Origin of the sequence: Pantoea sp. UBA6567 (assembly GCF_002434165.1) — a bacterium.
Classification (GTDB): Bacteria; Pseudomonadota; Gammaproteobacteria; order Enterobacterales; family Enterobacteriaceae; genus Pantoea; species Pantoea eucrina.
Genome location: NZ_DJJN01000004.1, coordinates 1 through 56,093, shown reverse-complemented (window position 1 = coordinate 56,093; position 56,093 = coordinate 1). Strand labels below are relative to the sequence as shown.

54 protein-coding genes, 3 pseudogenes and 1 riboswitch (1 of these 58 running past the window's edge) are annotated in these 56,093 nt (G+C 55.1%); of the genes and pseudogenes, 29 read left to right on the top strand and 28 right to left on the bottom strand.

Features of this window, described 5'->3' with window-relative positions; all coding sequences use genetic code 11:
* From B4M48_RS03705 to B4M48_RS03685, 5 genes are all read right to left on the bottom strand, one after another.
* A protein-coding gene (locus B4M48_RS03705; protein ID WP_040113620.1) for a thiazole synthase crosses the window boundary here: on the bottom strand, positions 1-353 show its beginning. Its footprint begins 406 nt before the window's first position; only the first 353 of its 759 coding nucleotides appear in the window; its start codon is at positions 351-353; the stop codon falls past the left edge of the window.
* 3 nt (positions 354-356) lie between these two features.
* Positions 357-554, bottom strand: a complete 198-nt coding sequence (thiS, locus tag B4M48_RS03700) for a sulfur carrier protein ThiS (protein WP_040113622.1) — start codon at positions 552-554, stop codon at positions 357-359.
* Positions 538-1,482 carry an FAD-dependent oxidoreductase gene (locus tag B4M48_RS03695; RefSeq protein ID WP_288655974.1) on the bottom strand — a complete coding sequence of 315 codons (945 nt, stop codon included), beginning with the start codon at positions 1,480-1,482 and terminating at the stop codon, positions 538-540. The genes thiS and B4M48_RS03695 overlap by 17 nt, the downstream gene beginning before the upstream one ends.
* A gap of 122 nt (positions 1,483-1,604) precedes the next feature.
* A riboswitch (TPP riboswitch) is annotated at positions 1,605-1,725 on the bottom strand.
* A gap of 427 nt (positions 1,726-2,152) precedes the next feature.
* Complete coding sequence (locus B4M48_RS03690) at positions 2,153-2,584, bottom strand: type II toxin-antitoxin system VapC family toxin (protein ID WP_052246551.1); 432 nt, start codon at positions 2,582-2,584, stop codon at positions 2,153-2,155.
* Positions 2,577-2,822, bottom strand: coding sequence for a type II toxin-antitoxin system Phd/YefM family antitoxin (locus B4M48_RS03685; RefSeq protein WP_040113898.1), 246 nt, complete (start codon positions 2,820-2,822; stop codon positions 2,577-2,579). Before B4M48_RS03685 ends, B4M48_RS03690 begins: the two co-directional genes overlap by 8 nt.
* Positions 2,823-3,370: 548 nt before the next feature.
* Here B4M48_RS03685 and B4M48_RS03680 point away from each other — a divergent pair.
* A complete protein-coding gene (locus B4M48_RS03680; RefSeq protein WP_040113628.1) occupies positions 3,371-3,808 on the top strand; it encodes a 6,7-dimethyl-8-ribityllumazine synthase in 438 nt (145 codons plus the stop codon).
* Between the two features lie 116 nt (positions 3,809-3,924).
* Here the strand turns inward: B4M48_RS03680 and B4M48_RS03675 are convergent, their stop codons facing one another.
* Positions 3,925-4,137 (bottom strand): glycine zipper 2TM domain-containing protein, encoded by a 213-nt coding sequence (locus B4M48_RS03675; protein ID WP_250341412.1) that lies wholly within the window; start codon positions 4,135-4,137, stop codon positions 3,925-3,927.
* A 266-nt stretch (positions 4,138-4,403) separates the two neighbouring features.
* Positions 4,404-5,129 carry a pirin family protein gene (locus B4M48_RS03670; protein ID WP_040113632.1) on the bottom strand — a complete coding sequence of 242 codons (726 nt, stop codon included), beginning with the start codon at positions 5,127-5,129 and terminating at the stop codon, positions 4,404-4,406.
* Positions 5,130-5,249: 120 nt separating this feature from the next.
* Between B4M48_RS03670 and B4M48_RS03665 the strand changes: the two genes are divergently transcribed.
* Positions 5,250-6,131, top strand: coding sequence for a LysR family transcriptional regulator (locus B4M48_RS03665; RefSeq protein ID WP_071668393.1), 882 nt, complete (start codon positions 5,250-5,252; stop codon positions 6,129-6,131).
* Here the strand turns inward: B4M48_RS03665 and B4M48_RS03660 are convergent.
* Together B4M48_RS03660 and B4M48_RS03655 are read right to left on the bottom strand one after the other, a co-directional pair.
* Positions 6,125-7,060 (bottom strand): ROK family protein, encoded by a 936-nt coding sequence (locus B4M48_RS03660; RefSeq protein WP_040113640.1) that lies wholly within the window; start codon positions 7,058-7,060, stop codon positions 6,125-6,127. The genes B4M48_RS03665 and B4M48_RS03660 overlap by 7 nt on opposite strands.
* Before the next feature lie 162 nt (positions 7,061-7,222).
* Entirely contained in the window at positions 7,223-8,392 is a 1,170-nt protein-coding gene (locus B4M48_RS03655; RefSeq protein WP_288655972.1) for an ROK family transcriptional regulator, read from the bottom strand.
* A 255-nt stretch (positions 8,393-8,647) separates the two neighbouring features.
* Between B4M48_RS03655 and B4M48_RS03650 the strand changes: the two genes are divergently transcribed.
* The 5 genes from B4M48_RS03650 to B4M48_RS03630 are packed head-to-tail and all read left to right on the top strand — an operon-like array spanning position 8,648 to position 13,666.
* Positions 8,648-9,883: an extracellular solute-binding protein gene (locus B4M48_RS03650; RefSeq protein WP_071668396.1), complete on the top strand. Its 1,236-nt coding sequence runs from the start codon at positions 8,648-8,650 to the stop codon at positions 9,881-9,883.
* Positions 9,884-9,892: 9 nt separating this feature from the next.
* A complete protein-coding gene (locus B4M48_RS03645) occupies positions 9,893-10,801 on the top strand; it encodes a carbohydrate ABC transporter permease (RefSeq protein ID WP_113655311.1) in 909 nt (302 codons plus the stop codon).
* Positions 10,791-11,630, top strand: coding sequence for a carbohydrate ABC transporter permease (locus tag B4M48_RS03640; RefSeq protein WP_040113648.1), 840 nt, complete (start codon positions 10,791-10,793; stop codon positions 11,628-11,630). Before B4M48_RS03645 ends, B4M48_RS03640 begins: the two co-directional genes overlap by 11 nt.
* Positions 11,627-12,574, top strand: coding sequence for a carbohydrate kinase family protein (locus tag B4M48_RS03635; RefSeq protein ID WP_040113650.1), 948 nt, complete (start codon positions 11,627-11,629; stop codon positions 12,572-12,574). Before B4M48_RS03640 ends, B4M48_RS03635 begins: the two co-directional genes overlap by 4 nt.
* Before the next feature lie 3 nt (positions 12,575-12,577).
* Positions 12,578-13,666: an ABC transporter ATP-binding protein gene (locus B4M48_RS03630; RefSeq protein WP_094110767.1), complete on the top strand. Its 1,089-nt coding sequence runs from the start codon at positions 12,578-12,580 to the stop codon at positions 13,664-13,666.
* Between the two features lie 3 nt (positions 13,667-13,669).
* On the opposite strand, the gene B4M48_RS03625 is transcribed toward B4M48_RS03630, so the two are convergent.
* Positions 13,670-15,079: an MFS transporter gene (locus tag B4M48_RS03625; protein ID WP_288655968.1), complete on the bottom strand. Its 1,410-nt coding sequence runs from the start codon at positions 15,077-15,079 to the stop codon at positions 13,670-13,672.
* Between the two features lie 117 nt (positions 15,080-15,196).
* On the opposite strand from B4M48_RS03625, the gene B4M48_RS03620 reads away from it, so the two are divergent.
* The 3 genes from B4M48_RS03620 to B4M48_RS03610 are packed head-to-tail and all read left to right on the top strand — an operon-like array spanning position 15,197 to position 16,669.
* A complete protein-coding gene (locus B4M48_RS03620; protein ID WP_052246563.1) occupies positions 15,197-16,090 on the top strand; it encodes a helix-turn-helix transcriptional regulator in 894 nt (297 codons plus the stop codon).
* A 36-nt stretch (positions 16,091-16,126) separates the two neighbouring features.
* Positions 16,127-16,300: a hypothetical protein gene (locus B4M48_RS03615; protein ID WP_166714220.1), complete on the top strand. Its 174-nt coding sequence runs from the start codon at positions 16,127-16,129 to the stop codon at positions 16,298-16,300.
* Positions 16,301-16,321: 21 nt separating this feature from the next.
* The gene (locus tag B4M48_RS03610) at positions 16,322-16,669 is read left to right on the top strand and encodes a hypothetical protein (protein ID WP_040113654.1); all 348 of its coding nucleotides are present in this window, start codon (positions 16,322-16,324) and stop codon (positions 16,667-16,669) included.
* 41 nt (positions 16,670-16,710) lie between these two features.
* Here B4M48_RS03610 and B4M48_RS03605 read toward each other — a convergent pair whose 3' ends face one another.
* Positions 16,711-17,904: a zinc-dependent alcohol dehydrogenase gene (locus B4M48_RS03605; RefSeq protein ID WP_040113656.1), complete on the bottom strand. Its 1,194-nt coding sequence runs from the start codon at positions 17,902-17,904 to the stop codon at positions 16,711-16,713.
* 264 nt (positions 17,905-18,168) lie between these two features.
* On the opposite strand from B4M48_RS03605, the gene B4M48_RS03600 reads away from it, so the two are divergent.
* Positions 18,169-18,876, top strand: coding sequence for a phage antirepressor KilAC domain-containing protein (locus B4M48_RS03600; RefSeq protein ID WP_040113658.1), 708 nt, complete (start codon positions 18,169-18,171; stop codon positions 18,874-18,876).
* A gap of 38 nt (positions 18,877-18,914) precedes the next feature.
* Here the strand turns inward: B4M48_RS03600 and B4M48_RS03595 are convergent, their stop codons facing one another.
* The gene (locus B4M48_RS03595; protein ID WP_040113660.1) at positions 18,915-19,133 is read right to left on the bottom strand and encodes a hypothetical protein; all 219 of its coding nucleotides are present in this window, start codon (positions 19,131-19,133) and stop codon (positions 18,915-18,917) included.
* A gap of 329 nt (positions 19,134-19,462) precedes the next feature.
* On the opposite strand from B4M48_RS03595, the gene B4M48_RS03590 reads away from it, so the two are divergent.
* The 5 genes from B4M48_RS03590 to crtB are packed head-to-tail and all read left to right on the top strand — an operon-like array spanning position 19,463 to position 25,234.
* Positions 19,463-20,368, top strand: coding sequence for a polyprenyl synthetase family protein (locus B4M48_RS03590; protein ID WP_071668403.1), 906 nt, complete (start codon positions 19,463-19,465; stop codon positions 20,366-20,368).
* A gap of 12 nt (positions 20,369-20,380) precedes the next feature.
* The gene (locus tag B4M48_RS03585; protein WP_288655965.1) at positions 20,381-21,658 is read left to right on the top strand and encodes a glycosyltransferase; all 1,278 of its coding nucleotides are present in this window, start codon (positions 20,381-20,383) and stop codon (positions 21,656-21,658) included.
* Positions 21,658-22,830 carry a lycopene beta-cyclase CrtY gene (gene crtY / locus B4M48_RS03580; protein WP_250341405.1) on the top strand — a complete coding sequence of 391 codons (1,173 nt, stop codon included), beginning with the start codon at positions 21,658-21,660 and terminating at the stop codon, positions 22,828-22,830. Before B4M48_RS03585 ends, crtY begins: the two co-directional genes overlap by 1 nt.
* Positions 22,827-24,308, top strand: a complete 1,482-nt coding sequence (locus B4M48_RS03575) for a phytoene desaturase (RefSeq protein ID WP_288655961.1) — start codon at positions 22,827-22,829, stop codon at positions 24,306-24,308. The genes crtY and B4M48_RS03575 overlap by 4 nt, the downstream gene beginning before the upstream one ends.
* Positions 24,305-25,234, top strand: a complete 930-nt coding sequence (gene crtB, locus B4M48_RS03570; protein WP_071668407.1) for a 15-cis-phytoene synthase CrtB — start codon at positions 24,305-24,307, stop codon at positions 25,232-25,234. Before B4M48_RS03575 ends, crtB begins: the two co-directional genes overlap by 4 nt.
* Here crtB and B4M48_RS03565 read toward each other — a convergent pair.
* Entirely contained in the window at positions 25,173-25,706 is a 534-nt protein-coding gene (locus tag B4M48_RS03565; RefSeq protein WP_040113672.1) for a sterol desaturase family protein, read from the bottom strand. The two genes, crtB and B4M48_RS03565, sit on opposite strands and share 62 nt — an antisense overlap.
* Before the next feature lie 113 nt (positions 25,707-25,819).
* Positions 25,820-27,220: a H(+)/Cl(-) exchange transporter ClcA gene (clcA, locus tag B4M48_RS03560; protein WP_250341404.1), complete on the bottom strand. Its 1,401-nt coding sequence runs from the start codon at positions 27,218-27,220 to the stop codon at positions 25,820-25,822.
* A gap of 266 nt (positions 27,221-27,486) precedes the next feature.
* Between clcA and glsB the strand changes: the two genes are divergently transcribed.
* Positions 27,487-28,410: a glutaminase B gene (gene glsB / locus B4M48_RS03555; protein ID WP_040113675.1), complete on the top strand. Its 924-nt coding sequence runs from the start codon at positions 27,487-27,489 to the stop codon at positions 28,408-28,410.
* A gap of 3 nt (positions 28,411-28,413) precedes the next feature.
* Here glsB and B4M48_RS03550 read toward each other — a convergent pair whose 3' ends face one another.
* Positions 28,414-29,355 (bottom strand): D-2-hydroxyacid dehydrogenase, encoded by a 942-nt coding sequence (locus B4M48_RS03550; RefSeq protein ID WP_040113677.1) that lies wholly within the window; start codon positions 29,353-29,355, stop codon positions 28,414-28,416.
* A gap of 186 nt (positions 29,356-29,541) precedes the next feature.
* Between B4M48_RS03550 and B4M48_RS03545 the strand changes: the two genes are divergently transcribed.
* Positions 29,542-29,940 carry a DUF2946 domain-containing protein gene (locus B4M48_RS03545; protein ID WP_040113679.1) on the top strand — a complete coding sequence of 133 codons (399 nt, stop codon included), beginning with the start codon at positions 29,542-29,544 and terminating at the stop codon, positions 29,938-29,940.
* Between the two features lie 74 nt (positions 29,941-30,014).
* Positions 30,015-31,745, top strand: coding sequence for a DUF2534 family protein (locus B4M48_RS03540; RefSeq protein ID WP_250341402.1), 1,731 nt, complete (start codon positions 30,015-30,017; stop codon positions 31,743-31,745).
* A gap of 39 nt (positions 31,746-31,784) precedes the next feature.
* Here the strand turns inward: B4M48_RS03540 and ahr are convergent, their stop codons facing one another.
* From ahr to B4M48_RS03525, 3 genes are all read right to left on the bottom strand, one after another.
* Complete coding sequence (gene ahr, locus B4M48_RS03535) at positions 31,785-32,801, bottom strand: NADPH-dependent aldehyde reductase Ahr (protein WP_040113682.1); 1,017 nt, start codon at positions 32,799-32,801, stop codon at positions 31,785-31,787.
* 186 nt (positions 32,802-32,987) lie between these two features.
* Positions 32,988-33,374 (bottom strand): cupin domain-containing protein, encoded by a 387-nt coding sequence (locus B4M48_RS03530; protein ID WP_071668413.1) that lies wholly within the window; start codon positions 33,372-33,374, stop codon positions 32,988-32,990.
* A 76-nt stretch (positions 33,375-33,450) separates the two neighbouring features.
* A complete protein-coding gene (locus B4M48_RS03525; RefSeq protein WP_071668431.1) occupies positions 33,451-34,329 on the bottom strand; it encodes a LysR family transcriptional regulator in 879 nt (292 codons plus the stop codon).
* Positions 34,330-34,460: 131 nt separating this feature from the next.
* Here B4M48_RS03525 and B4M48_RS03520 point away from each other — a divergent pair, with 131 nt between their 5' ends.
* Entirely contained in the window at positions 34,461-35,636 is a 1,176-nt protein-coding gene (locus tag B4M48_RS03520) for an MFS transporter (RefSeq protein ID WP_288655956.1), read from the top strand.
* On the opposite strand, the gene B4M48_RS03515 is transcribed toward B4M48_RS03520, so the two are convergent.
* Positions 35,633-36,568, bottom strand: coding sequence for a LysR family transcriptional regulator (locus B4M48_RS03515; RefSeq protein WP_052246552.1), 936 nt, complete (start codon positions 36,566-36,568; stop codon positions 35,633-35,635). The two genes, B4M48_RS03520 and B4M48_RS03515, sit on opposite strands and share 4 nt — an antisense overlap.
* A gap of 123 nt (positions 36,569-36,691) precedes the next feature.
* Here B4M48_RS03515 and B4M48_RS03510 point away from each other — a divergent pair, with 123 nt between their 5' ends.
* Complete coding sequence (locus tag B4M48_RS03510; protein ID WP_040113687.1) at positions 36,692-36,955, top strand: DUF2798 domain-containing protein; 264 nt, start codon at positions 36,692-36,694, stop codon at positions 36,953-36,955.
* Positions 36,956-36,979: 24 nt separating this feature from the next.
* Here B4M48_RS03510 and B4M48_RS03505 read toward each other — a convergent pair whose 3' ends face one another.
* The 3 genes from B4M48_RS03505 to B4M48_RS03495 all read right to left on the bottom strand — a co-directional run bounded on the left by B4M48_RS03505 (position 36,980) and on the right by B4M48_RS03495 (position 39,572).
* Entirely contained in the window at positions 36,980-37,939 is a 960-nt protein-coding gene (locus tag B4M48_RS03505) for a sensor domain-containing diguanylate cyclase (protein WP_040113689.1), read from the bottom strand.
* A 27-nt stretch (positions 37,940-37,966) separates the two neighbouring features.
* Positions 37,967-38,647 carry a hypothetical protein gene (locus B4M48_RS03500; protein ID WP_250341399.1) on the bottom strand — a complete coding sequence of 227 codons (681 nt, stop codon included), beginning with the start codon at positions 38,645-38,647 and terminating at the stop codon, positions 37,967-37,969.
* A 154-nt stretch (positions 38,648-38,801) separates the two neighbouring features.
* Positions 38,802-39,572: a DeoR/GlpR family DNA-binding transcription regulator gene (locus B4M48_RS03495; RefSeq protein ID WP_288655952.1), complete on the bottom strand. Its 771-nt coding sequence runs from the start codon at positions 39,570-39,572 to the stop codon at positions 38,802-38,804.
* A gap of 131 nt (positions 39,573-39,703) precedes the next feature.
* Here B4M48_RS03495 and B4M48_RS03490 point away from each other — a divergent pair, with 131 nt between their 5' ends.
* Positions 39,704-40,867, top strand: coding sequence for an MFS transporter (locus tag B4M48_RS03490; RefSeq protein ID WP_288655949.1), 1,164 nt, complete (start codon positions 39,704-39,706; stop codon positions 40,865-40,867).
* Positions 40,864-41,247 carry a VOC family protein gene (locus B4M48_RS03485; protein WP_104085783.1) on the top strand — a complete coding sequence of 128 codons (384 nt, stop codon included), beginning with the start codon at positions 40,864-40,866 and terminating at the stop codon, positions 41,245-41,247. Before B4M48_RS03490 ends, B4M48_RS03485 begins: the two co-directional genes overlap by 4 nt.
* A gap of 119 nt (positions 41,248-41,366) precedes the next feature.
* Here B4M48_RS03485 and B4M48_RS03480 read toward each other — a convergent pair whose 3' ends face one another.
* Complete coding sequence (locus tag B4M48_RS03480) at positions 41,367-42,002, bottom strand: DUF2268 domain-containing protein (RefSeq protein ID WP_104085782.1); 636 nt, start codon at positions 42,000-42,002, stop codon at positions 41,367-41,369.
* Between the two features lie 114 nt (positions 42,003-42,116).
* On the opposite strand from B4M48_RS03480, the pseudogene B4M48_RS03475 reads away from it, so the two are divergent.
* Positions 42,117-42,359: pseudogene (locus B4M48_RS03475) on the top strand (isochorismatase family protein); the annotation flags it as partial.
* A 248-nt stretch (positions 42,360-42,607) separates the two neighbouring features.
* Here B4M48_RS03475 and lpxP read toward each other — a convergent pair.
* Both lpxP and B4M48_RS18035 read right to left on the bottom strand, forming a co-directional pair.
* The gene (lpxP, locus tag B4M48_RS03470; protein ID WP_283341023.1) at positions 42,608-43,516 is read right to left on the bottom strand and encodes a kdo(2)-lipid IV(A) palmitoleoyltransferase; all 909 of its coding nucleotides are present in this window, start codon (positions 43,514-43,516) and stop codon (positions 42,608-42,610) included.
* Between the two features lie 554 nt (positions 43,517-44,070).
* Positions 44,071-44,247 carry a YnfU family zinc-binding protein gene (locus tag B4M48_RS18035; RefSeq protein ID WP_414692656.1) on the bottom strand — a complete coding sequence of 59 codons (177 nt, stop codon included), beginning with the start codon at positions 44,245-44,247 and terminating at the stop codon, positions 44,071-44,073.
* Positions 44,248-44,400: 153 nt separating this feature from the next.
* On the opposite strand from B4M48_RS18035, the pseudogene B4M48_RS03465 reads away from it, so the two are divergent.
* Positions 44,401-44,634: pseudogene (locus B4M48_RS03465) on the top strand (hypothetical protein).
* Positions 44,635-44,653: 19 nt separating this feature from the next.
* Here the strand turns inward: B4M48_RS03465 and B4M48_RS03460 are convergent.
* From B4M48_RS03460 to cspF, 3 genes are all read right to left on the bottom strand, one after another.
* Entirely contained in the window at positions 44,654-53,236 is an 8,583-nt protein-coding gene (locus B4M48_RS03460) for a glycoside hydrolase family 94 protein (protein ID WP_288655945.1), read from the bottom strand.
* Between the two features lie 155 nt (positions 53,237-53,391).
* Positions 53,392-53,556 (bottom strand): YnfU family zinc-binding protein, encoded by a 165-nt coding sequence (locus B4M48_RS03455; RefSeq protein ID WP_217186015.1) that lies wholly within the window; start codon positions 53,554-53,556, stop codon positions 53,392-53,394.
* An 81-nt stretch (positions 53,557-53,637) separates the two neighbouring features.
* A complete protein-coding gene (gene cspF, locus B4M48_RS03450; protein WP_071601025.1) occupies positions 53,638-53,850 on the bottom strand; it encodes a cold shock-like protein CspF in 213 nt (70 codons plus the stop codon).
* Positions 53,851-54,128: 278 nt separating this feature from the next.
* Between cspF and B4M48_RS03445 the strand changes: the two genes are divergently transcribed.
* From B4M48_RS03445 to B4M48_RS03430, 4 genes and pseudogenes are all read left to right on the top strand, one after another.
* Positions 54,129-54,308 (top strand): cold shock domain-containing protein, encoded by a 180-nt coding sequence (locus B4M48_RS03445; RefSeq protein ID WP_038886213.1) that lies wholly within the window; start codon positions 54,129-54,131, stop codon positions 54,306-54,308.
* Between the two features lie 267 nt (positions 54,309-54,575).
* On the top strand, positions 54,576-54,803 hold the full coding sequence (locus B4M48_RS03440) for a hypothetical protein (RefSeq protein ID WP_038886216.1): 228 nt from the start codon (positions 54,576-54,578) through the stop codon (positions 54,801-54,803).
* 562 nt (positions 54,804-55,365) lie between these two features.
* Complete coding sequence (locus B4M48_RS03435) at positions 55,366-55,770, top strand: H-NS family nucleoid-associated regulatory protein (protein WP_024274587.1); 405 nt, start codon at positions 55,366-55,368, stop codon at positions 55,768-55,770.
* A gap of 77 nt (positions 55,771-55,847) precedes the next feature.
* Positions 55,848-55,982 (top strand): annotated as a pseudogene (locus B4M48_RS03430) (arsenical resistance protein ArsH); the annotation flags it as partial.
* Positions 55,983-56,093: the final 111 nt, after the last annotated feature.

The following is a 56,093-nucleotide window of genomic DNA, read 5'->3' as shown; positions in this document are numbered from 1 at the left end:
TCAGCACACAGGATGCGTGCGGCTTCCACCAGCGCAAACGGATCGGGCTGCAGCGTATCGGCATGCCCAATCACCTCAAGTTTGATCCAGGCCGTATTGAACAGCTCGCGCGCCATATGCGCCGTGGTTACCGCCTCTTTCACCGTGTGGCAACCTGCGGTATTGGGCAGTACGCGAACGTTAAGGCTGGCCAGCAGGTCGCGAAACGCGGCACCCGCACTGCCCTCCCGCCGCAGGCTTACGGTAATAATTTCACTGCCCGCCGCCGCTATCGCCTGCTGCAGAATGGCCGGTGACGGATACCCTGCTGTACCCAGCAGAAAGCGCGATGTGCCCGTAAAGTCGTAAAACATGCGTTACCCTCCCTGCATCGGTGACAGGACTTCCAGCTGGCAGCCTGCCGCAAGCGGCTGACGGGAGTAAGCGCTTCTGGGCACGAAGTTGCCATTCAGCGCTGTCGCCACGCAGCTGGCATCGATTTGCTGCTCCTGCAGCAGTTCGCTGACTGTCTGCGCCTGGGTTTCAACGATCTGTCCGTTAAGCTGGATTTGCATAAGGGGTCTCCTGAATCAGTTTTTGCATCAGCTGCTCTGCCAGCATCGGCGCCAGCAGAAAGCCGTGGCGATACATGCCGTTAAGATAATAAATACCGTTTTCATAACGAATTTCGGGCAGGTTATCCGGCCAGGCGGGCCGCAGGCCGCTGGCGCTCTCGATAATGCGCGCTTCAGCCAGCGCCGGATGTATCGCCCAGGCGGCGCTCAGCAACTCCATCATGGCGCGCGCGCTGATGGCGCTGTCATCATCGCTCTCGACCATGGTGGCACCCAGCATAAAGCAGCCGTTACGCCGCGGAACCAGATAGCAGGGAAAACGCGGATGCAGCAGACGAAGCGGTCGTGAAAAGTGCAGATCCCGACTCTGTAAGATAATCATTTCACCGCGCACGGCCCGCAACGAGGGCAGCGCGTCGCGGGCATGAATGCCACGACAATCGATGATCTGGCCGGAAGGCGCGGAGTGATGGAACGTTACACCGTGCGCCTCAAGCTTCTGGCGCAGCTCAGTGAGCGCCAGCCGGGGATCGAGATGTGCTTCGCCCGCAAACAGCAGCCCCCGTGCGAAGCGATCCTCCAGCGCCGGCTCTACCTCTGCCGGATTGACCCACTGATGCGCGTGAGTCAGGCGCGCAAAACGGTTCAGTTCCTGACTGTCGCGTGGCGGAGCCAGCACCAGCGTACCCTGATGCTCAACGCAGCTTACGCGCTGCTGCCACCAGCGAGCGGCATGCTGACCCAGTGAAATAACCTCGGCGGGCGCGCTTTCTGCTTCACACCAGGGCGCCAGCATGCCACCGGCATACCAGGATGCGGGCAGACGCTGCGCGTCATCGATCACTTCAACAGATTCACCGCGCTCCACCAGCAGGGTGGCCACGCATAGCCCGCTGACGCCTGCGCCTAACACGCTCCAGCGGCTCATTGTCCGTGTTCCGGATAAAAAAGAAGGGTCACATCGGCCTCTCAGTGTTGACTGAGACCCGCGGATACAGGAAGGGAGATAAGGAGGTGCAGCCGTTTGCTGCAGCATCCCGGACGGCACCGGTCTGGCGCCCTCAGTCTTCCTACGCCAGTATCAACTGGGTCAGGTTCAAAGGGTCGCTGAACCGCGCGGTTGCGCTATCAGCCTCTCAGTCTCTGTGGCGAGACTCCCCCGACATCTTTAGTTTTATTCAAGCCGCATCACGCCGTCAAGGAGAGCCTTTTAAGGCTCTCTTCAGGAGCTTACATTTTGCGCTGCAAAAAACGATTATTTACGGCTTCTCCTTACTTATAAACAATAACTTAGAAGCCGTTTTGAACGCGGTTTTCTGGCTTATCGGCGTCTGAGACCAGAAATCAGATCACATTAAATTAATATATTTTCTACGGAAAACAGCGAATGTAATGCCACGTTTACGTCTGGGATCATGAAAGACTCAAAGCCTTAATTCGTCGCGGCGAGGGCTTTGGCTGCTTCCTGTGGGTCGGTAATGCTGCGGTAATAAACTTTGCCGAAGGTGCGATCGGGCACGCCGCCCAGCTCGATCCCGGTCATTGTTTCATGCATGAATTTAGCCCATAAAAACCCGCTCGGGACGGGTGTGTTTTTATCAGAACGTTTTCATCGGAATGTAATCTGAACAATATCGAATAATTTTTTCATCATCTGTGATTAAGGTCAGCGCCTCCATGTTCGCCTGAGCAACGATCAGCCGGTCAAACGGATCGCCGTGCATATCACGAGGCAAACGTTTAAGACTTACGGTGTGATGTGATGAAATGGGAAGTTCGTTATAACCGTTTGCGAGCAAGCCGCGCAAAATCTCCTCTGGATCAACCGTAAAATGAGGTTTACCTAACGCGAATTTTATGGCGATTTCATGAATAGATGCGGCGGAAAAATATAGCTCGTTTAAGGGATCAACAATCAGATCGAAACAGGCTTGCGGAAGACGCTTAGAGTCTGCGCAAGCCCAGATAAGATAGTGAGTATCAAGAAGATAGCGATTAAAGATGTTCCGCGTTCTTACAGGACTAGTCATTGCCACCTTCAAACATCGACTGGATTTCATCTGACATGAAATCGTTGAAATTATCAGGAATGGCATACTTTTTATGATCTAAAAAGCCAACACGGTTTAACAGAGGCGCTGATTTATAAGGAACTATCATGGCTATCGGATCACCGTGGTTAGCAATGATGAAACTTTCACCGCTACTCGCTGAACTCAAAATCTGAGAGTAACGAGCTTTCGATTCGGCTACATTCAGGACTTTCATATTAACCTCATTAATTGCGGTCATGAGGTCATATTATCACCTACCTGATAAAAGTGGTCAAGTGGCCATATTTTATATAAGCAACTGATATTAATACTATTATTTGATAACCGATGTTTATTCTATGAAATGGACGAATATTCGGGATCGGAAAATTTGCATCGAACAAAGTTAAACAGGGATGAAAATCGTCATTGATATGGCCAACATGCTAATGGGTGCAAAACGTTCAGTCCTGGATGTTCTTGATCAGCTTTGAGAGCTCAGCAACGACTCAGGTCGCGTGGTCCCGGCGTTGAGCTTAAATCAGATCATGGTTGCCTTTACCCGCGCACGCGAGAAGACCGGGCTCAAATGGAAAGTTTCAGCGCCAACTTTTCACAAGATTCGCTAGCGTGATTTCGGCCCGAAGATGACATGAAAAACCTGCATCGCAACGGAGTGGATCGCGCTCTCAGCCTATGTTATACACACTCATGTTAATGAAAATGATGAGATTTTACGGATAATTATCCGCCTACTCTACTTTGGCAAATGACGGAAGACTTATGGAACAGATTAGAATCGCCTTTATCAAGGCTGGCTGGCATAAAGATATTGTGAACAATGCGCTGGCAGGATTTGTCAGTGAATTCAATGAGCAGGGCGCAGACAGCGTGCTGAAAACCTATGATGTGCCCGGTGCTTTTGAGATGCCGCTGCTGGCCAAACGTCTGGCTGAGACCGGTCGTTTTGATGCCATCGTCTGCGCCGCGCTGGTCGTGGATGGCGGGATTTACCGTCACGATTTTGTTGCGCAGGCAGTGGTTGACGGCCTGATGAGCGTGCAGCTCAGTACCAACGTACCGGTGTTTTCTGTTTCACTGACGCCACATAACTTTCAGCCGGTCAATGAACTGGAATCATTTTATACCGAACATTTTATTAAGAAAGGAAAAGAAGCCGCACGGGCCGTGCTGGCTATTCATCAGCTTAATATTGATTAAGGCTGATGTATTAATTCCGTTTTATTATGTAGTAGCGAAGAGTGATACGGAAATAAGCGTATTTATTAACAGGACGTGCCATCATGGAATCACGCGCGTCCTGTTACCTTTAGTGTTTAGCGGCTCGCTTCATGACCAATCAGCCCGCCGATTGCCGCCCCGCCCAGCGTACCGAACGTACTGCCGCCGGTCAGTACGGCGCCGCCCAGTGCACCTACGCCAGCGCCGATCGCGGTATTTTTACCACGGTGAGACATGCCGCTGCATGCGGTAACAGAAAGAGCCAGCATCAGCACGGCGGCAATATTTAAGCTGCGTTTTAAAGTCATCAAAATCCTCATTACCATTTAATAATGGAATGCAATCAGGTTAGTGTTGTTAGTTATTTGATCGCCCTTTGCCGGCAGGCGGCATGGGTCTCAGGATGCGAATTTAATGTGCTGCAGAAATTTAAGAAAGGTAAAAATTCTTATTTTAGCCTGGCCCTGTCCGGGTTCCGAATTAAACGCTGATAAAACCGCCAATGGTGAAGAAATAATGGAGAACAGTCATGAATAAAGGGTAGCATGCCGCAGCACGCTACCCTTTTTGGCTATTAACGCTGAGGATGATTCACTTCAAGCGGACGCAGATCAAACACCAGCACCTCGGCATCATTACCATTCGCAAAAGTCAGCGCCGTTTCATTACGCACCCGCGCGCCGTCGCCCGCGCTGAAGCGCACGCCGTTAACCTCAATACTGCCGCGCGCAACATGAATATAGGCGTAGCGATCGGCTGCCAGCGTCAGCGTCTGCTGCTCATTATCGTTGAACAGGCCGGCATAAATACGCATATCCTGTCGCACCTGCAGCGAACCGGACTCGCCCTGCGGCGAGACAATCAGGCGCAGTTTGCCGCGCTTATCCTGTTCCGCCACGGAAACCTGCTGATAGCCTGGCGCGGTATTGCGCTCTGCCGGCACAATCCAGATCTGCAGAAAATGCACGTTGTCGCTTTTCGAGTGATTAAACTCGCTGTGCGTCACGCCGCTGCCAGCGCTCATCAGCTGCACATCACCCGGCACGATAACAGAACCGGTACCCATTGAGTCTTTGTGCTCCAGAGCACCTTCCAGCACATAGGAGATGATCTCCATATTATTGTGCGGATGGGCACCAAAGCCGCGACCGGGTGCAACCTGGTCGTCGTTAATCACCAGCAGATCAGAGAAGCCCACCTGCTGTGGATCGCGGTAGCCTGCAAAGGAAAAGGTGTGGCGTGAATACAGCCAGCCGTGATCGCCGGTGCCGCGCTGATTTGAAAGGCGTTGTTCAATCATGATCTGCTCCTGAATAAGTAAGGGAAACGATTTTGCTTCCTGATGTGATTCAGTATACGTAAACTGATTTGCTCAACAATGTGCTGACATGACAATCACTGTCACGAATTAGTGGACACTATGCAGATAGACGATCTTCGTATTTACGTTGCTGTTATCCATGCGGGCAACTTCAGTGCAGCCGCTGAACAGCTGATGCTTTCAAAGCAGTATGTCAGCCGCCGCATGGCGGCGCTGGAAGCGGCGCTGGGCACCCGCCTGCTCAACCGGAATACCCGCAAGCTTTCGGTGACAGAAAATGGTCTGCTGTTTGCGCATCACGCACAGCGCATACTGGATGATGTACAGGAAGCGGAACTGGCAGTATCCGGTCGTCATCAGGCTCTGCAGGGTAACTTCCGTCTGAGCGTGCCGATGTCGTTTGGCATTACGCATCTCTCCCCCTACATTGCTGAATTCCTCACGCTGCATCCCGGCCTGCAGTTTCAGGTTGAGCTGGCCGATCGCCATGTCGATATGGTGGGAGAAGGATTTGATATGGCTATTCGCATCGGCACCCTGCCCGACTCCAGCCTGATCGCACGCAGGCTGGGCGAATTCCGGCGGCTGATCTGCGGCAGCCCTGCCTATCTTCAGGGCGCCGGAGCGCCGGAGACGCCTGCGGAACTGTCGCTGCACCGCTGCCTGCGCTACGGCCGGGAAAGTCAGCAGGGCTGGGAGCTGTTCAGGGACGGGCAGCGCAGCGTCGTGGCAGTTCAGGGGCCGATGGTCAGTAATAATGGTGAAATGCTGCGCGATGCGGCGATTGCCGGGCTGGGGCTGATCCTGCTGCCGGAATTTATCGTGGCGCCGGCGCTGGCCAGCGGTGAATTAATACGCGTGCTGGATGCGTGGCAGCCCGCCTCGCTGCACCTTAATGCGCTCTACCCGCAGCATCGCCAGCGCAGCGAGATCCACCGGCAGTTTATTGCGTTTTTACAGCAAAAACTGGCGGCTCAGTGAGCCAGCGCCAGCAGCGCTGCACCCAGCATGCCACCCTGATGAGCATGGCGGCCGGGGATCACCAGCGGCTGCGGCGTACGGCGCAGCACCCGCTGCTGCACCGCCTCGTTAAGGGCAGCTATCAGCGGAACAACGGAGGCCAGCCCGCCGCCGACGGCGACGCAGCTCGCTCCGGTGATGTTAACGGTGTAGGCCAGCGGCTCACTCACCAGCTGGAGCCACGCCTCCAGCGTCTGCTGCGCCTGGTTTTCGTCTGCCTGCCAGCGTGAAACGATCGCTTTGCTGCTGAGCGTTTCATCATGCAGCACGCGGTGCAGGGTTTCCAGACCGCGCGCTCCGCCATAAGTATCAAGACAGCCGCTCTGACCGCACGGGCACGGCTGACGCGGTATGGCAACCGTTTTGCCTGCGATATCAACTTCGCGTAGCGTGATCGGGCCATGTCCCCACTCACCGGTTAAGCCATTCTGACCGGTGATCAGCCGGCCATCTGCAACCAGTCCGCCGCCCACGCCTGAACCGAGGATAGCGCCCAGCACCACTTTATGCCCCTGTCCAGCCCCGGCCAGCGCCTCCGCAACGGCAAAACAGTCGGCATCGTTATGGACCGTGACCGGACGCTGCAGGTATGCGCCAAGCTCCTGCGCCATATGACGTCCGTGAAAGGCAGGTATGTTACTGGCAAACATCTCGCCGCTCAGTGGCGCTACAATTCCGGCGGTGGAAACCGCGACCGGGGAGTGCGCGCTGAAATGTGCCTGATGTCTGGCGATCGTATCGCTGACGGTAGCGCAAAACGCTTCCCAGGAGCGGGCGGGCATCGGCTGCTGATCGAGCAGCTGGATCTGCTCAGCCTGCGTCATCACGCCAAGTTTAATAAATGAACCGCCAAGATCGAGGCAGATTACCGGTAAGGCAGGAATAGTCATTGCAGAGTCCGCTGGGTCAGCAAAAAGTTGCTGGCAATGTAAATAAAATAACGCCGGCAGGAAACGGGCCGCACAGGTTTTTTCGCATCGGCGCAATAAACGGCTAAAAGGTATGCAGACGCCGCGCAGGATTACCGGCGCCAGCCTGGCGCATCATCATGCTCATTTCATTAATACCTGAAACTGCGGATTAAACTCATCAAACAGCGGCAGCGCTGCCGCACCCAGCGCGGCGGTATCACTGCCGCTCATTCCGGTCCGTATGCGCGTGGCGGTCAGGTAGCGCCCGCGCACAGACTGGTAAAGCGGCGGCAGGCGCGCAACGATTTTCTCCAGCAGGGCAGCGGGGATCATACCGCCAATAATCACGCTCTCCGCGTCAAAGATGCACTCCAGCATATTGATGGCCTGGCGCAGCGGCGTCAGCGCAGTGGCGATCCACGCGTCAAACAGCTCTGCCGGCACCGCCAGCAAATCGTCCGGCAGCGCGGTCATGGGATCAAGCCCGCAGAATTCATAGGCTGCCTGCAGCGAGACATAGCGTTCCAGGCACCCCTGATTGCCGCAGTAGCAGTCGCGCCCGCCGGGATCCACCACCATATGGCCAACTTCACCGGCGTTATGTGCATCACCGCTGCAGACGTGACCATCAACAATGATACCTGCACCCAGCCCGGTACCGATGTAGAGATAGATAAACGAATTAAGATGGCGCGCCACGCCGTGAAAGCGTTCGCCAATTGCCGCTACCGTGGCATCATTTTCCAGCGTCACCGGCAGCTGACTGAGTGCCGCCAGCTCTCCTGCAATATCGACATCTTCCCAGCCGTGCAGCGTGGTCGGCCCCAGTGAAGAGAGTCCCTCAACGCCAAAGGGCCCTGGCATCACAACGCCGATACCCAGCACTTTGCGCCAGCGCGCACCCAGCTGCGTCTTAATCTCATCCAGTACCGAGGCGATGCGCGCCAGGGTGGCAGCAGGCTCCGGTTTTTGCACCATAATGAGACGGCGAAAATGGATTTCGCCGGTTAAATCCACCAGCACCATCAGCAGCGTCCGGTGATCAAGATGAATACCGATTGAAAACGCACTGGCCGGATTCAGCGTGACGGGAATAGCGGGCTGTCCGCGTCCCTGACGTCGCGGTCCGTGGCTTATCAGCAGTTCCGCCTGTTCAAGTTCAGCGACAATATTGGATACCGTTTGCGCGGTCAGGGCCGTGAGCCGCGCCAGCTCAGCCCGTGTCAGTTCACCGTGCAGGCGAATGGCCTCAATGATCACGCGCCGGTTATGCGCCCGCGCGTGTTCAAGGTTAGTCCCTGATGTTCTCATCGTGCTATTTCCTTTTCGCGCCTGGCCGCTCTGCCACCGCAACAATATCTATGATCGCTGGCACATTTTACAACCTGTTTACCTGACAGCGGCGGGAAAACGTGCAAAGTAGAAGCAGGACCCGCAGCAGATCGTTTCTGGCACATCGCTTGCTTACCTTTCTGTGGCATGGCAACTGACGCACACTTTTGCGCACGTTATTAAATCAATCAAATTGATTTAATTAATCTCTCACAGCTTTCAGGCGGACATATCATGAAAAAATCGGTTCACGGTTGTTTGGCACTGTTTCTGCTCGCCAGCGCTGCCAGCGCGACGGCGGCCACCTCACTCAATGCGCTGTTTATGACTCAGGCAGCCTATAGTGAGAGCGATATTCGCGCCATGACGCAGGCGTTTGAAAAAGCGAATCCGGACGTAAAGGTCAACCTTGAGTTTGTGCCGTATGAAGCGCTGCACGACAAGATTGTCGCGGCACGGGGTGCGGGCGGAAATGGCTACGACGTGGTGCTGTTTGATGCGATCTGGCCGGCGGAATTCACAAAATTTAACCTGCTGCAGGATGTCAGCAGCCGTATCAGTGCCGAAGATAAGGCGCAGATTTTCCCCGGCGCGCTTAAAACCGTGGTGTTCAACGGTAAAACGCTCGGTATGCCGTGGATTCTGGACACCAAATATCTGTATTACAACAAAGCGATGCTGGAGAAAGCGGGTATCCGCGACCTGCCGCAAACCTGGCAGCAGGTAATGGATGACGCGCGCATTATTAAAGAGAAAAAGATCGTGAATTATCCGCTGGTGTGGAGCTGGTCTCAGGCGGAAGCGCTGGTATGCGACTACACCACGCTGGTCTCCGGCTTTGGCGGGCAGTTCTATCAGAACGGCAAGCTTAGCTTCTCCAGCCCCGCTTCACTGCAGGCGGTAAAACTGATGAAAAGCTCGCTTGATGACGGACTGACTAACCCCGCCTCACGTGAGTATCTGGAAGAAGATGTGCGCAAAGCGTTCTCCAATGGCGACGCCGCGTTCGCGCTGAACTGGACCTATATGTACAACATGGCCAACGATGCAAAACAGAGCAAAGTTGCAGGTCAGGTTGGCATTATGCCTGCACCCGGCGATGCGCCAGGCAAAGCGGGCGCGGTCAACGGCTCAATGGGGCTCGGTATCGCCAGCGGCAGCACCCATGCCGATCAGGCGTGGCAGTATATCCGGTACATGACCTCTCAGCCGGTGCAGAACAACTATGCCCGTCTGAGCCTGCCTATCTGGAAAAGCTCTTATCAGGATGCGGCGGTGATGAAAGATCAGGAGAGCCTGATTAAGGCAGCGGACACGTCGCTGAGCGTAATGCTGTCACGTCCTGAAACCGCAGACTATTCGCGTCTCTCCAGCACGCTGCAGCAGCAGCTGCAGCAGGTGCTGACCGGCGGCGCGACCCCGGAAGCCGCCATGCAGGCGGTCGATAAAAGTGCCGCGCGGCTGCGCTAAGGAGCGGGCATGCTGAGTTTGCGTCAACGTGAGCGACGGCAGGCATGGGTGCTACTGGCCCCCATGCTGCTGGTCATGCTGCTGCTTACCGCCTGGCCGCTGATGCGGACCATCTGGCTGAGTTTTACCGACGCAGCCCTGATAGGCAGCGGCGATGCGCCCGGCTGGATCGGCGTGGAGAACTACCTGTACGCCTTAAGCGATCCCGACTTCCGGCTTTCGCTGTGGCGCACGCTCTATTTTACGCTGGTGTCGGTTGCTTTCGAGGGCGTCATTGGCGTGCTGGTGGCGCTGCTGCTTAATCAGCGGTTTACCGGCCGCAACGTGCTGCGCGTGCTGGTGATCCTGCCGTGGGCGCTGCCGACAATCGTTAACGCGATGATGTGGCGGCTTAATTTCAATCCGGACTACGGCAGCGTCAACGCGCTGCTGACACAGCTCGGTATCCTGGATGGCTATCGCAGCTGGCTGGGTTCACCCGACTCAGCGCTTAACGCCGTGATGTTTGCTGATGTATGGAAGAACTATCCGCTGGTCACGCTGCTGGTGCTGGCCGCGCTGCAGTCGATTCCGGACGATCTTTTTGAGGCGGCGCGCCTGGACGGAGCCTCAGCCTGGCGACGGTTTCGCGCCATTACCTTTCCGGCTATCGTCGGGGCGCTCAGCGTGGCGCTGGTGCTGCGCACTATCGATGCGTTCAAAATATTCGACATCATCTATGTCATGACCCGGGGCGGTCCGGTGGATAGCACCAAAACGCTCAGTTTCTACGTCTATCAGGAGTCGTTCAGCTATCTGCGCGCCGGCAGCGGAGCGGCCTATGCCATCCTGATGACGCTGCTGTGTGCCGTACTGATTGCGCTCTATATGCTGCTGCTGTGGCGGCAGCGTCGCCGGGGGAGTGCCCATGAAGCGTAAGATGATATCTGTGGCTAAATATGTGGCGGCAGCCGCCGTGGCGCTGTCGGTTCTGGCCCCGATGGGCTGGCTGTTTCTGATGAGCGTCAGCGCCACCAGCGACCTGACGCGCGTGCCGCTGGAGTGGATACCGCGCCAGTGGGATTTCAGCCGCTACGGCCGGCTTTTGTCGCTGGCGCCGGGTGAACCGGGAACCCTGTTTCTGCATGCGCTGGGTAATAGTCTGCTGGTGGCGACGGGAGGAACGCTGGTCTGTCTGCTGCTGGCGATCCCGGCCGCTTTCAGCTTTTCGCGCTATCCCGGACGCGACGGCTGGCTGTTTGCGTCACTGGCCATCTATATGGTGCCGCCGGTGGCCTTTGTACTGCCGCTCTACTTTCTGCTGCAGCAGCTGGATCTGCTGAACACCCGCCCGGGTCTGATTATCGTTTACTGTTCGCTGATCCTGCCGTTTCTGACCTGGATGCTCAAAAACCAGTTTGACACTCTGCCGCGTGATATTGAACAGGCTGCGCGGCTTGACGGCCTGCGGGTGTGGCAGGTGCTGCTGCGCATCACGCTGCCGCTGGCAAAACCGGTTCTGGGCGCCGCAGCGCTGTTTGGCTGGCTGCTGGCGTGGGATGAATTTTTCTATGCCCTGCTGTTCACCAGCAATATTACGGCGCAAACGCTGCCGGTGACCATTGCCGGCTTTACTGCCGGACGCGCAACCGATGACGGCCTGATTGCTGCGGTTGGCATTCTGGCTTCGGTTCCCCCTCTGTTAATTGCTGTCTGGCTGCAGAAAACGCTGGTGAGCGGTCTGGCCAGCGGCGGGAGTAAAGGATGACAATTGACTGTAACGCAACGCTCTACGTCGCTGGCAACGTTAACGCCGATTTGATCATGGGTACGCTGGATAGCTGGCCACAGCGCGGCACTGAAGTCATGCTCCCTCAGAGTGAACTGCGTCCGGGCGGCTCGGCGGGTAACTGTGCGCTGGCACTGGAAGCGATGCAGGTTCGCCATCGCGCTGTCGCTAATCAGGGGAATGATGGCCTCAGCGCCTGGCTGGCGGGCTACTTCCCAAACAGTGCGGCGCACTGGAGACGCTACGCCTGCGAAACGTCTGTCACCGTTGGCATTACGCACAGCGATCACGAGCGCTCGTTTCTGAGCAATTTTGGTCACGTGGCGCAACTCAGCGCGGATGACGTACTGGATCAAATTCCGCTGCGTGCTGCACCGGGAGATATTGTTCTGCTGTGCGGCACCTTTCTCTGCCTGGCACTCAGTTCGCACTATGCCGCACTGCTGGAAGAACTGCAGCGGCGCGGCTTTATAACCGCCGTTGACACCGGCTGGCCTCCGCAGGGCTGGAATACGGCGGTGCGGCAGCAGGTTGCACAGTGGCTGCCGTACTGCGACTGGCTGTTACTGAATGAAGCAGAGACGCTGGGCCTCGGCGCGGCGGCAACGCTGCCGGAGAGCGCACGGCAGCTGGCGGGAGCCCTGAGCGGACGTGGCGGCTGCGTGGTGAAGCGCGGTAGTGCAGGTGCCGCCTGCTGGCAGGGTGCGCATTGGCTGGAACAGCCTGCCACTCCCGTCACCGTCGTGGATACCATAGGAGCCGGTGACAGTTTCAACGCCGGCTTTCTCACCGCGCTGTTACATCAGCAGCCGCTGAGCCGCGCGCTGCAGTGGGGCATTGCCGTGGCATCACAGGCGATCAGCACGCAGCCACGCCGCTATCCCGGCTGGCAACAGCTGCCATTTTCTGCAGAGGAGAGGTAATTTATGGCCAGTATTGAGCTCGTCAGCGTCGCCAGACGCTACGGCAAACAGACGGTATTGCATCCGCTCAGTCTCAGCATTCCCGATGGCAGTTTTACCGTACTGGTTGGCCCGTCCGGCTGCGGTAAGTCCACGCTGCTGAGGCTGCTGGCCGGGCTGGATAGTTTGTCAGAGGGAACCATTCTGATGAACGATATACCGATTGGCGATCGCGATCCGGCCGACCGCGACATGGCGATGGTGTTCCAGAGCTACGCGCTCTATCCGCACCTTACCGTGGCTGAAAACCTCGCCTTTCATATGCAGGTTAAAAAGGTGGGCCGCGCGGAGCAGCAGAGTAAGATTGCGCGCGTTGCCGCTATTCTGGGTATCGATAAATTGCTGCAGCGCTACCCGCGCGCCCTCTCCGGCGGCCAGCGTCAGCGCGTGGCGATGGGCCGGGCGATGGTGCGAAATCCTCAGGTTTTCCTGTTTGATGAACCGCTCTCTAATCTTGATGCTCAGCTGCGCATGGAGCTGCGGGCTGAAATCAAAGCACTGCACCAGCGTTTTAAAACCACCATGATTTATGTCACGCACGATCAGGTTGAGGCGATGACGCTGGCCGATCAGATTGTAGTAATGCGCGAAGGTCAAATCGTTCAGCAGGGCGCCCCGCTCAGCATTTACGATCGTCCTGCGGATCTGTTTGTCGCCCGCTTTATCGGCTCGCCTCCGATGAATCTGCTGCCGGCGCACCTGGTAACGCGTGATGGCGTGCCGGGCATTGAATGTGAAGATCTCTGGCAGCCGCTTCCTCCGCGCTGGCAGCACGCGGCACAGGAAGGGGCTGCGCTGATGATTGGCATCCGCCCCCACGATTTGATACCGGCGATGCAGGGCAGTCTGGCGCAGGTCGCCGTTACGGAGATCACCGGAGAATCCACGCTGCTGCATCTGACGTGGCACGGGCATACGCTGCATATGCAGGTACCTGGCCGTCACGCAGCCGGCAGCGGCGATCCGCTGACGATTGCGCTGCGCATGGAAAAAATCCACCTGTTCGATGCGCAGAGTGGCCAGCGTCTGCCGGAAGCGCCGCCGTTACCGTGAACGTTATCCTTCTGCGGGTGTGGTTGCCACGTTGTCATGCTGCATTAAGGCGATCGCCACCAGTACCAGCATGGAGAGCAGTTCAGTCCCCAGCGCACCGCTGATAGCACTCAGCCAGGATCCGGTCTGGCTGAAATGGCTGAATACGCCGCCCAGCAGCATCGGCCCCAGCCCCATCGCCGACTGCTGCACGGTCGACAACATGGCGCTGCCGGCGCCCGCCTGATGATGCGGAATATCGCGCATGCCAATACGGTAGAAGGTACTGACGATAAAAGACTGACCAAATCCAATGAGTGCCGTGGCTGGCGCCAGCGCAAGAATACCCGCCTGCGGCCACCGGAGCTGCAGGGTTGCCATCAGAGCCAGCAGGCCGGTGATCTGAATAGCACAGCCAGCCAGCAGCATTGTGCGCGTACCAAAGCGCGTGACCAGTGCGGTCGACCGCATGGCACCGATAAAATAGGCTACCCCCAGCGCTATGAAAGCGTTACCGGAGTCAAAGGCGCTGAAGCCAAGCCCGGACTGCAGCGTCAGAGCCATGACAAACATAAACCCGCTCCAGCAGGAGAAAAAGATAACGGCAAGCGTAAGGCTGAAACGCACGCCGGGCAAACGCAGCAGTGACGGGGGCAGCAGTGGTAAACGGCCTGCCGCTTCAGCACGCACAGAGACCCGCCGCAGCTGCAGCAAAAACAGCGGTGCCAGCAGCAGTAACAGCACGCATGGCCAGCGCCAGTTCAGCACCGGTCCCAGCGCCAGGCTCAGCATCAGCGCGCCTGTGGCGCCGCCCAGCAGCAGCGCACTGCTGATATCAACCGGTACGCGGGTTATATTACGGGTTTCCGGAATAAAGCGGCGCGCAGCCATCAGTACACCCAGACAGATCGGCAGGTTAATCAGAAACACGCTGCGCCAGCCATATCCGCCCGGATCGGCTTTGATAAGAAAGCCGCCCAGCACCTGACCAATCACAAACGCCAGCCCGCCCATTCCGCCATAGAGACCAATCGCCCGCGCATGCTCCCTGCCCTGCAGCGTAATATGCAGCGTTGCCAGGATCTGCGGCACGATAAGTGCCGCGCCCACCCCCTGCAGCGCGCGGGCAAACATCAGCATCCCGGTCCCGCTTGCCATACCGCACAGCAGCGAAGCCAGGGCAAAGATCCCGACGCCGCTGATAAAAACCCGGCGCCGGCCATAGTTATCCCCCAGCCGCCCTCCCATCGCGAGGCAAACGGCAAAAGTAATACCATAGACAGCAACAATCAGCGCCAGCTGGGTGGGCGTTGCCTGCAGGCTATGCGCCATTGCATCCAGCGCCACGTTAACGATTGAAAAGTCGATCATAGGCAGTAAGAGTCCGGCCAGCAGTACCATCAGACCCGCCTGACGAAGTTGCGGAGTGTGCATCAGTTTCACCTTGTTTTCGTGTTCATTGCGGCATAGCATCTGCTGAAAAATAACCGGGTACCAGTTTTTGATTATCATGGTATTAAAACCACCCGTCTGGCCGGAGAAATGACGCTGATGTCGATTCAACCCGCTGTAAAATATGCTGAAAAAGAGGTTCATACGAATCGCAAACTGCTGGGCGCCTTTTTGCGTTCCCGACGGGAAAACCTCGATCCTGTCAGGCTGGGTCTGCCGCGTATGCGCCAGCGGCGCACGCCGGGCCTGCGCCGCGAAGAGGTCGCCCAGCTGGCTGATGTCGGCGTCACCTGGTACACCTGGCTGGAACAGGGTCGCGATATTAAAGCGTCGCTGAAAACGCTGACGGCGATCGCATCAGCACTGCAGTGTAATGACGTTGAAACGCAACATCTTTTCTCGCTCGCCGGTCATAAACTGCCCGCCCTTCAGGTTGCCGCCTGCTGCAAACTCGCTGAGCATAATCAGCAGATGCTGGATGCTATCCAGCTGCCGGCCATTATTGAGACACCGCGTTTTGACATCATTGGCTATAACGCTGCGTGGTGTGCGCTGATGGGTATAGATCTGGCAAGCGTAGAGGCTGAGGATCGCAACTGTATCTGGCTGGCGTTTAATCATCCCGGCTGGCGCGGCATGATACGCGACTGGGATGAAGTCATGCCGCAGATGGTGGCCATGTTTCGCGGCCAGATGGGAGAACACCTTGGCGATCCGCACTGGGAAAGCTTTCTCACCCGGCTGATTAACAGTTCTGATGAATTTGCACAGACCTGGCAGCGTTACGAGCTGGGAAAAGTGGAGAATCGGATCAAGCGTTTCTGGCGGGCGGAAACCGGGGAATTTACGCTGCGTCAGAATAACTGGTGGTCCGCTTCACGCAATGGCGACCGCCTGCTGGTTTACGTCCCGGCAGATGAAACAAGCGCAGCGGCACTGGAAAAACTCATTGCCGGATATCAGGCGCTGCGCTCCACAAATGCGTTAATCTGACTATGCTTACTTCATGATAAATAATCAGGAGAGAGCATGAAATTTCTTTATTTCGTTGCGCTTATTGCGGCGGCGGGTTATTTGCTGGCATTTCTGCCTAAATTGCGTACCCGGCGTGAACCCGTTGCTTACTGGGGCTGCTGGGCCTGGCTGGGCCTGAACGCGGTTTACTGGTCGGTATATGCTGTACGCAACTATTTCCCGCACTGAAATATTATTCAGGAGTAATGTATGTCTGAAATTAATCGCGATCGGATGCCCTATCTGCTTTATTTTGCCCGCCAGCGTCTGCTGTTAGAAAATATCGATGCCAAAGTAGTTGATATTGGCAGCGCAGAAATCGTGGGTAATCATTTTCGCTGGAAACTGGATGGTAAAAACGCTCAGGGTGAAACCGCAAAAGAGGTGGATGAGCTGCTGGAAGAGGTTGAACGGCATCTGAGTTTTCTGTTTGTTGATGGTCAGTTCACCAGCCTGCCTGATGTCAGTGAAGATTACGGCGACAGGCTGGATAACATGCCGTTTGTTGAAGTGTCGCTTTCTGAACTCAGCGACCGTGACGAAGGCAGCGTACGCTGAATTTCTGTTATGCAGGCTGCCACGCGGCAGCCTCCATAGCGTCAGGCTTCAGCAGTAGCCGATTTCATTCCCGGCACCAGAATGATTTTGCGGCAATCCTCTTTGCGTTTATCAAAGATCTCATACCCCTCTGCCGCCGCATCCAGCGGCATATGATGCGTAACAATCTCTTCCGGCGTTAATAATCCCTGTTCAATCAGCGACAGCAGCCGTGGCAGATAGGCGTGCACGTGCGTTTGTCCCATTTTGAAGGTCAGCCCTTTATCGAACGCATCGCCAAACATGAAGCCATGGATAAAACCGGCATAGACGCCCGGCACGCTGACCACCCCACCACGACGCACGGCCGCAATACACTGACGCAGCGCTTTGCCGCTGCTGCCTTCAAGTTTCAGATTGCTGAGGACGGTTTCGGTCAGGCTGCCTTTGGCTTCAAAGCCCACTGCATCAATCACCGCATCCACGCCGCGGTTCCCTTTGGTATGGTCAATAATCCAGGCTGCGGGATCGTCAATCTCGTCAAAATTTATCGGCGTAACGCCATAGCGCTGACGGGCAAACTCCAGACGATAGGCGTTATGATCAATCATAAAGATATCTTCGGCACCCATCAGCCTTGCACAGGCGGCGCTAAGCAGACCTACCGGGCCGGCACCAAAGATCGCGACGCTTGAGCCTTTATCCAGCCCGGCATTCTGCACCGCCTGCCAGGCGGTCGGGAGGATATCGGACAGAAACAGCACTTTGTCATCCGGCAGCGCCAGCGGCACTTTAAACGGGCCGGTATTCGCTTTCGGCACGCGAACATATTCTGCCTGTCCACCGGGTATTCCGCCATAAAGATGACTAAACCCAAACAGGGCGGCGGGTGGCGTGATATTTTTTTTATTGAGTATCGCACCGCGACCCGGATTAGTGGTTTCACAGGCGGCATACTGATGCAGATGGCAGAAGAAGCAGTCGCCGCAGGCGACCACAAACGGCACCACCACGCGGTCGCCAATCGCCACATTGGTTACGGCACTGCCAGCTTCCACCACTTCACCCATAAATTCATGACCAAATATATCGCCATGTTCAGTTTTTGGGATCTTACCGCGATATAAATGCAAATCAGAACCGCAGATAGCGGTTGCAGTGACACGCAGAATAATATCATCCGCTTCCTGCAATACCGGATCGGGAACCGTTTCAACGCGTACTTTGTGCGGGCCATGATAGGTTAACGCTTTCATTCTTAACTCCTCATTAATAAGCGCAGCAGGTGCCTGACATTATTTAAGGCGAATTGCCTGAGCCTGGCATCAATTGCTGATTAGGCAAGCGCATCGGCAGTTCTGCCCGCGTGGTGCAACCGGGTTGCAGTGGTGTCGGAACGTGGCGCACAGCAGCAGAAAAACTACCGAATTGGTTAAAAAAAACACTGGATATAACTACAGTAAGTTGTATACTTATCCAGCAGTCTTGATGACTGAATGACGTTTTAAGAGGTGATACGAATGATGATCTCAACGGAAATTCTTGCTGCTCAAACCGTGTCTCTGCTGATGAGCAGCCGTGACCTTGCCAGACTGACTGGCATCACGCACGGCGAAGTGAAGCGCCTGATTAAAAGCCTGGAAACCGCACAGCGCCTTTCCCAGCCTGTTACGGTCAGTCTTTACGAGCATGAAGGTGAGAGCCGTCAGGAGTTTCTGCTCAATAAACGCGACTCGTTACTCGCCGTAGCCCGACTTTCGCCCGGCTTTACTGCCGATCTGCTCGATCGCTGGCAGGAGAAAGAAAAGATCGCTCAGCTGCCGGACTTCACGGATCCGGCCGAAGCAGCCCGTGCCTGGGCGGAGCAATTTGAACAGCGGCGGCGCGCAGAGCAGCAGCTGGCACTCTCTGCACCAAAAGCGGAGTTTTTTGACCGTTTCACTGAGGTCAATGAAGCGCTTGGATTTCGTCAGCTCTGTAAAATGCTGAAGGTCAAAGAGACTGACTTCCGGCAGTTCCTGCTTGAACGCAATATTATGTACCGGGAGAAAAATACGCTGGCGCCACAGAAACACCATGTGCAGGCGGGCTATTTCTCTTTCCGCACCGGTACGGGTGAAAATCAGCACGCGTTCTCACAGGCCCGCTTTACCGCGAAAGGCGTGAAATGGGTTGCAAGCCTGTGGGCGGGTCACCTGGCCTCTCATCCTGCAGGCGTCGCCGCCTGATACAGCAGAGCCGATGAACAGACATCGGCTCTGCCTGCTTACTTGTGCTGATGCCGCTGACGCTGTAGCTGATGGCGAAACTGCCTGACCTCCTGCGGTGACCAGCACCGGCTGGAGAGCGGCAACTCTTCATCAATTGCAGAGGGGAGCGGCACCTTCTCCAGCGTGCCGCGATTACAGATAGCGCGAATCAGCACGGCGGGAGAGACGCCCAGGTAGCGCGCCATATCCGATAAACGCATTAGTGATTTGCTCATTGCTGCCTCCGGTTATTTCCTGACTACAGGTATCTTCCTGCAATGCTGATGGCTGAAATTTGATCGCGATCGGCAAGTTCGTTTTTTCAGGTCAAAAAATAACCTCTCCTGCCTCTCTTCCCTGCTCTGTGCGCTGCTGTTTCTGAGGATGCTGACAGCAATGTATTCCGATCTGCCGGGCCTGATGCCATACCAGCCAGCCGGAACGGTAAATTAATATAAATAATTGGTTTCTGAGACTTAACGAGTCATCACCGCTGGCATTCTTCCCCTGCGCAGTCTACGGTTAATAAAAAAAGCGCCACGTTTATTAACCATGGATAGCCGCTATGACCGCCCATGCCGAAATTGCAGCAAATCAGGAAAACGATCTTCGCCAGCTTTGCCATGCTCTGCAGGAGAATCTTGAGCTGCTACTGCCAGCCGGACAGCCCTCCGATCGCGTGCGGGCCGCTATGCGTGCCGGCACGCTGCCGAGCGGTAAGCGCATACGTCCGCTGCTGCTGTTACTGGCGGCGCGTGACATGGGCTATGACCTGACAAAGCGTGGCATTCTCGATCTCGCATGCGCGGTTGAAATGGTGCATGCGGCCTCGCTGATACTGGATGATATTCCCTGCATGGACGATGCGCTGATGCGACGCGGTCGTCCCACCGTGCATCGCGAGTTTGGCGAAAACGTGGCTATCCTGGCAGCAGTCGCGCTGCTCAGCCGCGCTTATGAAGTTATCGCGCTCGCGCCGGATTTGCCCTCCCAGCACAAAACAGACGCCATTGCTGAACTCTCTGCGGCGGTAGGTTTGCAGGGGCTGGTTCAGGGTCAGTTTCAGGATCTGCATGAAGGTGGACAGAGCCGCAGCCCGGAAGCGATTGCCATAACCAACGAACTGAAAACCAGCGTGCTTTTTCGCGCTGCGCTGCAGATGGCGGCGATTGTGACTGATGCTGCGCCGGTAATGCGTCAGAAACTCAGCTACTTTGCGCAGGATCTGGGCCAGGCTTTTCAGCTCCTGGACGATCTTGCTGATGGCTGCAAACATACCGGTAAAGATATTCATAAAGATCAGGGCAAATCGACGCTGGTTCAGATGCTGGGTGCTGACGGTGCGGAGCGCCGTTTGCGTGAGCATCTGCGCAGCGCTGATGAACATCTTGCCTGCGCCTGTCACCGCGGCGTTGCAACCCGTCAATATATGCATGCCCTGTTTAATCAGCAGCTGGCAATGTTCAACTAACGCGGATCATCTATGGGGCATTTTGCCGTTATTGCGCCGCCACTCTATAGCCATTTTCACGCGCTGCAGTCACTGGCACAGACCCTTATCAGCCGCGGGCATCATATTACCTTTATCCAGCAGGCCGACGCACGTACGCTGCTGACCGATGAGCGCATCGCCTTTACCCCGGTGGGTGAACAAACTCATCCGGCCGGCTCTCTGGCGGCGGCTCTGCAACGCCTGGCCGCGCCCGGCGGCCTTTCCCTGTTTCGTGTAATCAATGATATGGCTGAAACCACCGATATGCTGTGTCGTGAATTACCGGCGGTATTGAAAAAACTGCAGGTGGATGGCGTGATTGCCGATCAGATGGAGGCAGCGGGCGGGCTGGTGGCTGAGGCGCTGGGCCTGCCGTTTATTTCCGTTGCCTGCGCGCTGCCGGTTAATCGCGAAGCGGGCATTCCGCTGGCGGTGATGTCGTTTCGCTATGGTCAGGATGAGAAGGCGCTGAAACGTTTTGCGGCCAGCAGCCGCATGTATGACCGCATCATGCGTCGTCATCGCCACGTTATCGCCTGCCATGCGCGCGCGTTTGGTTTATCGCCACGTTCAGGCCTGCAGGATTGTCTCTCATCGCTGGCCCAAATCAGCCAGCTGGTGCCGGCATTTGATTTTCCGCGCCATCAGCTTCCCGCCTGCTATCACGCCGTAGGGCCGCTGCGTCAGCAGAGTATCACGACTCATCTGCCGCCGCCGTGGCCCGCGCTGCGTCAGCCGGTGGTCTACGCTTCGCTGGGTACGCTTCAGGGACGCCGCTTTCGGCTGTTTCTGCGCCTGGCGCGCGCCTGCTGCAATCTCGGATTATCACTGGTTGTTGCCCACTGCGGCGGGCTGACCGCGCATCAGGTACGCAAGCTGGAGCTGGCCGGGGCGGCCTGGGTAACCGATTTTCTCGACCAGCACGCTGCCCTGCAGCATGCCCAGGTGTTTATTACGCACGCCGGACTGAATAGCGCGCTGGAAGCGCTGGCGCAGGGCATTCCAATGCTGGCGCTGCCTATTGCGTTTGACCAGCCCGGTGTGGCATCGCGTATCGAATGGCATGGCGTGGGGCGTCGCGCCTCACGCTTCAGCCGCACTCATCAGCTGGAGACACATTTGCAAATGCTGCTGTCCGATTCTCACTACCGTCTGCGCATGTCCGCGATTCAGGCGCAGCTGCAGCGCGCCGGCGGCTGTCAGCGTGCGGCTGATATCGCTGAACAGGCGCTGTGCCGGCAACAGATTGTGCTGGCGGAGGCGACCTGATGTCAGAAACGCATGCCGACCTTATTCTGGTGGGGGCCGGGCTGGCAAACGGGCTGATCGCCCTGCGGCTGATGCAGCTGCAGCCGGCCCCTGACATTCTGCTGCTGGAGAGTGCCGCTCAGCCGGCAGGCAATCATACCTGGTCGTTTCACCGCGACGATGTCAGTGACGCACAGTTTACCTGGCTGGAGCCGCTGCTATCCGCGCGCTGGCCAGGCTATCAGGTCCGCTTTCCGGCGCTGCGGCGTAATCTGCGCGGGGAGTATTGTTCCATCGCCTCACAGGACTTCGCCCGCCATCTGCGCGAAACGCTGGGAGACAGGTTGCTCACCGCAGCGCCCGTGCGCAGCGTAACACCGCAAAGCGTAACCCTGGAAAACGGCGACGTGCTGCACGCCCGCGCCGTGATTGATGGACGCGGCCTGCAGCCCACGCCACATCTGCGGCTTGGTTATCAGTCGTTTGTCGGTCAGGAGTGGCATCTGGCGCGTCCGCACGGCCTGCAGCAGCCGGTACTGATGGATGCCACGGTCGATCAGCACAGCGGCTATCGCTTTGTCTATACCCTGCCGCTCAGCGCTGAACGGCTGCTGATTGAAGATACCCACTATATCAATCACGCCACGCTCGATAGCGAACAGGCACGACAAAACATCATGCACTATGCAGAGCAGCAGGGCTGGCAGCTAAGCCGCCTGTTGCGTGAAGAACAGGGTTCCCTGCCGATCACGCTTGATGGTGATATTGAACGCTTCTGGCAGCAGCAGCAGGGTCAGCCCTGCAGCGGGCTGCGCGCCGGACTGTTTCATGCGACCACGGGCTATTCGCTGCCCTCTGCCGTTGCGCTGGCGGATGAGATCGCGGCTGCTCTGCCCTGTAATGCAGAAATGCTCAGCCAGCGTATTGAACAGTTTGCCCGCCGCCAGTGGCGCGAGCAGCATTTTTTCCGCCTGCTCAATCGTATGCTGTTCCTTGCCGGACGGCCGGAAAAACGCTGGCAGGTTATGCAACGTTTTTACCGGCTTGATGCCGGTCTTATCAGTCGCTTTTACGCCGGAGAGCTCTTTCTCAGGGATAAAGCACGCATATTATGCGGTAAACCACCGGTGCCGGTGGGAGAAGCGCTGCGCGCACTGTTGATGACTCCTTCGCTACCAGGGAAGAAAGAATGAAACGTACTTATGTGATTGGCGCGGGCTTTGGCGGCCTGGCTCTGGCTATTCGTCTGCAGGCGGCGGGTATTCCGACCACGCTACTGGAGCAGCGTGATAAACCCGGCGGGCGCGCCTACGTATGGCAGGATGAGGGCTTTACCTTTGATGCCGGTCCGACAGTGATCACCGATCCCAGCGCCATTGAAGCGCTTTTCACGCTGGCCGGAAAAAAACTCAGCGACTACGTTGAGCTGATGCCGGTCACGCCCTTTTATCGTCTCTGCTGGGAAGATGGCAAGGTGCTTGATTATGACAATAATCAGACCCTGCTGGAGCAGCAGATCGCCGCGTTTAATCCGCAGGATGTTGAAGGCTATCGCCGGTTTCTTGCCTATTCACAGGCGGTATTTAAAGAGGGGTATCTCAAACTCGGCACGGTGCCGTTCCTGAATTTCCGCGATATGCTGCGCGCCGGCCCGCAGCTGGGCCGCCTGCAGGCGTGGCGCAGCGTATACGATATGGTGGCAAAATTTATTCAGGACGATCATCTGCGCCAGGCCTTTTCGTTCCACTCTTTACTGGTGGGCGGTAATCCGTTTGCAACATCCTCTATCTACACTTTGATTCATGCGCTGGAACGCGAATGGGGCGTCTGGTTTCCGCGAGGCGGTACCGGCGCGCTGGTCGATGGCATGGCGCGGCTGTTTCGCGACCTCGGCGGCGAGCTGCTGCTTAATGCCGAAGTGAGCCAGCTGGAAACGCAGGGTAATCGCATCAGCGGCGTGCAGCTAAAAGATGGACGTCGCTTTGACGCCAGTGCCGTAGCCTCCAATGCTGATGTCGTACATACCTATGACCGGCTGCTGCAGCACCATGCGGTCGCCCGTAAGCGCGCCGCCACGCTGAAGCGGAAGCGAATGAGTAATTCGCTGTTTGTACTCTATTTTGGCCTGAACCAGCCGCACGCTCAGCTGGCGCACCATACGGTCTGCTTCGGCCCGCGTTACCGCGAGCTGATTAATGAAATATTTAACAGCAACCAGCTGGCGGACGATTTCTCGCTCTACCTGCATGCACCCTGCACCACCGATCCGTCGCTGGCACCGGCAGGCTGCGGCAGTTTTTATGTGCTGGCGCCGGTTCCGCACCTTGGCACTGCCGCAATCGACTGGCAGCAGGAAGGGCCGCGCTTCCGCGACCGTATTTTTGCTTATCTTGAGGAGCACTACATGCCAGGCCTGTGCGATCAGATAGTGACACAGCGTATGTTTACGCCGGAAGATTTCCGCGACACGCTGCACGCACATCAGGGCTCAGCGTTTTCGCTGGAGCCGATCCTTACCCAAAGCGCCTGGTTCCGGCCGCATAACCGCGACGCCGATATCAGCAATCTCTACCTGGTTGGTGCGGGCACGCATCCCGGCGCTGGCGTTCCGGGTGTCATCGGCTCAGCTAAAGCTACCGCGCAGCTGATGGTAGAGGATCTTGCCGGATGAATCAGCCTCCCCTGATTGAGCAGGTCACGCAGACCATGGCGGCGGGCTCGAAAAGCTTCGCTACCGCAGCAAAGCTTTTTGATCCGGCTACGCGCCGCAGCACGCTGATGCTCTATGCCTGGTGTCGTCACTGTGATGATGTGATTGACGGCCAGACGCTGGGTGAAGGTGGCACGCAACATCAGGTGGCAGACGCGCAAACGCGCATGCAGCATCTGCAGATTGAGACCCGCCGCGCATACAGCGGCGCGCATATGGATGAACTCGCCTTTCGTGCGTTTCAGGAAGTGGCGCTGACGCATGAACTTCCGCCCCAGCTGGCGTTTGATCATCTGGAGGGGTTCGCTATGGACGCGCGCGAAGAGCGCTACATCACCTTTGATGACACACTGCGTTACTGCTATCACGTAGCGGGCGTCGTGGGTCTGATGATGGCGCGCGTAATGGGCGTACGCGATGAGAACGTACTCGATCACGCCTGCGATCTCGGCCTGGCGTTTCAGCTGACAAATATTGCACGCGATATTGTTGAAGATGCGCAAAACGGGCGCTGCTATCTGCCGCAAAGCTGGCTGACGGAAGCCGGGTTACGTGCCAGTCAGCTGGCCGATCCGCACTATCGTGCGGCGATAGCGCCGCTGGCTGCACGCCTGGTAGCAGCGGCGGAGCCTTACTACCATTCGGCCCGCAGCGGGCTGCCCGATCTGCCGTTGCGCTCGGCGTGGGCTATCGCGACGGCCCACGGGGTGTATCGCGAAATCGGGGTAAAAGTGCAGGATGCGGGTATGCGGGCCTGGGATGCGCGGCAGCGCACCAGCAAAGGGGAAAAGCTGGCGCTGCTGCTCAAAGGCGCGGGGATTGCGCTTACTTCTCGCGTGGCGCGTCCGCAGCCGCGTCCTGCCGATCTGTGGCAGCGGCCGCGTTAGGTTTGCGACCGTGACGTTCACGTAGCGTAGCCTGCAGCTTATGCAGCGGCGGTGCGTAGAGAAAACCAAACGAGACGCAACCTTCACGCCCGCGCACCGCATGATGCATCCGATGCGCCATATATAAACGCTTCAGATAGCCTTTGCGCGGAATGTAGCGAAACGGCCAGCGCTGATGCACCAGCCCGTCATGCACCATAAAATAGAGCGCGCCGTAGGTGGTCATCCCGGCGCCGATCCACTGCAGTGGCCACATGCCCTGCACGCCATAGTAAATCAGCCCGACTGAGAGCACGGCAAACACAACGGCGTAAAGGTCGTTGAGTTCAAACCTGCTGGTATGCGGTTCATGATGAGAGAGATGCCAGCCCCATCCCCAGCCGTGCATAATATATTTGTGCGAGAGCGCCGCCACTGCTTCCATCAGTGCAACGGTTGCCAGCAAAATAAGCGTGTTCCATAACCAGAGCATGGTGCGTCCATTTTAAAAGGTCAAAGAGTAAAGGTGGACTGCGATACGGGATGCCGCAAGTCAGCATAGGTGAAATAAGCGCGAGGGTCACGCTTATCTCTGCCACAGCCGGGTCAGCTGGCATCGCGCGACAGCGGTTCTTTCAGCGGGGTTTTCGCCAGCGTGCGCGCCAGCAGTGATGAATAGAGCGGCTTGCCGCCAAAAAACTGTGCCGCCAGCGTAGCGCCCAGACAGGTAATGATCATCGGCAGGATCAGCTGATAATTGCTGGTCATCTCCAGCACCAGCACAATCCCCGTCAGCGGCGCGCGGACCGACGCGGCAAACAGCGCGCCCATACCGGCAACCGCAAAGGTGCCCGCTTCCAGATGCCACGCCGGAAACCAGGCTATAGCGATCTGGCCAAAACAGGTGCCCAGCAGCGTACCCAGCGTCAGCATGGGCGCAAAAATGCCGCCCGGTGCGCCGGAGGCAAAGCAGCAGAGCGTCACCAGCGTGCGCAGCATAAAAAGACCAAACAGCATCAGCGCGCTATATTCGCCGCCAGAGAATGCCGGGATCAGCGTTATCCCGCCACCGGCCGCCTGCGGCAGCAGCATACTCAGTACACCGCAAAGTCCGGCCAGCACGCTGCCCCACAGCACCCACGCCGTGGTGCGCCCGCGATGCAGACGCTGAAAGCGATCCTGCATGGTGAAGATCAGCCGGTTAAACGCGACGCCGACAGCGCCAAACACCACCCCCAGCAGCAGATAGAGCCATAATGTATCAGTGGGCGCATCTCTGAGCTGGCCGATATCGATGATAGCGCTATTGCCCTCGCAGAGCCGGTAGACGATGCTGGCCATGATGACGCCAACAAATACCGCTTTGATTGAAACCAGACTGTAGCGAAACTGCGGACGCATCTCTTCAATAATAAATAAAATCCCCGCCAGCGGTGCGTTGAAGGCCGCTGCAAGACCGGCTGCCGCACCGGTTGCGAGCAGCGTGTGGCGCGATTCAGCGCTGCGCAGGCGAAACAGATCGCTGCACATGCCGCCGATATTCCCGCCCAGCTGCACCGTCGGTCCTTCCCGACCCAGCACCATCCCGGAACCGAGTGCGCCCATGCCGCCAAAAAATTTTACCGGCAATACGCGCCACCAGCGTACCGGGCGCAGCTCTTCCAGCGCACCTTCAATTTCCGGAATGCCCGAGCCACCCGCCTCAGGCGCAAAGCGGCGCACCAGAAAATAGCCCACGCCGCCCATGATGGCAGAGGCGGCAAAGGCAGAGATCGCTCCGGTCACGAAACCGCTATGCTGTGCACTGAGCGTATCGATACGCAGCTGCAGCATCAGGTTGACCGCCCGGTTAAATGCCACACCCACCAGGCCGGTCAGGGTGCCGACCAGCGCCGCCAGCAGCAAAAGCCTTACCGGCGTGGTGTCCCGGCGCAGCAGCGTTTGCAGCCGCATAAACCGGCCAGGGCGACGCATAGTCTCTTCAGCGTCAGAAGGTGTAACAGGCATCAGTTTCTCCTAATCAGAAATCCATGTGCAGCGTCCCGGCGCCCTGCACCGTTCCAGCATAGTCAAAAGCGGGCAGCCCGTAACCTGGTCATTCGCAACAGAATTTTACGCTGCGGTTAATTCATATACAGTCCGCAACCGCGCTGTCACCGCGCGCGACAGAATGTGTCACAGAATTGCGGCTGGCGGATTGACGCGGCGCCTGCAAATCACCATCATCCTGGCCATCGCCCTTGTGGCCAGATTCATTACTATCGGAGCGGGATGTGTCAGAACTCAGTAACGCATTGCTTGAAGAGATTACCAGCGAGGTCCGGCCGCTGACGCAGCAGGGAAAGGTGGCGGATTATATTCCGGCGCTGGCGGACGTGGAGCCTGACCAGCTGGGGATCGCAATCTGTACCCCGTCAGGTGAGTGCTATCAGGCGGGTGATGCCGCTACGCGCTTTTCAGTGCAATCCATCTCTAAGGTGCTGTCGCTGACGGTGGCCCTGACGCTGTATGAAGACGCTGAAATCTGGCAGCGCGTGGGTAAAGAGCCATCCGGACAGGCGTTTAATTCGCTGGTCCAGCTGGAGCTGGAACAGGGCAAACCGCGTAACCCCTTTATTAACGCCGGCGCGCTGGTGATGTGCGATTTGCTGGAGAGCCGCCTGACGGCTCCGCGCCAGCGCATGCTGGAATTTGTCCGTGGCCTGGCGCAGCAGGAGGATATTCTGTATGACCGCGGCGTCGCGCGCTCTGAGTATGAGCACTCTGCCCGGAACGCTGCCATTGCCTGGCTGATGAAATCGTTTGGCAATTTTAATAACGATGTCAGCAAGGTGATGGAGACCTATTTTCACTACTGTTCGCTGGCCATGAGCTGCAACGAACTGGCGCGTACATTTCTCTATCTGGCCAACCAGGGACGCACACAGGATAATCGCCGGGCGGTGATCTCGCCGCGTCAGGCGCGTCAGGTGAATGCGCTGATGATGACCAGCGGCATGTATGATGGCGCCGGCGAATTTGCCTGGCGGGTGGGCATGCCGGCCAAATCCGGCGTGGGCGGCGGCATTATTGCGGTGATCCCGGGGGAGATGAGCATTGCCGTCTGGTCTCCGGCGCTGGATCGCTCAGGCAATTCACTGGCCGGCACCGCGCTGCTGGAGAAGCTGAGCGACCGCCTGGGCCGCTCGGTATTCTGACCCTTAGCTCACCTGATTACGCGGTTTATCCTGCGCAAACGCCTCCAGGTTGGCTTCAATACCGCGCAGCAGATTCGCCACGCCCTGCCGGGTTGCCCAGGCGATATGCGGCGTCAGCAGCAGCCGGGGCACGCCGGGTTGCAGCAGCGGATGCGTAGCGGGTGGCGGCTCACTGCTCAGCACGTCCAGCGCCGCGCCGCCGAGGGTTCCCTGACGCAGCGCGGCCGCCAGATCCTCCTCTTCAATCAGTCCGCCGCGCGCGGTGTTGATCAGTAACGCTCCCGGTTTCATCGCGGCCAGCGTCTGCCGGTTGATCATCTGCTGCGTCTGCGGCGTCAGCGGGCAGTGCAGCGTCAGTACGTCGCTGCGCGCCAGCACCTCATCAAAGGCGGTATAGCCGGCGCGGACGGCTGCCGCCCCCGGCCGTTCAGCATAGAGCACCGTCATACCCAGCGCCTGCGCCATCTCACCCGCTGCGCTGCCAATATCGCCTTTGCCGACCACGCCCAGTACCGCACCCTGAATATCCTGCAGCGGCTCGCGATGGATACAAAAGTGCGGCGAGGCGGGCCACGCGTCGCGGCTGCTGATGGCGTAATCCATCAGATGTCGCCGCAGCGCGAACAGCGCAGCGATTACCCCCTCCGCCACGCTGCGGGTGGAGTAGCCGGGTACATTGCTGACCACAATGCCCTGCGCCCGGCAGGCGTCAAGGTCGATACAGTCATAGCCGGTAGCCGTGACGCAGATATAGCGCAGTTCAGGCAGCTGCCGCAGCGTGTCGGCGCGCAGCGGGACTTTATTTGTCATGGCTATCGTCGCCCCCTGCAGGGCAGACACAATCTCCGCGGGTGCGGTCTGTCCGCGCCAGACCCATGCACTGCACCATTCTGGCTGCGCCGGCCGTTCGGGCAGCGTATCACCATCCAGCATCACTATTTTCATCTTCGCTCCGCTTTATTGTTTCTGCACTGTTCTCATCAGGTTGCATTAAGGTTAACAAAAACGGCGTCCGGGGTGAGCTTTTTCAAAAAATGCGAATTATTTCCCTCTCCGGCGGCGTTTGTTTAACGCGGCAGCGGCAATCGCGTTACAATTCCGCCTCTTCTCTGACGTGACCTGCTATCTGCTATGACGGTTTTACCTGCACTTCGCCAGCGCCTTACTGCCTGCCTCGCCATTCTGGCGGTGCTGCTGCTGTTTGTTGCGCCGGTGGTGTCGAAAAGCCTGATTGAGCAGCAGCGCGTTTCGCAGCCTGCCCCGGCCATGATGGAGATGGATCATCATCAGATGATGGAGCACGCCATGCCGGGCATGATGCATCATGACGCGGACGACGGCGAACTTGCCTGCGGCTACTGCGATCTGCTGGTGCATGTGCCGCTGATGATTTGGGTGTTTATTCCCTTTATCTGGCTGATGCTGCTTCACTCCCGTGCGCCACCGCTGCCGCGGCGCGCGGCACCCGTAGTGCGCAGGCGGGTGGCCATACCCCGTCCGCGCGGACCGCCTTCCCCGCTTCTTAACTGAATCCGCTTTAACGTGGCGCGGGCGCAGCGTGCTGCCTGTCGCCCCGGTTGTTTACTTTCAGAAGGAAGACGCTTTTGTCTGCTGTTAATTCTGCAGCACCGCGCGGCGCGGTGCTCAATCTGCTTCGCCGCCTGCATTTTTATATCGGCCTGTTCGTTGCGCCGTTTATCTTTATTGCTGCGCTGAGCGGCACGCTCTATGTGCTCACGCCTCAGCTCGAACAGCTGGTCTATCACGATGCGCTGACGGTAACGCCCGCTGGTGAACCGCAGCCGCTGTCGGCTCAGATCGGCGCGGCACGTGCCAGGGCTGGCGCAGATGCGCATATTTACGCGGTGCGACCGGCACCGGGTGCAGAGGAGACCACCCGCGTGCAGTTCAGCGATCCGGCGCTGGGCGCCTCGACCTCGCGCGCGCTGTTTATCGATCCCTATACCCTGCAGATAAAGGGAGATATGCCGGTCTACGGAACCAGCGGCATACTGCCGCTGCGCACCACGCTCGATTTGCTGCACAGCAGCCTGCTGCTGGGCGATGCCGGACGCAACTACAGCGAGCTGGCGGCAAGCTGGCTCTGGGTAGCCGCGCTGGGTGGCGTGGTGTTGTGGCTGGCGACCCGGCCGAAGCGCCGGCTTAAACCGGCACGCAGCGGGTTGGCTTTCAGCCGCCACTGGCACGCCACCCTGGGACTGCTGCTGCTGCTCGGGCTGCTGTTCTTCTCTGCGACCGGCCTCACCTGGTCACAGTGGGCAGGCGCGAACATCGATAAAATGCGCAGTGAGCTGAACTGGCTGACGCCGCAGGTCAGAACGGTACTCGATCCGGATGCACCGGTCGCCCCCGCCGATCCGCACGCCGATCATCACAGTATGTCAGTGACCGATATGGCGGCGATGCGCAAACCCGGCATGCCCATGATGAAACCGGCGCCCGCCAATATGCCTGATGCTGACTGGGACCAGGCGCTGAATGCCGCGCGCGCGAACGGGATTGATGCAGCGAAAGTGGAGCTGCGCCAGCCGAAAAACAGCGGCAGCGCCTGGACCGTCACGGAAATCGATCGCCGCTGGCCCACGCAGGTGGATGCGGTGTCGGTGGATCCGCACAGTTTCGCGATCGTGGATCGCGCTGAATTTGCCCGCTTTCCGCTGGTGGCAAAACTGACCCGCTGGGGCGTGGATGCTCATATGGGTGTGCTGTTTGGTCTGCCCAATCAGCTGCTGCTGGCTCTCTTTGGTCTCGGCCTCTGCACCATGATTGTGCTGGGCTACCGCATGTGGTGGCTGCGCCGCCCCGCTTCGGCTGCTACCAGCCCGTTTGAGACGCTAACGGCAAGCTGGCTGGCGCTGCCGCTCACGGCGCGCCTGCTCTCCCTGCTGCTGGCCGTAGCGCTGGGGTATGCGCTGCCGGTCATGGGTGTCAGCCTGCTGCTGTTTTTAGCCATCGATTATCTGCGCTGGCGCAGACAGCAGCGTACGCCAATGACTGAAGCGGAGATCCTCGCTGCACAGCAGTCGCCGCTGGGCATTATTCGCGCCCGCTTTACGGTCAAACGTAAAGAGATGCGCTATTTTCTGCGCGGCCTGTTCATTCTGGCGCTGATTGTCGGTACGGTGATGAGTAATGCGATTATCGGTGGCGTGATCGATCAGTATGGTATTCCGTTCAGCCACTGGTCGCTGACCATGTATCTGACGCAGGGCTTTATGATTACGCTCTACACGCTGGTATTTACCGGACTGATGTCGATTCCGCTCTGGTACTTCTTTCTCGGCGAGCAGGACGATTCAGCAAACAAAGGGTAAAAAAAAGAGGTGGCTGAGCCACCTCTTTTCATCTCTGCATCAGAAATCAGCTTTCAGCACAACGCGGTAGTTCGCTTTACCGGCGCGCACATGCTCCAGCGCATCGTTGATTTTTGACATCGGGAACTCTTCTACCTGCGGCGCGATATCAGTACGAGCGGCGAGGCGCATCAGCGTACGCAGCTGGCCCGGCGAGCCGGTAGAGGAGCCGGTTACCGCGCGATCGCCCATGATCAGGGTAAATGCCGGAACCGGGAACGGCTTCATTACTGCACCAACGGTATGGAACTTACCGTGCGGGGCCAGCGCCTGGAAATAGGGCTGCCAGTCGAGATCGACCGCAACCGTACTGATAATCAGGTCAAACTGACCCGCCAGCGCCTTCAGCGCTTTTGGATCGCGGCTGTTGACCACGCGATCGGCGCCCATCGCTTTAACAGATTCAGTTTTGCTGGCGTTTGAACTAAACGCGGTCACCTCTGCACCCATGGCACGCAGCAGTTTGATGGCCATATGGCCCAGACCGCCAATTCCGATGACGCCGACGCGGCTGTTAACGTTGATGTTGTGCATCAGCAGCGGTTTGAATACGGTAATACCACCGCAGAGCAGCGGGCCGGCTGACGTGATATCAATTGATTCCGGTAGCGGGATCACCCACTGCCAGTCCGCACGCAGGTGGCTGGCGAAGCCGCCTTTGTTCATAATGGTCGGGACAGAGCCTTTTTCGCAGTTTACCTGCTCGCCGTTAATACAGGCATCGCAGTGCTGACAACTTTTCGCCGTCCAGCCGATGCCCACGCGCTGGCCCACTTTCAGCCCTTTGTTTTGCGCTGCGGCTCCCAGCTCGCTGATGCGGCCGATAACTTCATGCCCGGCAATGACCGGGAAAGAGGAGATGCCCCACTCATTGTCGATCATAGAGAGATCGGAGTGGCAGACACCGCAGTAGTCCACTTCGACCATCACCTCTTCCGCGTTCAGCGGACCAGCTTCATATTCGTGCGGCACCAGTGCTTCGCCCGCTTTCATCGCGGCATAGCTTTTGATTTTCATTCCAGTCCTCTGTTTTTTAGTTACGACCCGGCAAGTTTAGCAGAGGCGCCGTGATGATTTAGGCGAGCAACCAGGCAACCAGCCCGATCAAAAACGCTGCGGGGCGCAAAAAGCATTAAGGGTTAAAGCGAACCGGGTGCAGATCGGCGCTGTTGCGCCTCCGGTCACTCTCCACCCGGCTCAACGCTAAAACTCCGGCTCTTCACCCGGCAGCGGCTCAGAGAGCGACTGCCCCTCTGCCCCGGCATAAAAAATAATCAGCTCGGTTGCCTGCTCAGCGGTATAGCCGCGATGCGCACTGTTAACCGTCTCATTCAGCGCTTCACCGGCATTAAAATGCTGGCGCCGGCCGCTCTCTTTATCTTCAATAATCAGCTGGCCCGACAGCACGTAAGCCGTGTTGGGCATGGGATGCGTATGCCACGGCAGTTCACTGTGGGGCGGCAGCGACATGCGCATAACGGAAATCTGTGGCTTGCCTGACGGATAGCAGTCGTAAGCCTGACCGTTCCATGCGGTGCCGCTCTCTGACACCAGTTCATGCACGATTTCACTGTTTTTTGAGTTCGTCATCTTTTCTCCTGTTACTTTGCGCGTTACCGGAGTGTAGAACATTGCTGCGCTTACCGACGCGCGCGCTGGATTTTGCTCAGCGTTCAAGCTGCTCCCGGCATTCGCTGAAGAGTCCGATAAGATGATCGGCCACCGCGCGTACGCGACCCGACGTTGCCAGATCGGCGTGCATTACCAGCCACAGCGGCTGATCGGCACTACTGTCGCGCTGCAGGCAATGCAAACCGCTGGCTCTGGCCATAAAGTGCGGCAACACGCCAACGCCCAGTCCGGCCGTCACCGCCGCAACCTGCGCGGTCAGCGTGTTGGCTTCCAGCCGGCAGGGCCTGCCGCGCAGCACGCGCTTGATCCAGCGGGCGGCAGGCAGATGCTGGTGTGATTCAGACCAGCCGATACAGGGCGCTTCATTGAGGGTAAAAGGTGCTGAAGCGTGCAGTAATGACGGCGCCATATACAGACCGAATCCCAGGGTTCCCAGCCGTCTGATGGTCAGGTTGCCCGCCTCAGGGCGAACCAGACGAATCGCCAGATCGGCCTCTCTGCGGTGCAGATTGACTGACTGCACCCCGCTCAGCACCTCCAGCCGAAGCGCCGGATGCGTCTGCAGCAGAGACGGCAGTGAAGGCAGAATAAAATGGGTGGCCAGATTATCCGACGTTGCCAGCCGTACCAGTCCGGCCACCGCTCCCTGCAGCTGCGCTTTTTCTGTCACCGCCCGCCCCGCCTCTTCCAGCGCCTCCGCCCGCTCCAGCAGCGCTTCGCCATCATCCGTTAGCCGGTATCCGCTCTGATGCCGGCTGAACAGCGGCAGTCCCAGCGACTGCTCCAGCCGGTCCAGCTTTCTGGAGACGGTCGCGATGCCGGTTTCCAGCGCACTCGCCGCGCCGCTCAGCGTTCCGGCGCGGGCGATTGCCAGAAAGATCCTGATGTCATCCCAGTAAAATTCACTCTTCATAGTTTCCATTTATGGAAAATAGCCTTCCATTCTCCGCACTGTTTTCCCGATTTCGATCAGATGATACTGCGCATCCCCGGGAAGTTAAACCGGTTAAGAATTCCGGAATCTGAACATAAGGAGACTGCACCATGAATGACACTGTTATCGCTACGCACGCTGTGCCAGCGCGTAACTGGATTGCTATTGCCGCGCTCGGCCTCAGCGCTTTTACTATTGTCACCAGCGAGCTGGCGCCGGTAGGGATGCTGAACGCCCTGGCAAACGATCTGCACCAGCCTGCTGCCACCACCGGACTGATTGTTACCGCTTATGGCTGGGTCGCTGCGCTGGCTGCACTCTGCTCCGGCATGCTGCCAGCACGCACTCCGCGCAAGGCGCTGCTGGTTGGATTAATGGTGATTCTGGCGGGCTCCTGTCTGATGGCGATGCGCGCTTACGCTCTGCCCGTGCTAATGACCGCCCGCATTACCGGTGCGCTGGCCCATGGCGTATTCTGGGCGCTGATTGGCACCGTTGCCGCCCGGCTGGTGCCGGCCAGCAGGCTGGGACTGGCGACATCAGTGATATTTGGCGGCGTCTCAGCCGCCAGCGTACTGGGCGTACCGCTTGCCAGCTTTATGGCTGCTGCTGCCGGCTGGCGCAGCGCGTTCGGTGCCATTGCGCTGCTTGCACTGGCCGCCGCCGTGGTTCTCTGGCGCACGCTTCCGGCTCTGACGCCTCCTGCCCCCTTAAAACTGAATGACTATCTGGCTATTTTTCGTCATCGCACGCTGTTGACGCTGTTTGGCGCAACGGCAGCCGTCATCACCGCGCACTTTGCCGCGTTTACCTATATCGATCCGCTGCTGACGTTAAAGCAGGGTATTGCCCCTGCTGCGGTTTCCGCCCTGCTGCTGATGGCCGGCATCGCCGGCGTAGCGGGCAATATGATTGCCGGGAAGTTGATCGATCGGCATCTCAGGGGCCTGATTCTTTCAGCGCTGCTGCTGAGCGCGCTGGCGCTGGGCGCACTCAGCATCGCCGCATTGCCGCACGGCCTGACCGCGCTGCTGCTGGCACTCTGGAGCGCCGGGATCGCAGTAATATTCGTCGGGCTGCAGACCTGGCTGCTGCGCAGTGCCGGTACGGCCGCGCAGCCCGCTTCTGCGCTCTATGTCGCGATATTTAATGCCGCCATCGGCAGCGGTGCGCTGGCAGGAGGACATCTGGCTGGGCTTATCGGCCTGCAGAAGATGGTGCTGATGGCAGCAGCAGTGATGCTCGTCAGCAGCCTGTTCATACTGCGGCTGCGCACTCCGCGTTAATCACCCCGGACCGGCGCCGATGACATCTTTTCATCTGTGGCAACCGCTGCCGCAATGTAATCAATAAACGCCCTGACTTTTGCGCTCAGGGCGGAACGCTCACTGACGCAGGCGTAAATGATCATCGGCAGCGACTGAATCGCCTGTTTGTCGTCAGTAAACAGCGGGATTAGCTGGCCGCTGGCGATCAGCGGCCGGGCGATAAAGCTTGCCAGCCGTGCAATTCCGCCACCGCTGACGGCAATTCTGGCAATAATATCGATATCGTCACTGATAAAACGGGGATTCAGCCGGGCGGTAACGACCTCCCCGTCTGCGCTGAAGCTCCAGGGAAGAAACCGGCCATCTGTGGGATAACGAAACACCAGACAGGCGTGCTCGCTCAGCTCGTCAATGCGTTGCGGGGTACCTGCACGGGAGAGATAAGCGGGTGCCGCACAGAAAATAAACGGCAGGGATGCGATTTTTCGCGCCACCAGCCGATCGTTCAGCTGCGCCTCAATGCGCAGGCTGACGTCGATATTTTCCAGCCGGTGATCGACATCACGATCGGTAGCGATCAGTTCTATGTCAATTCCGGGGAACATTTCATTAAAAGCCGGCATAAGAGGGGCAACCACGTAGCGGCCAAACGCCGCGGTGGTGGCAATGCGCAGCGGACCCTGCGGTCCGGTTTCCACAGCGGCAGCCTGCGCAGCAAGCGCAATATCATACGGTATATGGCGGACTTTGGCGTAATAACGCTGACCGCTTTCCGTCAGGACCATACTGCGGGTGGTGCGTGAAAGCAGACGCACGCCGAGGTGCGTTTCGAGCCGGGCCAGGCTCTGGCTTACGGCTGCAGCACTCATTCCTCTGGAGCGGGCAGCAGCGGCAATAGTGCCGTTTTCCACTACGCGAACAAAATTGTCGATCAACCCCAGCATATCCATCAGCGGCCCGCTCTTTTCGTAAATGTTGCTTAGCAATGATTAAAGCACAGCTGTGCTTTTTTTGTCCGGCACTGGCCCGTAAGGTAGCCGCTGTTTCTTAACTTACCGGTCAGGAGAGATCTTATGATTAAAGCAATTGCGTCAGCTGGCGTGCGCTTACGGCTGCCACATCGGGTTACCCCTTATATATTTTCTCTGTACATGGCGACCATTATGGCGTTTCTGATGAGCCTGGTTATTACGCTGGCAGAGTCTGGTCCAGGCCCGCATTATATGACAAATGTGATGAATGCTTATCAGGTGGCGATGCCTGCTGCCTTTGTCTGCATTCTGCTTGTACGTCCGGTGGTTATCCGGCTGGTGGCGCTAACCGTTCACGGCCACTAATCTCCTGCACAGCTGGCCGCGTGCTTAGCGCGGCTTTTTGCGACGCTTTTCGGCATACATCACGCTGTCGCTCTCGCCGATCATTTCCGCGAGCGAGGCATATTTGCCTGCCTCACTGGCGATCATGCCAAACGAGTAATTAATGTTGTAGGGCTTAGCCGCCTGCTGATTCCATACTGACAGCGCCTCGCGCAGCCGGCACAGGTAGGCTTTAGCATCGCTTTGCCGGGCCAGCAATACAGCAAACTCATCGCCGCCGAGACGGCCTGCAATGTCATCCGGTCCGAGCTGCTGATAGAGCAGCGCGGCGAAGATCTTCAGCACGTTGTCGCCTTCTGCATGGCCCCACAGGTCATTGATAGGCTTGAATTTGTCGAGGTCAAAATAGAGGATGGCAAAGTCGCGATCCTGCTGCTGCAGTTGCTGAAACCGCTTTTCTCCCATCGCATAAAACCCGCGCCGGTTGGGAATATCCGTCAGGCTGTCCACCATTGCGATGTGCGTGACCTGAAATTCATCTTCGACAATCGCCGCCACGTCTTTCATTGCGGCAATGTCGTCGTCGGTAAAACGGCGCGGTTCGCTGTTAGCCAGACACAGAGTACCGGCAACGGCACCGTCGGGCAGCCGCACCGGATACCCCACATAAAAACGGATAAACGGCGTGCCGGTCACCAGCGGATTGTCATAAAACCGCGCATCTTCGCGCGCGTCTGTGATGATTAAAGGCTCATCCAGCATAATGGCATGCGCGCACAGAGAGATGTCGCGTTTCATCTCGCGGCCGTTGATCCCCTGACACGCCAGCGCCCACTGACGATCGCGATCGATAAGGTTGATTAGCGCTATCGGTACCTGAAACAGCCGGCGGGAAATGCGGGTCAGTCGTTCAAAGCGCTCATCGTCCTGCGTATCCAGCAGGCCAAGTTTGTGGAGCGACTTCAGCCGCGCAGCTTCATTTTCCGGCATTCCCGGCAATTTCATAGCAACCTCTTCTCTTTTCGCCCTGGACTATTTTAAGGGATAGCACTCTGTCCAGTTATAGTTAGTTTTCACCAGCGTCAGTTCCCCGGCTACATCACCGAACGTGGCGGCCTGATGCTTAAAGAAAAACGCGCGCACAGGTTCAGGTAAAAACGCCGCCCCGTAGCGCAGCAGCGTGCTGTGCCAGAAGGGAGCCGGCAACGCTCTGCCGGCATGGCGCATCAGGATTTCATTTTTCCACTGAGAATCGAGCACCTTTGCACAGAACTGCTCGCGCAGCGCCAGCGCAGGATGTGCCGGGATCCCCGCCAGCAAAAGCTGATCGGGTAACGCTACCAGCCGCAGATGCGTAATCACAACTTTTTCCGCTGCAAATTCACGCCAGATTGCCATTAACTGATCCACTTTCGCTGGCAGTGGCTCATCTGCGTGATAGAGCGGCAGAGTCAGGGGTAAGAAAGTAAAATGCAAACCGCAGGCGGGCAACGTATCGGCAAGCCGGTCACCTGCGGTGAGCTGAGTTAACTTCGCAATAAGGCGTGAAATATCTGCGGTCACGGAGGGCCGTATGCCCGTTGCCAGCGCGAGCCGGGTCGGATCGTAGTAGTTTTCCTCTCTGACCTTCCCGATACCTGCATTTTCCGCCCACAACGCCGCAGTATTGTTATTCACAGCGTGATATCTGTTTTGCAAACTTATTGCGTTCATAGCAACCCTTCAGGCATTAATTTAAGCATCGGCTTGTGGTCATATATTTTTCAGAAACAACGACTAATGACCTGGGCCTGGCGGATTGCTTACTTTGCATACTCAGATGTCACTTTTGCCGCTTTCTATAGCACGCAGAATAAATATATTGAAATCAGACAGATAAAATTTTCATGTGTTCAGACAGGAGGTTTATACCGGTCGCTTCAGCGCTTTCCCCCTCAATAACCAAAATGTCTATCTCCTCACAGCCGGCAACTAAAAATCGTGCCACGCCTGGTATCTTTTCTGCTGTCAGTCCGACGATAATCTGCTCACTCCGGGCTATTGCTGCTTTTTTAAATTCGCAATCTTCATACTCAAAACCAGTCAGTCCGGCTTCCGCGCTCATTGCACACCCGCCGATAAAGGCCTGATCGAACATGATGTTTTTCAATTGCGCTATTGCCGTATTTCCTGCACAACCGCCGCTTACTTTTTGAACACGCCCGCCCAGCATAATGACTTCTGCATTAGGGTGCTTTAATAGCGCTGCTGCGACATCAGGTGCATTCGTAACTATCGTTATGGCTAACTCTATAGGTATAAACTTAGTTATTGCCAGATTAGTACTTCCTGCATCAATAAAAATACAGTTGCCCTCAACAATCAGACTTGCACATTTCTGCGCGATCATGTCTTTTCTTGACAGGTGTTGCTCTTTTCGCAGGGAGAAGCTTCCTGCATCAGGCAGCAGCAGCACGGCTCCTCCATAAACCTTTCTGCAAACCCCTTCTTTACTTAATTCATGAAGATCCCGCCGGATAGTATGCTCTGAAACCCCGATTTCCTGGGCAAGTTCAGCACACACGACTCTTCCATTATCGCGCAATATGTGTCTGATAAAGTCTTGTCGCCGATCGGGGAAAGCTGCATAATCGAGCAATTATCACCTCTTAAATTCACAAAAAGAGCCACATCGAGCATGATCGTGCAGACGCTATACATTGTCAATGTATGTTCTGTCGGCAGCATGCCATGTATATGACATCATCAGATTTCACAATGAGGAACATAATGAATCAAAAGTTATACCGAATCTCTTCCAGCCGGGCTACCCGGCTAACTTTTTTCATTGCCGGGTTTATTACAGCGACATGGGCTGTTCTGGTGCCCTATGCACGTATTAATACTGGTGTAAATGAAGCGACGCTGGGATCTTTGCTGCTGTGTCTTGGATTGGGTGCTTTAATTGCTATGCCAGTAACAGGCTTACTGACCAGCCGCTTTGGTTGTCGCAGCGTTATTATGGCGGCTATCGCATTAGTTATTGTCAGCACACCTCTGCTGGCTGTGATTAATAACCCGTTGCTTCTGGGCGTTGTGCTGCTGTTTTTTGGCACAGGCCTTGGCGTGACAGACTGCGCCATGAATATTCAGGCGATCCTGGTGGAAAAAGAGGCGCCTGCTCCGCTGATGTCCGGTTTTCACGGCATGTACAGTTTTGGCGGTATTGCTGGTGCAGGTTTGATGACCTTGCTTCTGTCTGCGGATCTTAATGTTGTTACTGCTACCCTCTTCATCGTACTCATTGTGATTGTTTTAGCTTTACTGAGCTATCCGGGTTTGCTGACTTTTGCTAATCCTAAAGAAGGGCCGGCTTTTGCTGCACCTCACGGTGTTGTTCTGACGCTGGGAATGGTCTGTTTATTAGTGTTCCTGACTGAAGGCACTGTTCTTGACTGGAGCGCAATTTATCTGACGCAGGTAAGAGACATGCCTGAATCATTGGGTGGGCTTGGATATACCTGCTTTGCTATTGCCATGACAGCGACCCGGCTCACAGGGGATCGGGTGGTAAAATATCTTGGTCAATTAGCTGTCGTTATGGGCGGATCGCTGACTGCGGCTATTGGGCTGGCACTGATTACGTTCATACCATCATGGCACCTGTCGCTATTTGGCTATGTTCTAATCGGAGCAGGGTGTGCAAATATTGTCCCGGTGATGTTTTCGGCCGTGGGTCAGCAGAGTGTAATGCCTCAATCCGTAGCTGTTCCGGCAATAACGACGATGGGTTATATGGGCGTATTAAGTGGTCCTGCTATTATCGGTTTTGTCGCTCATTTTAGTTCTCTTGCGCTGGCTTTCTCAGTGATTACAGCTTTAATGCTGTTTGTTAGTGCAATATCATTCACACTTAACCTTAGCCGGAAGAATTCCCCAGGAGCGAACAAATGAAAATTTCACATTTAGCTTTATGGACGGGAAATATTGAAGCGCAAAAAATATTCTGGCGAGACTATTTTGGCGGAACCCCTAATGAGTTATATATCAGCAAAAACCGGCCCGGTTTTTCCTCTTATTTTATCAGCTTAAGTGAAGGACCTACTATTGAGCTAATGCACCTGAAGGGTATGGCAGAGGGACAACACGGTGCAGAGCTTACCGGCTGGGCGCATGTTGCTATCGACGTTGGCTCCCGCCACCGGGTTGATGAAATGGTTATTAAAGCATCCGAAGATGGAATTTTAGTGAGTCCGGCTCGCCTCACAGGTGATGGTTATTATGAAGCTATCATCAAGGATCCCGATAGCAATCTTATTGAAATTATGGGTTGAATTTTTGTGAGCAATAACCTGCTTATAACTCAGCTGCATTATTGTTTTGATTGTCAAAATCAGAACGTCCGTTTTTGCCTGCAAAACGGACGTTCTGAATAAACAGGACACGAATATTTTTAAATGAACATCCTGAAATCCTCAGCGCTAATATCTGCCAGCGCTGAAGCTTTCAGATGCGGAGAGGCTGCCAGATACCGGGAAATCAGCTCAAAGCCTGCGGTGTATCCCAGCCACTTTGGCAAATCGCCGGTTCCGTAAAACCAGGCATTGTGATCGTAATCGGTGCGATGCCAGCTGTCATGCAGTTGCCGGGCGAAGGATTGAATAATATCTGAGTTGAGGCTTTCCCAGAGTTCAGGTTTACCGCCTAGAAGCTCAAGAGAAAAGTGCCCGGCAAGTCCTTCAGAAACGATAGCTTCCCCTAACGTTGAGCCGTATCCGGGCCCTGCCCACCTGGCCGCATGGTGCAGTTCATGAGCAAACATTCGCTCAAGCGAGTGCGCTTCATTTTTACAGAATGCCGGGTTTTCAGGGTCGACCGTTAAATAGATAACGCCTGGCTCAGGACAAAAACCCGTGTGCCCTTTTTCAGGGATCACAAACTTTCCGGCTTTAACCACCACATCCAGCGAAGGAACCGGCATCAGCCGCTGAGCTTTTTGATAGGTAGCGGTCAGGCTGGCCTGAAGCCATTCACGGTGAGCGGTCAGTTTTTGTTGGGCATTCAGAATATGCAGGGTTATGTGAGGCATGTCAGCACCATCCAAAAACGAGAGTATATATCCGCCTGCCAGCAAACATATACTGAACGTCACGGATATAACAGGAAAAGTCCGGTAATGGTCAACGAATATATCGGTTGTAATCAGCTCAGCCAGCGGGGTATTAAGGAGCTGGTTATCGCCGGGATGAAAACAGAATTTTGTGTGGACACGACCTGCCGTGCAGCGGAACGCGGATTCAGGACAGTGCTGATTTCAGATGCGCATACAACAATGGATAACTGCTGCCTGTCAGCTAAAGAGATCGTCAGCCTTCATAATGTCACGCTGGCTGGCCCGTTTGTTACGCTATCCACTGCGGCTGACTGGAACGTTATCGGGAAATGAGTATCAACCGCAGCCGCCCGCAGGGCGGCTGAAGGCACTACGCTTAACGTATAGAACAATCCGGTTTGTCGGCCAGCGTCTGCTATGAGCGAAAAACGGACCTTCAAATCCGAACCAGTTCAATTGATTAACCTTGGCTGTCAGTCAAGCCATCGTTAACATGAATCCGATCGAAAATTCCTTATCGTATTTTTACAAATACGCAGTGGCAAGAAAGACAGATTCTGGCTCATGACAAGTAGAGTGGTTCATTTGTATAAAGAGACTTCGCCTTCAGGACGCGTTTTGAACCTGCGATGCATCCACAGGTATTGCTCAGGGGCACGGAGAATTTCACGCTCGATGATCTTGTTCATATAAGCCGCTGCGGCGATCTTGTCTTCCCCTGGATAGCCTGACAACGGATTGCTGATATACATGTGATAACCTTTTTTATCGCTACGTCGAATCATGCTAAGTGTGATCAAGTGTGCACCAGCGAGTTTTGACAGAGCATACGTTCCGTTCGTCGTGGCTGCTTTTTTTACCGAGAAAAAAGGTGCAAAAACGCTTCCTTTAGACCCATAATCCTGGTCTGGTGCAAACCAAACGGCTTCACCTGCTTTTAGCGCATGAACAAAACCTGATAAATTACGTCGATTAATCATAGCCTTATTTGAACGCATACGCCCTTTTGTCTGTACCCATTCCATTAATGGATCATTGTGTGGGCGATATGTTGCCATCATAGGATGGCATAACCCCATAACTCTTCCACACAACTCAAGGGACATAAAATGAATCCCGACAACCATTACTCCTCTCGTCGCACCGGTCAGGTTTTCAAGCCCTTCGACATCAAACCATTTTTTGACTCTCGCATCGCTCCAGAACCAGGCCATTCCTGTTTCCATCAGTCCCAGCCCGAGAGAAACAAAGTTTTTATTGACCATCTGGCTCCGGGCAAACGGTGTCATCTCGGGAAAGCACAGTTCGATATTTCTAATCGCAATCCGTTCCCGGCGTTTCAGAAAGGGTCTGGATATTTTTCCAAGGCCAGAGCTCAGAATATGTAAAACCGGGTAAGGAAGTTGAACGAGAAGCCACAGCAGACCCAAACCAGACCAGGTAAGCCAGTGGCGAGGATGAAGTAAATTATGAGTAAAAGTCTGTGCCATAAATTTCCTTAATGCTAATGAAGGTTATAACGCAAAAGGAAAACAATGAGGCAATTCGTCTTTAGCGATACATTTTGTTTTAGATAATTTAAATCCATCTAAATTCAGGAAAAAATATTTTCCAATGACTGGTGAATAATTTAAAGAGCCAGGGGTGAATTGTAAGCCAGCAAATTTATTCTGTTATAAATCCATGGTTTTATCATTGATACTCAAGGAATTGTCTTCTTGATTCATCATCATCAAGGTACTCAAAAGAAAGAAGCCGAATTTTGGTAAGTTTATAAAACCACTCACAATCGTTTCGTTGAATAATTTCGCCTGGTTTGAAACATATCCCGGATGCCACCCGAATAATCGCATATTTACCATTACTAAACCTGACCCGGTGAATACAGAAAGGTTGGCCAGCCTGTCCGTGACAGCTGTTCGACATGATATACCCTTCAATAAAAACAGATTTTTTAGATTTCATTATCATACCCTCGATAACAGCAGTACAGGAGGAATGTTGTCATTTTCCGACATCACTGACGTTAAGTGGCAGAAGTTGATCAGCCGCCGATACACCAGCATTCTGAAGGTCTGAACAACAGTCGGCAGGCAAGGCACTCAAGAACCGCATCTTTTCTTAGTTTACCTGCTTTCTGATCGGCTCTGTGTGCACATACCGGGCAGGCAACATGAACCGGTCTTTCTTTAAAATACCTGAGCCTATTTGTATAAGGCATAAATAATTCCCTGAGGAATACAGTAATTATTATACGCTTTAATATAAAAATAACTGGCATAAGTTATGTTAAGTTGTGTCTGAATCAGGATATCAGATATTGAAAATTGAACGTCTTATTTATGATACACTACCCTTCCGTGAGAAATTTAAGATGAAATCAGAAGACACCCTTGACTGGTATCCGGCACAACTACCGCCTGTGAAAATTATTCTTGGCGAAGCCGTGCTGGCTGTGGGTAAACAGGGCCGACCGATTAATACCCGCACCTTGCTGGAATACCTTCAGGTCATGCAGGACAAATAAAAAAGGCGGGATGACAAAATCGCCATGCAGACTGCGATTGATGTTCTCAGGGATAATCAGCGCATTAACGGCAGACGTTAATGCACCTCCGGGATCAGTGTCAGTTCTGAATGATCTCAACCGTATGGTTTTGTCCATCATCCTTCAGCGGTATTCTGTCATCAGGGAGGAGAACGCCATCCAGCGTCACGCAATATTCTGCATCGCCGCGTGAAACACTAATCTGATAATGGCTTTCACCATATTGATATGCCATAGAAAAAGACGACCACTCATCCGGTAACCTGGCATGAACACTAAAGTCAGTGCCGGAACGTTTTATCCCCAGTAATTCCTCGGTAAGTAAACGCCAGGCCCAGCCTGCGGAACCGGTATACCAGCTCCACCCTGCACGTCCGGTATGGGGAGCGACGCTGTAGACATCAGCACTCATGACATAAGGCTCAGCTCTATAAATCCCGACTGAGTCCGCATTCAGGGTATGATTTATAGGACTGAGCATTGACCAGAGTTGCCAGGCTCGTTCGGCATTCCCCATTCGGGCAAAGGCCATCACTGCCCAGATGGCGCCATGCGTATACTGCCCTCCGTTTTCCCGCACGCCGGGCAGGTACCCCTGTATGTAGCCCGGATTTGGACCGTGTCCGTCGAAAGGAGGCGTTAACAGTTTGATCAGCCCTCCTTCGTTATCCACAAGGTGCTTATCCAGCGCCTGCATGGCCTTTGCGCACCGTCCCAGGCTCGCGGCGCCGGACAATACAGACCAGCTCTGCGCAATCGCATCAATCCGGCAGTCCTGTGAGGTTTTCGATCCCAGGGGAGTACCATCGTCAAAATACCCGCGCCGGTACCATTCCCCATCCCAGGCGTGGGCTTCGAGATTACTTTGCAGGCGCAGAGCCTGTGAACGGCACATCGCGGCGACGCTTTCATCCAGCCTGCGCTCCGCCAGCGCTGCAAACCGCTGCAAAATGTCGTACAGAAAGAAGCCCAGCCAGACGCTTTCACCTTTGCCTTCGATACCCACCCGGTTCATCCCGTCATTCCAGTCACCAGCCCCCATCAGCGGCAGGCCATGCTCCCCGAAGCGAAGTCCATAGTGAATAGCTTTGACGCAGTGTAACCAGAGTGTCTCTTCGGTGCCGCTGATGACCGGCGTGTCATAGACAGACTCTTCACCAGGCTGAAGCGAGCGTCCCTCCAGATAAGGAATGCGTATTTCCAGTGCATCCATATCCCCCGTCGTTTCAACATAGTGGCAAACAGCAAGCGGCAGCCAAAGATAGTCATCGGAACAGCGGGTACGCACACCGTTGCCGTGTGGCGGGTGCCACCAGTGCTGCACATCCCCCTCGATAAACTGCCGTGATGCACAGAGTATTATCTGTTCACGCATCCGGTCCGGAGCAGCGTGGCTCAGAGCCAGCGTATCCTGCAGCTGATCGCGAAAACCAAATGCACCGCCAGACTGATAGTAGCCACTCCGGGCCATAAGACGGCAGGCGACCGTCTGATACAACAGCCAGCCATTAACCAGTAAATTTACGGACGTGTCGGGGGTGTTAACTACGATTTTATCGAGAACATTGTGCCAGTGATTATGAATCCGGTTTAGCTCCTGGCGGACCGTATCCTCGTTCATGTAGCGGGCCAGCGTCTCCTGAGCACAAACATCATTCTCCTCTGCGCCGAGGATAAAAATAAACGTCCTCTGGTCCCCGTCAATTAATGTAACCGCCGATTGCACCGCTCCGCAGGGATCCAGACCGGCCCCCGTCTTACCAGAAAGCTTTTGCAGTTTCATAGCCGAAGGGGCGTGAAGGGAACCATTACGGCCAATAAACTCCCGGCGGTCCCCTGTCAGAGAACAGTCATTACCGCTGACGGCAAAAAATGCAGTTCGGCCGCCACCATTATCACCATAAAAGTTATTCGCAAGTATCCCGCAGCCGCCGGGCGTTCTGGCCACATGTGTCACAATGTGAGGGGCTGAGCGCGTTCGTGTTTCTCCGAGCGTCCACTCTACATAGCCTGTGACGGAAAGTTGACGTGTCCGTCCCGAAGAGTTACTGAGCGTCAGGAGCACCAGTTTAACCGGATCTTCTTCAGCAACCAGGACCGTCAACTCGCTGTCTATACCACTCTCACGATGGGCAAAAACGCTGTAGCCAAAACCATGGCGGGTCAGGTAATCACCGTGTCCGCGAACAGGTAAAGCCGTCGGCGACCAGCACTCCCCGCTCTCTTCATCGCGCAGGTAAAATGCCTCGCCGCTGCGATCGCTCACCGGATCGTTCTCCCACGGCGTCAACCGGTATTCATGGGCATTCTCATACCAGGTATAGGCCTGCCCTGCCTCTGAGATCACACTACCAAAACGAGAATTTGCCAGTATGTTCGACCAGGGAGCCGGTGTAAGCGCATTTTCCCGAAGGACGATCTGATACTCCCGCCCATCCTGAGAAAATCCACCGTACCCATTGAAATGGCATAACTGACTGGTATCAGGGCTCCAGTCCGTATGTTGATTACGCTCGCGCACAGCACGCGGAATGAATGCCCTTGCCGGCGATTTCAGGGTATGAATACGCTGGTTAAGCTGCTCATTAATCCCCCCTGCGCGGTCATCAAGATAAAGACAGGCCACGCTCATCAAAAGCAACTTATCCTCAGCGGAGAGATGCTCACTGTTGCGGACAAAAAGCCCGCCCTTTTTATCCAGCAGACTGGCTTCAGACCCGGCATAAATTAACTCCATAATCTGATTTTGTAATCCCTGCTGGTAGCCGCCGGGGCTGTTATTCAGGATAACTAAATCAACATCCAGCCCTTTCTGTCTCCAGTAACGGTGTGCCTGAATCAGTGTGGTCACTGAGGTGATACTTTCCTCGCTGGTTATACTCAGCAGCACTATCGGCAGATCCCCTGAAATTGCCCAGCCCCACAGTCCGGACTGGCCACGCCGGTTGCGGCCGATCGCCTGGCCTTCGGCGCGCAGCTCCTGGACAGGGTAAAGCACAGCGCTGGCGAGACTATTGAACAACGTGGCATCATCTTCACTGGCGTTCATCTGGCGCAATACCACCAGACTGTGAGACCAGGCCAGTTCAAAGACGCGATCGGCGATAGGGTAATCGCGATATTTCTCCAGCAACGCCAGGCTCTGCTGACGGGTCTCGCTGATGCCATAAATGATATCAATCGTAACCGGCTGCCCCGGCTGCAGAATAATGGCGTTGCGAATTGCCAGTATCGGATCCAGCACCGAGCCCGACGTGTTGCCTAGCATCCCTCCCGTCTCTATTGCCTGTGCATTCGCAGGGTTTCTGCCACGTCCAATAAACCTTGCCCTGTCCGTTTCAAACGACACGTTATGTCGGTTATCGCCGTGCACCACCATCATGTGAAACAGGCAAGGGCCCGGTTCATCCGGTGAGCGCGGGCGCCGGTGGCAAAGAATAGCGTCACGCTCAGGAGCCAGCTCAGTCTGAATAAACAAATTGCTGAATGCCGGGTGTGCCAGATCGCTGGCATCAGGTGCCAGTACCACTTCAGCATAGGTTGTCAGCTCCAGAGAGCGAGGCTTGCGACCACGATGAATCAGTGTGAGCCGTCGCAATTCAACATCATCCTCCGGAGAGATCACCACCTGAGTTTTGACGCTGAGTCCCCCTAAGCTGCGTCTGAATTCTGCCCCCGCATCGGTGAACAACACTTCCTCGTCTTGTCCGCTGGTGTAGCCTGTTGGTTGCCAGGTATTGCTCCACACATCTCCCGTCTGGGTATCGCGGATGTAGCAGAATGCTCCCCAGTTATCACGGGTGGTATCACTGCGCCAGCGCGTTAGTGCAATATCATTCCAGCGACTGTAACCGCCGCCGCCCGCGGTCAACATCAGATGATAATGGCCGTTGGACAGGAGTTGAATATCCGGGGCGGGGGTATCCACGCTATAGAAAATACGGGGTTCATAGCGAACGGGTTTGACCATGCCCTCATGAGATTCAAAATGACGGCGCGGACTGTACAGATCGACCGCATCCGGCACGCGCTCCTGTAACAGCAGACTCGCTGACCGGAATACCGTACTGGACATAAAGCGTTCAGTCATGGGGGCATCAAGCAGCACATGAGCCAGCGCCTGAAATGCCATACCCTGGTGATGCGCCATCCAGGACTGTACCACCGCATAGAGCTGACCGGTTGCAAGACGTGAGGGGGTATAGTCCAGCGCTTCATAAAAACCGTATTCTCCGCATGCACCATTTTTTTGCAGCCTGAACAGGTTCTCACAAGCTTTCTGCGGGGAAACCATCAGCGCCAGCAGCGTGGCGTAAGGAGCGACAACCATGTCATCGGCAAGTCCCCTGCGCAGACCGAGCCCCGGTACGCCAAATGCCTGATACTGATAATTATGCTGAACATCAAAAGCATGATAGCCAGACTCTGAAACACCCCATGGTACCCCGCGTTCTTTCCCCCAGTGAATCTGGCGCATAACCGCCGACTGACTCATTTCATCGAGCAGGCTGCCGGGCCAGGTGGGCATCACCAGATTCGGCATCAGATATTCAAACATGGATCCGCTCCATGACATCAGGGCAGTTTCATTATCAATCGTGGTAAACAATCGACCCAGCGCGTACCAGCTTTTAAGAGGCAGCTGATTAGTCGCAATGGCAAGAAAACTGGTCAGGCGGATTTCAGACGGCAGGAGATCGTAGTGGCTCTTGTCAGGCATATTGGTGTCACAGTTATAACCGACGCTGAGCAGACTGGTTGCTTCACTGTACAGAAAGGCGAAATCCATCCGGGCATGCTCATCCAGCCGCTGTTCCAGCTCGGTGATAATATTGAGTCGCATTCGGGCCTGCTCCGCCACTGACGCCGGAGGCGTTCCTGTACCGGTTAATGTCGGACGGGCAAGCTCGCTCAGCGTCGGCAACTTCTGTTCATTCCAGGATGCAGGCAACCAGCCAAGCAACAGAGACCACTCATGGCAAAGCTGAACCAGTTGATGCTCCAGATGTCCAGCCCAGCGCATCTGAAGAGGAGATCCCTGATGACATGCGCTGGTCAGATGGTTGCACTGGGTGCGCATGCTTTTCAGTTCGCTGAAAAGCGCCTGCGGAGAGAGCGACACCGCGTTCAGGCAGTGCTTGCGCAGCAGTCTCAGGCTGTCAGGTGGGTTCTTACCCCACTGTTTTTCCAGAATATCCAGCGTATCGTTCAGTCCTGCCAGTATCTGTTGGTTGCTTAAAACAGGCTGATGACGCATGGCGGACAGGCCTGCACGCAGGGTCAATAAATGCCCGGCCATATTGCCGCTGTCGACGCTGGAGATATAGCGTGGACTTAGGGGGACCAGCGTACGGGTGTCATACCAGTTGTAGAGATGGCCCCGGTAGTGCTCCATTTTATCCATCGTGTCGAGCGTGAGCGACACGCGCCGGAGCACCTCTCCGCCAGGCAGGTAGCCAAAGTCCCATGCCGTCAGGTTAGCCATAAGTGAAAGACCAATATTGGTAGGAGAAGTTCGGTGTGCCACCGTCGGTTGTGGTATTTCCTGATAATTATCAGGCGGAAGCCAGTTCTCTTTTGCTGTGGCAAATGTTTCAAAAAAAGCCCAGATTTCACGGCTTGTCTGGCGTAACAGCTGTTTTTGTTCCTGATTAGGCGAAAAAACCTTACGCACGGGCTGGCGACTCAGCCAGCTCATCAGCAGCGGTGCCACACACCATACCAAACCGATCGGTAACGCAATCCCCAGCAGCTGTGGGGCAAATTGTCCGGTCAGTATTGTCAGCGCCACGCCACCGGCAACGTTCAGCCACATCGCCTGATAAAAACGTGCAACAGTGGGTCTGGCCTGACTGCTGTCCTGGCTGTGGCTGACCCACTGGCTGAGGTGACGCCTGCTTATCCCCAGTCGCCATAGCGTCACGGCGATCGCTTTCAGCGAATATCCGGCTTCGTGCGGCAGTATCGCAAAATTAAGGCTGATACCTGACAGACGCTTTAGCGCGCCCGCCCCCACCAGTAACAGATGCGGCTTCACGCGGCGACGCAGAGGTTTATGCAGAAGGTCATGGCTAATGCAGAGGATGGCTGGCAACAGCCATATCAGCAACAGTATGCCCAGCCAGTAAACCGGATTGGGTACCCAAAGCAGAGCGAAGAACAGCAATATCAGTAAGGAGGGGGCGACCAGACTGCGACGTAGATTATCGAGTAATTTCCAGTAAGAAAACGCGGTCAGCGGATTCCTGACCCGGGTTCCATCGGCTTTTCTGACGCGTGGTTTTAGCCAGTTAAGCAGTTGCCAGTCACCCCGGATCCAGCGTGAACGTCGTGCAACATCCGACAGATAATTATTAGGGTACTGTTCGTACAGTAACACCTCGCTCAGCAGACCCGAACGTGCATAGCATCCTTCAAGCAGATCGTGGCTGAGTACCAGATTTTCCGGGCAGATGTTCGTAGTGGCCTGCATAAAAATATCAACATCGTAAATCCCTTTGCCCACAAACGAGCCTTCCCCAAAGAGATCCTGATAAATATCCGAAGACATCATCGAATAAGGGTTATTGCCCGGTACGCTGCTGCGCAGGGCTGCGTAATGCCCCTGACCGTTGCGTGGTATCTCCTCCGCAAGACCGGGCTGTAAAATACCGAATCCTTTGACAACCCTCTGGCGTACCGGATCATACTCAGGCGTATTCAGCGGATGCGCCATCGTCGCGACGAGTTTGTGTGCCGTATCGCGCGGGAGCACCGTATCGCTGTCCAGGGTAATGACGTATTTTATGTGACCCGGTAAAAGGTGGGCAGGCATCTCTGCAACGCTGACGAATTGCGTTCCGGGATGGCGCAACCAGCTGTTCAGTAACGCCAGTTTTCCCCGCTTGCGTTCATAGCCCATCCACGCTCCTTCCGAGGGGTTCCATTCAGGCTGGCGATGTAACAGATAAAAACGTGGTCGGCCGGAGGGGTAGCGGCGATTAAGCGCCTGCGTATCGGCGATAGCCTGTCTGAGCAGCGCGTGACTTTCCGGCGAGGGTTCATTTTCAGAATCAGCAAAATCAGTGAGCAGCGCGAACCTGAGATTTTCGTTTTCGTTCCCCAACCAGCAGACTTCAAGACTGGTGAGGAGCTGGCTGAAACTTTCGTGGCTGGTCAACATGCAGGGAATGACTAACATGGTGGCACTGTCAGCGGGAATACCGGCTGAAAAATCCATCCCCGGCAAGGGTCGAGGAACGCGAAAACGGGTGGTTGCATCACTGAGCAAATCGCTCATTAACTGAGTTAATGCGATAATCAGAGGTAATATCAACGCGATCAATAGCCAGTCTGCGCCCTGCATGGCGGTTTCGTGCAATATTGCTGCGGTCGCTGCGGTTGTCAGCAACGCCAGGCTTCCAAGCCATGACAGCAGGGTTATTCTGTTGAAACTGTGCCGCAAGCGTATGAGCCTTGAGGCGTCTGCCAGGAGATGAATATCCAGCGCCTGTCGACCTTCGCCCGCAAGATAATAACCAACATGATGTTCCTGTGTATCAGGCGCTTTTTCCTCTGAAAACGCCAGCGCCTTCTCAGCAACCTCAGGCTCGCTGAGACCGCTGTCTCTGGCCAGAACCTCAACTACGTGCCGGTAATGATCCCGGGTATTGAAGTGCATCCGGGGATAGATGCCGGCAGGATCATTGCGTAATGCCTGTTCGACAACGCTTATCGTTTCGGCGAAATCAGCCCAGTCCGTTTCACTCAATAAACGCAGGCCCGCGATGCTGTTACTGACGGACAGCTGGCTGGCGGCAAGCTGCTGATTGAAACTATGTATGAGAACGTCAGTGGTGATCCCCTGTTCCCGAAGGCACTGATCAACCCAGGTCAGAGGTAACGACAGCGCGTTGCCATGCCCCTGCAGGCGCCGCACCAGCTCTGCGACAAACGCACTGGTTAACGGAGGTCGGGAGCGCGCCATATCGGCAACCACCATGATTAAATCACCAGGCGCACTCTCTGCGCATTCGACAATCCTTGTTATCCACGTATCAGCAAGGTTTCTGTCCTGCTGCGCTTTTATCACTTCCATACTGATACGACGAAGATTTTCAATCAGCGCAAGGCGCAGCATTCCCGGTAACGCCCAGACTTCACCCAGCGTCAGCGGCGTCACCTGTTGATAGGCAGTGAGATAGCTGGTCAGGCTGGCGGCATCCCAGCGGCCATCGCCGTGAGCAATGGCCTCTGATGCAATATGATAAATTCGTGGGCAATTCAACGGCGATACCAGCGACGGAAGACCTTTGCCAAAGCTTTTCGGCAGATGCTGGCGGACAGTGCGGATTTGTTCCTCAATCAGATAATAATTGTCCAGCAGCCATTCACCGGCGGGCATGATACTGGTCTTTTTACCCGCGTTAAGCTCATAGCAGTTTTGGGTAATGACGGCCTCATTGTCGCCAAGCCGTTTCAGAAGATAATAAGGATGCCTATCCGGTGATACTTTATGAGTCCGCGCCAGCTTCTGGCCGTAGCGTTCCATCTGGACGGTCGAAAAGAGTTCTGACCGCGGCGAGCTTTCACCGGCAGGATCGTTCGCCGAAAACGTTATGTTTTCGGCAGTATTAATCAGAATACGGGAGCGGTTAAACCACGCTCTGGGGATCATTTTCATAGCATTGCTCTGATGCGACGTTAGCGCGCAGGAGCAGTTGCGAAATCAGTTCAGAAACGTTCTCTCAGGATGGGCGTCAGGCATCAGGGATTTAACAGCTGCCGGAATCTAACATAAGTATAGGACATGAGCTCTGTTCTGCGATTTTGGTCGAGCTAGCGTCGGGAGATAAACAGAGCCTTACATCCGGGGCAAAGCATGGTTTGGTTGAGCCGGATTTTTGACAACGGTTGTACTGATTTTAAGCCACAAACAGGACAGGCAGCTGTGGCAGCAGACGCACTGCTGAAGAATTTCATTGCGTAATTGATAACAGACATAACCATTAACCTTTCAATGAATGAGCTTCACCGTACCACATGTGGTTAAGTTTTAATCTATCTATTTTGACACACCGAAAATCAGGAAAGATAAATGTTCGCAGCCACAGGCCCCCGGAGACCGTTTATCCGGCAAAATTCTATGCGCCTTCCAGGGATGAGTAATTCTGATTCGCGGGAGTTAACGGCTGAAATGTGAAGCAGAACGTCTTTTCGTCCATCAGATGGGATGATGAGGCCTTTACCACTAAGAATGTCAAAGCTTTTGACAATTCCTGTCATTTTATGGGACAAGTCAATTCCTTATTGAAAACACGTAAAGACTATACATTGAAAATGGCATTCAGCCACTTTTATTTTCCCTACAGGACCTCTGGATGGCTAAAAGATAATTTGCTTATATCGATTCCCTGTGCCTTAATGAATCCCATCAGTTCGATGTACTAATGAAAGTTAGAAATTTTCCGGGCAGTTCTCATTACCGGGCGCTATCGTTGATATCCCCTCTCTTGAGTCCATACGTTTAATCTTATACGTTTACTATCAATACAATCATGTATAACGGAGTCAGTATGACCTCTAGAATTACAGGCCTGGTTAAATGGTTTAACGAAGACAAAGGTTTTGGCTTCATCTCTCCTCTTGATGGCGACAACTTTAAAACTTTATTTGAAGGTCAGAAAGTTGAATTCGCCATTCACCGCGGAGACAAGGGTCCTGCTGCTGCAAATGTAACACTTTGCGATAAATAAATCATTGTGGGTCTGCGATAACGATGAAGGATTATTCCTGAGTAGACAGATCCATAACTTAAATCAGATGAAAGTCGTTTATTCTTAATATCTGATCAGCATATTTTTCAAAATTATGAGTATGCTAACCGATGTGATGAAGTACAGTACTACTGCATAAAAAGTCTAAAAGCACAAGCTAACCACATGTTAAATAAGAAGTGTGTATGGCTTTGACCTTAATGGCATCTGCCAGTTAATATCCATGAGAAAACAGGGTAATAGAATATGATTAAAGTCCTTGTTTTCTTTAATGCTGAATACTGTAAAGTCATGACCGTTCTGGAAGGTATATCGTCTATCAGGCAGGAATATCCAAACGGTGAAGAAACACATCTTCGGATTATGTCTGCAGGTTTTCCTTCCTTAACTGGCGATCATGATATTGTTTACGTGGCTACTGACAGGGAGTTAACGTCACAGGAGATACTTGATGCGGCCAGGAAATATTTATAGCATTTTTGTCATGCTCTCTGCTCCTCGTTTAATTGCATGCTTACCCTATTTATCAGAATCGAACAAAAAATGAGTTAAAAGCATTTATGGCCTGCTAACAGCAGGCTTTTTTTTACATTACACTTTTTTAGAAACGCCTCTATAAAGAGAGAGTAATTCGCTACCCTCTGACAAAATGCAGGTGTCTCCCCCTGCGTGCCATCTTGCCATTTGTGAAAAACCTTGCTAAGTGGCGGCGCTGTCTCTCCTCATTTTAAATCTCATCAGGTGTGACTGAAGCAATAAGTTATGAGGGTATAAAAAGGCTCTCCGGATGACTCCTGGCATCATAGTTTTAAGTACCTTCAAAAATGCATGGACATTTCGTAGGAGTTGTAATTTAGTTCTTGCACATTCTTCTTAATTTTGTCTTGCGATAAGAGATTTATATAAGTAGTCTAAACCTCGTTAATAACAGTATGTACCAATCGGATTAAAATGCTCAGTAAGAAAAATCGGGTTGATGAGCAACCGTCGACATTGGTATTTGCTGAACAACGAAAAAACTTTAAAAGGTCTCTTTATGTCAGATGCTCTTACACAGTTAAACAATATCCGTACCTTACGTTCTCAGACTCGTGAAATGTCATTAGATGTACTGGAAGATGTTCTGGAAAAGTTTAAAATTATCCTTATAGAACGACGAGAAGAAGAGACATTACGTCTTGCAAATGAAAGTCAGCGCCGCGATAAACTGGAAACACTTCGTCAGATGATGCTTGATGAGGGTATCGACCCCTCCGAACTTTTAGCTGCTATTGGCTCTCCGGGTAAGGCTAAAAGGACGCGCTCCCCACGCCCCGCGAAGTATCGATATACTGACGAAACTGGAGAGTCAAAAACATGGTCAGGTCAGGGGCGAATGCCGAAGCGGATCTCAAATCTGATTGCTGAAGGTGGGGAATTAAAAGATTTTGAAATCAGTTAAAAAGAGCCGGGTTATACCCGGTTCTTTTTTATAGGCCGCAAGTTGCCTTAGAGAATAGTCGAGAAACATTTATTTCCGTCGATGTAGCCGAGGAGCTGTTTAAAATCACAGTGCAGCTTAAGGGACAAACCGGTTATCTTGCTGATCGTTACAGCGAGCGAAATGAGAGCCATCAGGAGCTTTCATTCCGAGTCAATCAGGACAAAAAATAACGTATGTTCTTCGTGAATCCATACTGCATGAGCTTAACAACGTCTGCTATTGGTACGGAGCGGACCGACCAGCTTGTTGTCAGGTCCGCTTTGAGCGAAAAGCGGACAAAT

Excerpts from the sequence above, each read along its gene's own strand:
- thiS (WP_040113622.1), bottom strand. The coding sequence starts at position 554 with ATGCAAATCCAGCTTAACGGACAGATCGTTGAAACCCAGGCGCAGACA.
- B4M48_RS03695 (WP_288655974.1), bottom strand. The coding sequence starts at position 1,482 with ATGAGCCGCTGGAGCGTGTTAGGCGCAGGCGTCAGCGGGCTATGCGTG.
- B4M48_RS03690 (WP_052246551.1), bottom strand. The coding sequence starts at position 2,584 with ATGACTAGTCCTGTAAGAACGCGGAACATCTTTAATCGCTATCTTCTT.
- B4M48_RS03685 (WP_040113898.1), bottom strand. The coding sequence starts at position 2,822 with ATGAAAGTCCTGAATGTAGCCGAATCGAAAGCTCGTTACTCTCAGATT.
- B4M48_RS03680 (WP_040113628.1), top strand. The coding sequence starts at position 3,371 with ATGGAACAGATTAGAATCGCCTTTATCAAGGCTGGCTGGCATAAAGAT.
- B4M48_RS03675 (WP_250341412.1), bottom strand. The coding sequence starts at position 4,137 with ATGACTTTAAAACGCAGCTTAAATATTGCCGCCGTGCTGATGCTGGCT.
- B4M48_RS03670 (WP_040113632.1), bottom strand. The coding sequence starts at position 5,129 with ATGATTGAACAACGCCTTTCAAATCAGCGCGGCACCGGCGATCACGGC.
- B4M48_RS03665 (WP_071668393.1), top strand. The coding sequence starts at position 5,250 with ATGCAGATAGACGATCTTCGTATTTACGTTGCTGTTATCCATGCGGGC.
- B4M48_RS03660 (WP_040113640.1), bottom strand. The coding sequence starts at position 7,060 with ATGACTATTCCTGCCTTACCGGTAATCTGCCTCGATCTTGGCGGTTCA.
- B4M48_RS03655 (WP_288655972.1), bottom strand. The coding sequence starts at position 8,392 with ATGAGAACATCAGGGACTAACCTTGAACACGCGCGGGCGCATAACCGG.
- B4M48_RS03650 (WP_071668396.1), top strand. The coding sequence starts at position 8,648 with ATGAAAAAATCGGTTCACGGTTGTTTGGCACTGTTTCTGCTCGCCAGC.
- B4M48_RS03645 (WP_113655311.1), top strand. The coding sequence starts at position 9,893 with ATGCTGAGTTTGCGTCAACGTGAGCGACGGCAGGCATGGGTGCTACTG.
- B4M48_RS03640 (WP_040113648.1), top strand. The coding sequence starts at position 10,791 with ATGAAGCGTAAGATGATATCTGTGGCTAAATATGTGGCGGCAGCCGCC.
- B4M48_RS03635 (WP_040113650.1), top strand. The coding sequence starts at position 11,627 with ATGACAATTGACTGTAACGCAACGCTCTACGTCGCTGGCAACGTTAAC.
- B4M48_RS03630 (WP_094110767.1), top strand. The coding sequence starts at position 12,578 with ATGGCCAGTATTGAGCTCGTCAGCGTCGCCAGACGCTACGGCAAACAG.
- B4M48_RS03625 (WP_288655968.1), bottom strand. The coding sequence starts at position 15,079 with ATGCACACTCCGCAACTTCGTCAGGCGGGTCTGATGGTACTGCTGGCC.
- B4M48_RS03620 (WP_052246563.1), top strand. The coding sequence starts at position 15,197 with ATGTCGATTCAACCCGCTGTAAAATATGCTGAAAAAGAGGTTCATACG.
- B4M48_RS03615 (WP_166714220.1), top strand. The coding sequence starts at position 16,127 with ATGAAATTTCTTTATTTCGTTGCGCTTATTGCGGCGGCGGGTTATTTG.
- B4M48_RS03610 (WP_040113654.1), top strand. The coding sequence starts at position 16,322 with ATGTCTGAAATTAATCGCGATCGGATGCCCTATCTGCTTTATTTTGCC.
- B4M48_RS03605 (WP_040113656.1), bottom strand. The coding sequence starts at position 17,904 with ATGAAAGCGTTAACCTATCATGGCCCGCACAAAGTACGCGTTGAAACG.
- B4M48_RS03600 (WP_040113658.1), top strand. The coding sequence starts at position 18,169 with ATGATGATCTCAACGGAAATTCTTGCTGCTCAAACCGTGTCTCTGCTG.
- B4M48_RS03595 (WP_040113660.1), bottom strand. The coding sequence starts at position 19,133 with ATGAGCAAATCACTAATGCGTTTATCGGATATGGCGCGCTACCTGGGC.
- B4M48_RS03590 (WP_071668403.1), top strand. The coding sequence starts at position 19,463 with ATGACCGCCCATGCCGAAATTGCAGCAAATCAGGAAAACGATCTTCGC.
- B4M48_RS03585 (WP_288655965.1), top strand. The coding sequence starts at position 20,381 with ATGGGGCATTTTGCCGTTATTGCGCCGCCACTCTATAGCCATTTTCAC.
- crtY (WP_250341405.1), top strand. The coding sequence starts at position 21,658 with ATGTCAGAAACGCATGCCGACCTTATTCTGGTGGGGGCCGGGCTGGCA.
- B4M48_RS03575 (WP_288655961.1), top strand. The coding sequence starts at position 22,827 with ATGAAACGTACTTATGTGATTGGCGCGGGCTTTGGCGGCCTGGCTCTG.
- crtB (WP_071668407.1), top strand. The coding sequence starts at position 24,305 with ATGAATCAGCCTCCCCTGATTGAGCAGGTCACGCAGACCATGGCGGCG.
- B4M48_RS03565 (WP_040113672.1), bottom strand. The coding sequence starts at position 25,706 with ATGCTCTGGTTATGGAACACGCTTATTTTGCTGGCAACCGTTGCACTG.
- clcA (WP_250341404.1), bottom strand. The coding sequence starts at position 27,220 with ATGCCTGTTACACCTTCTGACGCTGAAGAGACTATGCGTCGCCCTGGC.
- B4M48_RS03550 (WP_040113677.1), bottom strand. The coding sequence starts at position 29,355 with ATGAAAATAGTGATGCTGGATGGTGATACGCTGCCCGAACGGCCGGCG.
- B4M48_RS03545 (WP_040113679.1), top strand. The coding sequence starts at position 29,542 with ATGACGGTTTTACCTGCACTTCGCCAGCGCCTTACTGCCTGCCTCGCC.
- ahr (WP_040113682.1), bottom strand. The coding sequence starts at position 32,801 with ATGAAAATCAAAAGCTATGCCGCGATGAAAGCGGGCGAAGCACTGGTG.
- B4M48_RS03530 (WP_071668413.1), bottom strand. The coding sequence starts at position 33,374 with ATGACGAACTCAAAAAACAGTGAAATCGTGCATGAACTGGTGTCAGAG.
- B4M48_RS03525 (WP_071668431.1), bottom strand. The coding sequence starts at position 34,329 with ATGAAGAGTGAATTTTACTGGGATGACATCAGGATCTTTCTGGCAATC.
- B4M48_RS03520 (WP_288655956.1), top strand. The coding sequence starts at position 34,461 with ATGAATGACACTGTTATCGCTACGCACGCTGTGCCAGCGCGTAACTGG.
- B4M48_RS03515 (WP_052246552.1), bottom strand. The coding sequence starts at position 36,568 with ATGGATATGCTGGGGTTGATCGACAATTTTGTTCGCGTAGTGGAAAAC.
- B4M48_RS03510 (WP_040113687.1), top strand. The coding sequence starts at position 36,692 with ATGATTAAAGCAATTGCGTCAGCTGGCGTGCGCTTACGGCTGCCACAT.
- B4M48_RS03505 (WP_040113689.1), bottom strand. The coding sequence starts at position 37,939 with ATGAAATTGCCGGGAATGCCGGAAAATGAAGCTGCGCGGCTGAAGTCG.
- B4M48_RS03500 (WP_250341399.1), bottom strand. The coding sequence starts at position 38,647 with ATGAACGCAATAAGTTTGCAAAACAGATATCACGCTGTGAATAACAAT.
- B4M48_RS03490 (WP_288655949.1), top strand. The coding sequence starts at position 39,704 with ATGAATCAAAAGTTATACCGAATCTCTTCCAGCCGGGCTACCCGGCTA.
- B4M48_RS03485 (WP_104085783.1), top strand. The coding sequence starts at position 40,864 with ATGAAAATTTCACATTTAGCTTTATGGACGGGAAATATTGAAGCGCAA.
- B4M48_RS03480 (WP_104085782.1), bottom strand. The coding sequence starts at position 42,002 with ATGCCTCACATAACCCTGCATATTCTGAATGCCCAACAAAAACTGACC.
- lpxP (WP_283341023.1), bottom strand. The coding sequence starts at position 43,516 with ATGGCACAGACTTTTACTCATAATTTACTTCATCCTCGCCACTGGCTT.
- B4M48_RS18035 (WP_414692656.1), bottom strand. The coding sequence starts at position 44,247 with ATGCCTTATACAAATAGGCTCAGGTATTTTAAAGAAAGACCGGTTCAT.
- B4M48_RS03460 (WP_288655945.1), bottom strand. The coding sequence starts at position 53,236 with ATGAAAATGATCCCCAGAGCGTGGTTTAACCGCTCCCGTATTCTGATT.
- B4M48_RS03455 (WP_217186015.1), bottom strand. The coding sequence starts at position 53,556 with ATGTCTGTTATCAATTACGCAATGAAATTCTTCAGCAGTGCGTCTGCT.
- B4M48_RS03445 (WP_038886213.1), top strand. The coding sequence starts at position 54,129 with ATGACCTCTAGAATTACAGGCCTGGTTAAATGGTTTAACGAAGACAAA.
- B4M48_RS03440 (WP_038886216.1), top strand. The coding sequence starts at position 54,576 with ATGATTAAAGTCCTTGTTTTCTTTAATGCTGAATACTGTAAAGTCATG.
- B4M48_RS03435 (WP_024274587.1), top strand. The coding sequence starts at position 55,366 with ATGTCAGATGCTCTTACACAGTTAAACAATATCCGTACCTTACGTTCT.